The 57,671-nt window shown below is 45.7% G+C and carries 41 protein-coding genes (1 of these 41 running past the window's edge); 20 read left to right on the top strand and 21 right to left on the bottom strand.

Going from position 1 to position 57,671, the window contains the following annotated elements:
- Nucleotides 1-1,630, bottom strand: the 5' portion of a protein-coding gene (locus CSD97_RS13590; protein ID WP_022401697.1) for a S41 family peptidase. It extends 17 nt beyond the left edge of the window; only the first 1,630 of its 1,647 coding nucleotides appear in the window; the start codon lies at nucleotides 1,628-1,630; its stop codon lies beyond the left edge, outside the window.
- A 107-nt stretch (nucleotides 1,631-1,737) separates the two neighbouring features.
- On the bottom strand, nucleotides 1,738-4,038 hold the full coding sequence (locus tag CSD97_RS13585; protein ID WP_005835472.1) for a bifunctional dihydroorotate dehydrogenase B NAD binding subunit/NADPH-dependent glutamate synthase: 2,301 nt from the start codon (nucleotides 4,036-4,038) through the stop codon (nucleotides 1,738-1,740).
- Nucleotides 4,039-4,234: 196 nt separating this feature from the next.
- On the opposite strand from CSD97_RS13585, the gene CSD97_RS13580 reads away from it, so the two are divergent.
- Genes CSD97_RS13580 through CSD97_RS13570 form a run of 3 tightly spaced genes read left to right on the top strand, consistent with a single transcriptional unit; the run spans nucleotide 4,235 to nucleotide 8,092 of the window.
- Complete coding sequence (locus CSD97_RS13580; protein WP_005835473.1) at nucleotides 4,235-6,370, top strand: TonB-dependent receptor; 2,136 nt, start codon at nucleotides 4,235-4,237, stop codon at nucleotides 6,368-6,370.
- Nucleotides 6,371-6,375: 5 nt separating this feature from the next.
- Nucleotides 6,376-7,389 carry a histidine kinase gene (locus CSD97_RS13575; protein ID WP_005828900.1) on the top strand — a complete coding sequence of 338 codons (1,014 nt, stop codon included), beginning with the start codon at nucleotides 6,376-6,378 and terminating at the stop codon, nucleotides 7,387-7,389.
- A 1-nt stretch (nucleotide 7,390) separates the two neighbouring features.
- Nucleotides 7,391-8,092, top strand: a complete 702-nt coding sequence (locus tag CSD97_RS13570) for a LytTR family DNA-binding domain-containing protein (RefSeq protein WP_005828898.1) — start codon at nucleotides 7,391-7,393, stop codon at nucleotides 8,090-8,092.
- A gap of 147 nt (nucleotides 8,093-8,239) precedes the next feature.
- Here the strand turns inward: CSD97_RS13570 and serS are convergent, their stop codons facing one another.
- The 4 genes from serS to CSD97_RS13550 form a co-directional block, all read right to left on the bottom strand.
- Nucleotides 8,240-9,514 (bottom strand): serine--tRNA ligase, encoded by a 1,275-nt coding sequence (gene serS / locus CSD97_RS13565; protein ID WP_005828896.1) that lies wholly within the window; start codon nucleotides 9,512-9,514, stop codon nucleotides 8,240-8,242.
- A 141-nt stretch (nucleotides 9,515-9,655) separates the two neighbouring features.
- Nucleotides 9,656-9,925 (bottom strand): 50S ribosomal protein L27, encoded by a 270-nt coding sequence (rpmA, locus tag CSD97_RS13560; protein WP_005828893.1) that lies wholly within the window; start codon nucleotides 9,923-9,925, stop codon nucleotides 9,656-9,658.
- 22 nt (nucleotides 9,926-9,947) lie between these two features.
- A complete protein-coding gene (gene rplU / locus CSD97_RS13555) occupies nucleotides 9,948-10,265 on the bottom strand; it encodes a 50S ribosomal protein L21 (protein ID WP_005828892.1) in 318 nt (105 codons plus the stop codon).
- Between the two features lie 226 nt (nucleotides 10,266-10,491).
- Nucleotides 10,492-12,504: an HAD-IA family hydrolase gene (locus tag CSD97_RS13550; protein WP_022401695.1), complete on the bottom strand. Its 2,013-nt coding sequence runs from the start codon at nucleotides 12,502-12,504 to the stop codon at nucleotides 10,492-10,494.
- 173 nt (nucleotides 12,505-12,677) lie between these two features.
- Between CSD97_RS13550 and CSD97_RS13545 the strand changes: the two genes are divergently transcribed.
- From CSD97_RS13545 to CSD97_RS13485, 13 genes are all read left to right on the top strand, one after another.
- Nucleotides 12,678-14,909 carry a GH92 family glycosyl hydrolase gene (locus tag CSD97_RS13545; RefSeq protein WP_016272631.1) on the top strand — a complete coding sequence of 744 codons (2,232 nt, stop codon included), beginning with the start codon at nucleotides 12,678-12,680 and terminating at the stop codon, nucleotides 14,907-14,909.
- An 11-nt stretch (nucleotides 14,910-14,920) separates the two neighbouring features.
- Complete coding sequence (locus CSD97_RS13540; RefSeq protein ID WP_005828885.1) at nucleotides 14,921-15,514, top strand: RNA polymerase sigma-70 factor; 594 nt, start codon at nucleotides 14,921-14,923, stop codon at nucleotides 15,512-15,514.
- An 11-nt stretch (nucleotides 15,515-15,525) separates the two neighbouring features.
- A complete protein-coding gene (locus tag CSD97_RS13535) occupies nucleotides 15,526-16,515 on the top strand; it encodes a FecR domain-containing protein (protein ID WP_005835480.1) in 990 nt (329 codons plus the stop codon).
- 65 nt (nucleotides 16,516-16,580) lie between these two features.
- Nucleotides 16,581-18,857 (top strand): GH92 family glycosyl hydrolase, encoded by a 2,277-nt coding sequence (locus tag CSD97_RS13530; RefSeq protein WP_005828880.1) that lies wholly within the window; start codon nucleotides 16,581-16,583, stop codon nucleotides 18,855-18,857.
- A gap of 303 nt (nucleotides 18,858-19,160) precedes the next feature.
- Nucleotides 19,161-22,547 carry a TonB-dependent receptor gene (locus CSD97_RS13525; RefSeq protein ID WP_022401694.1) on the top strand — a complete coding sequence of 1,129 codons (3,387 nt, stop codon included), beginning with the start codon at nucleotides 19,161-19,163 and terminating at the stop codon, nucleotides 22,545-22,547.
- An 11-nt stretch (nucleotides 22,548-22,558) separates the two neighbouring features.
- The gene (locus CSD97_RS13520; protein WP_005828876.1) at nucleotides 22,559-24,148 is read left to right on the top strand and encodes a RagB/SusD family nutrient uptake outer membrane protein; all 1,590 of its coding nucleotides are present in this window, start codon (nucleotides 22,559-22,561) and stop codon (nucleotides 24,146-24,148) included.
- Between the two features lie 22 nt (nucleotides 24,149-24,170).
- Nucleotides 24,171-25,184 carry a glycoside hydrolase family 18 gene (locus tag CSD97_RS13515; protein ID WP_005835485.1) on the top strand — a complete coding sequence of 338 codons (1,014 nt, stop codon included), beginning with the start codon at nucleotides 24,171-24,173 and terminating at the stop codon, nucleotides 25,182-25,184.
- 9 nt (nucleotides 25,185-25,193) lie between these two features.
- A complete protein-coding gene (locus tag CSD97_RS13510) occupies nucleotides 25,194-26,348 on the top strand; it encodes a DUF1735 and LamG domain-containing protein (RefSeq protein ID WP_005828870.1) in 1,155 nt (384 codons plus the stop codon).
- 38 nt (nucleotides 26,349-26,386) lie between these two features.
- Nucleotides 26,387-28,369, top strand: a complete 1,983-nt coding sequence (locus tag CSD97_RS13505; RefSeq protein ID WP_098032573.1) for a DUF1735 domain-containing protein — start codon at nucleotides 26,387-26,389, stop codon at nucleotides 28,367-28,369.
- Nucleotides 28,370-28,535: 166 nt separating this feature from the next.
- On the top strand, nucleotides 28,536-30,806 hold the full coding sequence (locus CSD97_RS13500; RefSeq protein WP_005828868.1) for a GH92 family glycosyl hydrolase: 2,271 nt from the start codon (nucleotides 28,536-28,538) through the stop codon (nucleotides 30,804-30,806).
- Between the two features lie 21 nt (nucleotides 30,807-30,827).
- Nucleotides 30,828-32,138, top strand: coding sequence for an MFS transporter (locus tag CSD97_RS13495; protein ID WP_016272635.1), 1,311 nt, complete (start codon nucleotides 30,828-30,830; stop codon nucleotides 32,136-32,138).
- A gap of 23 nt (nucleotides 32,139-32,161) precedes the next feature.
- A complete protein-coding gene (locus CSD97_RS13490) occupies nucleotides 32,162-33,133 on the top strand; it encodes a glycoside hydrolase family 130 protein (RefSeq protein ID WP_005828866.1) in 972 nt (323 codons plus the stop codon).
- A 295-nt stretch (nucleotides 33,134-33,428) separates the two neighbouring features.
- Entirely contained in the window at nucleotides 33,429-35,672 is a 2,244-nt protein-coding gene (locus CSD97_RS13485; protein ID WP_022401689.1) for a GH92 family glycosyl hydrolase, read from the top strand.
- A 78-nt stretch (nucleotides 35,673-35,750) separates the two neighbouring features.
- On the opposite strand, the gene CSD97_RS13480 is transcribed toward CSD97_RS13485, so the two are convergent.
- The 9 genes from CSD97_RS13480 to miaA all read right to left on the bottom strand — a co-directional run bounded on the left by CSD97_RS13480 (nucleotide 35,751) and on the right by miaA (nucleotide 47,257).
- A complete protein-coding gene (locus CSD97_RS13480) occupies nucleotides 35,751-37,277 on the bottom strand; it encodes an ATP-binding protein (protein ID WP_098032572.1) in 1,527 nt (508 codons plus the stop codon).
- Nucleotides 37,278-37,719: 442 nt separating this feature from the next.
- Nucleotides 37,720-38,604 carry a TraB/GumN family protein gene (locus tag CSD97_RS13475; protein WP_005835496.1) on the bottom strand — a complete coding sequence of 295 codons (885 nt, stop codon included), beginning with the start codon at nucleotides 38,602-38,604 and terminating at the stop codon, nucleotides 37,720-37,722.
- Between the two features lie 77 nt (nucleotides 38,605-38,681).
- The gene (locus CSD97_RS13470; RefSeq protein ID WP_005828855.1) at nucleotides 38,682-39,194 is read right to left on the bottom strand and encodes a C40 family peptidase; all 513 of its coding nucleotides are present in this window, start codon (nucleotides 39,192-39,194) and stop codon (nucleotides 38,682-38,684) included.
- Nucleotides 39,191-39,994 carry an ABC transporter ATP-binding protein gene (locus tag CSD97_RS13465; protein ID WP_005828854.1) on the bottom strand — a complete coding sequence of 268 codons (804 nt, stop codon included), beginning with the start codon at nucleotides 39,992-39,994 and terminating at the stop codon, nucleotides 39,191-39,193. Before CSD97_RS13465 ends, CSD97_RS13470 begins: the two co-directional genes overlap by 4 nt.
- Before the next feature lie 25 nt (nucleotides 39,995-40,019).
- A complete protein-coding gene (locus tag CSD97_RS13460) occupies nucleotides 40,020-41,507 on the bottom strand; it encodes a DUF5687 family protein (protein ID WP_098032577.1) in 1,488 nt (495 codons plus the stop codon).
- A gap of 83 nt (nucleotides 41,508-41,590) precedes the next feature.
- Nucleotides 41,591-44,419, bottom strand: a complete 2,829-nt coding sequence (locus CSD97_RS13455; RefSeq protein WP_098032571.1) for a M16 family metallopeptidase — start codon at nucleotides 44,417-44,419, stop codon at nucleotides 41,591-41,593.
- Nucleotides 44,420-44,522: 103 nt separating this feature from the next.
- Nucleotides 44,523-45,323 carry a 3-deoxy-8-phosphooctulonate synthase gene (gene kdsA / locus CSD97_RS13450; RefSeq protein ID WP_005828848.1) on the bottom strand — a complete coding sequence of 267 codons (801 nt, stop codon included), beginning with the start codon at nucleotides 45,321-45,323 and terminating at the stop codon, nucleotides 44,523-44,525.
- A gap of 23 nt (nucleotides 45,324-45,346) precedes the next feature.
- Nucleotides 45,347-46,273 (bottom strand): YegS/Rv2252/BmrU family lipid kinase, encoded by a 927-nt coding sequence (locus tag CSD97_RS13445; protein ID WP_005828845.1) that lies wholly within the window; start codon nucleotides 46,271-46,273, stop codon nucleotides 45,347-45,349.
- Between the two features lie 66 nt (nucleotides 46,274-46,339).
- On the bottom strand, nucleotides 46,340-47,257 hold the full coding sequence (miaA, locus tag CSD97_RS13440) for a tRNA (adenosine(37)-N6)-dimethylallyltransferase MiaA (RefSeq protein ID WP_098032576.1): 918 nt from the start codon (nucleotides 47,255-47,257) through the stop codon (nucleotides 46,340-46,342).
- Between the two features lie 628 nt (nucleotides 47,258-47,885).
- Here miaA and CSD97_RS13430 point away from each other — a divergent pair.
- Together CSD97_RS13430 and CSD97_RS13425 are read left to right on the top strand one after the other, a co-directional pair.
- Nucleotides 47,886-49,178 (top strand): MATE family efflux transporter, encoded by a 1,293-nt coding sequence (locus tag CSD97_RS13430; RefSeq protein WP_098032570.1) that lies wholly within the window; start codon nucleotides 47,886-47,888, stop codon nucleotides 49,176-49,178.
- A 14-nt stretch (nucleotides 49,179-49,192) separates the two neighbouring features.
- On the top strand, nucleotides 49,193-49,813 hold the full coding sequence (locus CSD97_RS13425; protein ID WP_005828836.1) for a CatB-related O-acetyltransferase: 621 nt from the start codon (nucleotides 49,193-49,195) through the stop codon (nucleotides 49,811-49,813).
- A gap of 10 nt (nucleotides 49,814-49,823) precedes the next feature.
- On the opposite strand, the gene CSD97_RS13420 is transcribed toward CSD97_RS13425, so the two are convergent.
- Nucleotides 49,824-51,884 (bottom strand): 3'-5' exonuclease, encoded by a 2,061-nt coding sequence (locus tag CSD97_RS13420; RefSeq protein ID WP_005835504.1) that lies wholly within the window; start codon nucleotides 51,882-51,884, stop codon nucleotides 49,824-49,826.
- Nucleotides 51,885-52,011: 127 nt separating this feature from the next.
- Between CSD97_RS13420 and CSD97_RS13415 the strand changes: the two genes are divergently transcribed.
- A complete protein-coding gene (locus CSD97_RS13415; protein WP_098032569.1) occupies nucleotides 52,012-52,596 on the top strand; it encodes a nucleotidyltransferase domain-containing protein in 585 nt (194 codons plus the stop codon).
- Nucleotides 52,597-52,598: 2 nt separating this feature from the next.
- On the opposite strand, the gene CSD97_RS13410 is transcribed toward CSD97_RS13415, so the two are convergent.
- Nucleotides 52,599-53,363 carry a LuxR C-terminal-related transcriptional regulator gene (locus CSD97_RS13410; protein WP_009037034.1) on the bottom strand — a complete coding sequence of 255 codons (765 nt, stop codon included), beginning with the start codon at nucleotides 53,361-53,363 and terminating at the stop codon, nucleotides 52,599-52,601.
- Nucleotides 53,364-53,530: 167 nt separating this feature from the next.
- Between CSD97_RS13410 and CSD97_RS13405 the strand changes: the two genes are divergently transcribed.
- On the top strand, nucleotides 53,531-53,995 hold the full coding sequence (locus CSD97_RS13405; protein WP_005835508.1) for a DUF2867 domain-containing protein: 465 nt from the start codon (nucleotides 53,531-53,533) through the stop codon (nucleotides 53,993-53,995).
- Nucleotides 53,996-54,222: 227 nt separating this feature from the next.
- Here the strand turns inward: CSD97_RS13405 and CSD97_RS13400 are convergent, their stop codons facing one another.
- The 4 genes from CSD97_RS13400 to CSD97_RS13385 all read right to left on the bottom strand — a co-directional run.
- Entirely contained in the window at nucleotides 54,223-54,963 is a 741-nt protein-coding gene (locus CSD97_RS13400) for a TIGR02391 family protein (protein WP_159461932.1), read from the bottom strand.
- The gene (locus tag CSD97_RS13395; protein WP_098032567.1) at nucleotides 54,956-56,332 is read right to left on the bottom strand and encodes a helix-turn-helix domain-containing protein; all 1,377 of its coding nucleotides are present in this window, start codon (nucleotides 56,330-56,332) and stop codon (nucleotides 54,956-54,958) included. The genes CSD97_RS13400 and CSD97_RS13395 overlap by 8 nt, the downstream gene beginning before the upstream one ends.
- 56 nt (nucleotides 56,333-56,388) lie before the next feature.
- Nucleotides 56,389-57,225, bottom strand: coding sequence for an AraC family transcriptional regulator (locus CSD97_RS13390; RefSeq protein ID WP_016661727.1), 837 nt, complete (start codon nucleotides 57,223-57,225; stop codon nucleotides 56,389-56,391).
- A gap of 137 nt (nucleotides 57,226-57,362) precedes the next feature.
- Nucleotides 57,363-57,671: transposase (locus CSD97_RS13385; RefSeq protein WP_143272428.1), on the bottom strand; the 309-nt coding region annotated here is incomplete at its 5' end.

Here is a 57,671-nt window from a genome sequence, read left to right as displayed (position 1 = left end):
CCGCAGGGTTCGTATGAGAATGAGGAGCCGATTTAATCTTGTCGAGTAAATACAGAATCTCAGTTTGGACATCGAAATTATATCTTTGGTAATCCTGATAGGTGGGCATCAAGTCTGGATAAAGTGTGTGGGCACACCGGTCTTTGCCCGGAAAGCATATTTGTATGGAGTTGGAGATAGAGCCTTGCATACCGGTATAGGGTAGCCGGAATAAGGTTTGTTCCATGTAGGTATTGGGGGCTTGTCCGCTGGGTATTCCTACAAGGGTAGCACCCATTTTCCACAGATAGAAAGTGTAGTGGAAAGCTGCACTGAAGGTATGTTCGTTGGTAATGACGTAAATGTGTTCCGGAGTATAGAGCGCCTTTCCTTGTTGCTTTCTCAATTCTTCCGGCACACTGGACATACAGTTCTCAATGAAGTCGGTCCGTCGCTGTTCTATGTTTGTGGTGTCTGCTTCGTCCGTACTGAAAGTGTAGTCACCGTAGGCATAGTCTGTTCCGTATGCTTGGTTGAAATCCTGTAAGTTTGTCTGTAGTTTTTGCATGTAGAGGGGAGAGATGATACGATAGAATTCTATATCCATATCCGTTTGCAGGAAGTGGTCGCCGAACAGTTGGTAAAGTGTGGGTAGGACAATTGGAGTCCAGCCGCCGCTATTGTTGCGCAAATCTATGATGAGGGTGGAGGAGGCTTCCTTCTTCATCTCTTTCAGCATATGGGCGAAAACTTCGGAAAGGGACGGGAGTTGCCGAATGGCTTGCAGGGTATCGGCGGGCATATCTTGTTTCAGGATATCCCGATAATAGAATCCTATTTGCCGGTATAAATCTTTCAGCCCTTGTTTTTGCATATACTCAAAATTATCCCGTGCCATGATACTGTTGATATTGATGAGCATTATTTGCTTGTCGTTGTCTATGAACTGATAGGCCAGTTGTTTGTCTGTATAAGCTTTCCAACTGTTATTGTGTTGCATGGGTGTGTTTTGCACTTCCTGCCTTGACAATAAGGGAAGGGTTAATCCTCTTGATTTGCCGTCGGGAGTAAGAAGTGAGAGGTGAAGGTTGTCTTTCATTTCAGGGAAAAGCTGTCTCAAGAAATGTTCCGTAGGCATGGACCTGCATAGATTGGCATAACGGTCATATAGGTTTTCACTGGCTTGGATAGCGGCAGTGCGGGCCAGTACCTCTTCTAAAGAATCTCCGTTGATGGTTGTGATACGGCTACCTAACAAGTCTTTGTACGTTTCAGGGATTCCTTGAAGTATAATGCCGTCGGGGATGGTGCGTACTTCCAGTGCCAGGTAACGCTGATTTGCTTGTTGATTGGCTGTGGGAGGTAAAAGGTAGGTATGTCCGTCTTGCAGATTGGATAGGAAAATGCTTACCTTATCAAAAAAGGTCTGTTTCGTACCGGGAGTCCGGCGTAACTCGTTCTCCAGATGGAAAGCTTGTTCGTAGAAGAATACTTTTCCTCCGAAGCCGCTGTAAGGGTCGGGATGGGTTGCTGCCAGTTCTTTTACCAGATACCGAAAGTCTGAGGCAAGGGAATCCCCGTTTAGGGGCTCTTGGGCGCTTGCCAATAGGGAAGCCAGACAGGGAAGGAGGGATAGATAAATACGTTTCATATTCTTGAAATATTTAAATTGTATGCTAGAAGGGGAAAGTAGAGGAAGAGGTTGTAGTAGAATAAAAAAGGTGGAGTTCGTATGTCTCCACCTTTCATGACAGATTCTTATTTTTTTAGCTGTTCGTTCATCGCTGCTGCTGCCTTTCGTCCGTCTCCCATGGCAAGGATTACGGTAGCACCTCCGCGGACAATGTCTCCTCCGGCAAAGATGGTCGGGATGGACGACTGCATGTTATCGTTGACGGCAATCGTTCCTTTCCGGCCCAATTCCAGTCCCTTGATGGAGCTTGGGACAATCGGGTTGGGAGATACACCTACGCTGACGATGGCAAGGTCAATGTCGATGGTTTCCGTGGCTCCGGGGATGGGTACGGGACTGCGGCGTCCGCTGGCATCCGGCTCACCCAGTTCCATTTTCTGAAGCACCACTTGTTTCACTTTTCCTTGTTCGTCGGCAATGTATTCGATTGGGTTGTGGAGGGTCAGGAATTCTACACCTTCTTCCTTGGCATGTTTCACCTCCTCGATACGTGCCGGCATTTCTTCTTCCGAACGACGGTAGATAATTAGGGCGCGCGCTGCACCGAGGCGGCGTGCAGTACGCACGGAGTCCATGGCAGTATTACCGCCGCCTATCACGGCTACACATTTGCCGAAGGGAACCGGTGTATCGGAATCTTCACTTGCCGCATCCATCAGGTTGACACGGGTCAGGTATTCATTGGACGAGAGGATATTGATGGAGTTCTCGCCGGGGATGTTCATAAAGTTGGGCAGTCCTGCACCGGAAGCTACGAATATGCCTTTGAAGCCTTCCTCTTCCAGTTGTTCCACGCTGAGCGTCTTGCCGATGATACAGTCCTTGACGAATTCTACTCCCATTTTGGCAAGGTTGTCAATTTCCACATCCACCACTTTGTTGGGCAGGCGGAACTCAGGAATGCCATATTTCAATACACCACCAATCTCGTGCAGTGCTTCGAAAACAGTCACGTCATAGCCATACTTCGCCATATCTCCGGCAAATGACAGACCGGCGGGACCCGAACCGATGACAGCTACTTTGATACCGTTCTTTTCCTTGATTTCAGGTATGGAGATTTGTCCGCTCTCCCGTTCGTAGTCAGCGGCAAAACGTTCCAGATAGCCGATGGCTACCGGCTTTTCGTTCATTTTCAGATGGATACATTTGGATTCGCACTGTTTCTCCTGCGGGCAGACGCGACCGCAGACGGCAGGCAGTGCACTGGTTTCTTTCAGTGTCTTGGCTGCTTCGAGGAATTCACCGCGCTCAATGTTCTTGATGAAGCGGGGGATGTCGATACCTACCGGACAACCTTCCGTACATCCGGGGTTGGCGCAGTCCAAGCAACGTTTGGCCTCTGTCAGCGCTTGTTCTTTCGTTAACCCTTGGTTGACTTCCTCCTTGCGGCTGTGCGAGCGGTATTCTGCATCGAGCTCGTTCATCTCCACGCGTGGAATGGCAGTCCGTTCTTTGGCTTTCATGGATTTGCGTAACTCCTGACGCCATGCAGCATTACGGCTTTTCTCATCTTCCATGTTTTCACCGGTAGCTTGGCAGGTCTGAGGTTCTTCCAGCTTGTGCATCTCCTCGCGTTCGATGTTTTTAAAAGCGCCCATACGCTTCAGCATCTCGTCGAAGTCCACTTGATGTCCGTCGAACTCAGGGCCGTCCACACATACAAATTTGGTCTTTCCTCCGATGGTGATTCGGCAGGCGCCACACATGCCGGTACCGTCAACCATAATCGTATTCAGGGATACATCCGTGGGGATTTCGTATTTCTTTGTCAGCAAACAAACAAATTTCATCATGATGGCGGGGCCGATGGCGAAACACTTGTTCACCTTCTCGCGCTTGATGACTTCTTCTACGCCTTCCGTCACCAGACCTTTTCGTCCGTAGGAACCGTCGTCGGTCATGATAATGACTTCGTCGGAGCTTTCGCGCATCTCCTTTTCAAGGATGATCAGTTCTTTGGTACGTCCTGCCAGTACGGTGATGACGCGGTTGCCGGCAGCTTTCAGCGCTTGCACGATAGGGAGCATGGGAGCTACGCCTACACCACCTCCGGCACAGACCACAGTACCGAAGTTGTCAATGTGCGTAGCTTGTCCCAACGGGCCGACAACATCCGTAATATAATCGCCTTCGTTCAGTTCGCAAAGACGGGTAGAGGAGAGCCCGACTTCCTGAACCACCAGTGTGATGGTTCCCTTTACCGGGTCGGCTTCCGCAATGGTAAGCGGCATACGTTCGCCTTTTTCGCCCACACGTACAATGACAAAGTGCCCTGCCTTACGTGATTTGGCAATCAATGGTGCTTCAATGACTAACTTAAAGACCTTTTCAGAAAAGTGTTCTTTGCTAATGATTTTATTCATTATCTAATAATTTTGTTGGTGTAATTACGCAATTACTGTCAGATTGATAGATTTTGCAAAGATAGGGGTTATTTGGTAATATCAAAAGAAGAATAGGGTAAAACTGCATGTTGTCACTGGATAACATTCCTTTGTCACTATAATTTGTTCACTTTCTACAGCCTGCCTACTTTTGAAATAAAAAATGAGGAAGAGTATGTATCGAAATGTTTTTTTAGGGGCAATTTTATTGAGTATGCCTTTGGTGGTTTGGTCGCAGCAGGATACGATTGCCGACCAGCGTTTGGAAGAAATTATGGTAACTGCTAAACTCCCGTTGGTAGAAATATCTGCCGGTAAAACAAGTTACCGGATGGATGCGTCAGTCACTCAAAGTACGGGAAGTCTTTATGATGTTCTTGCTTCCCTGCCGGGAGTCGTGATAGATTCCAATGGTAATATCTTGCTGAACGGACAAAGCGGTGCGACGATTCTGATGGATGGCAAGCCTACTTATCTTTCGGGAGATGAATTGATGAGTCTGTTGAAATCTACTCCTGCAACTAATGCTGATAAGATAGACTTGATAACCCAGCCTTCCGCACGCCACGATGCGGCGGGAAGCTCCGGGTTGATTGATATCCGTACAAGAAAAATCAGACTGCGCGGTGTGAATCTGGCCTTGAACGGCAATGGCAGTCTTGGACGGACGGGTAGCGGTTATGGAGGTGCCTCCATGAATATCCGGGAGAATAAGTTCAATCTTTATTTGAACTATTCGTATTATCAGGGGAAGGATGTCATAGACTTGTTTATCGACCGTGCGTTCGAACGGGATGGAGGAAGGATGATGCAGGACTCTTACCGGAAGCGTAGGAATTATTCGCACTATTTTCGTACCGGATGTGATTATTATCTCAATGAGCGGACAGTTTGGGGAGTCTCATTGGGTGGAAACTTTTCCCGGCAAAGGGAAAATGCAGGCATGTTTACGGAAATCCGAGAAACCGGAGTTGCGGGAAATACTTACAGCCATGCGGAGCAAAACCGGAATAATGTTTCTGCCGGAACCAGTATGGTGCACAAGCTGAAAAGAGAAGGGGGAGAACTCAGCGCTTCTTTTGATTATTTCCATTACTACCGTGTTGGAAACCAGTTGATGGATAGTTTTAAGCCCGATACATTGAAAGGGGATATGAAGGGAAATACCGACTTATATGTCGGACAGATAGATGCGGTTTATCCATTGAGTGAGGTTTGGAAGTTACAGGCCGGAGTCAAAACCTCATTTGTTACGATAGACAATACGGCAGGTTATATGCGTCCGTCGGTTTCCGGCTGGCTGCCGGACGGGGCACTTGGTTCCCGATTCGTATATGATGAGAATATCAATGCCTCTTATCTACAAGTCGGCTATGAGAAAGACCGCTTGAAAATCTCAGCGGGTCTAAGGTTGGAACATACCCATGTACACGGGGATTTTGGAGGAAATACACAACAGAAAGACTCTTCGTTTACAACGAATTACTTCCATTTGTTTCCTACTATTGCTTTGCAATACGGTTTGACTTCGGAACATCTGTTTCAGCTTTCGTATGGCAGGCGTATTACCCGCCCCAATTATGGTGATTTGAATCCTTTTACCTATATATTTGATGACTATACCCATGAAGGGGGAAATACGAAGCTGCATCCTTCTTTCTCTGATAATATAGAGTTGGGGTATGTGTATCGTGACTGGTTTCAGACAGTGCTCTTTTTCTCGCATACAGATGATGCTATCATGAAGAGCTATCGCGAACAGGAGGGGCGGCGTATCTATGTAATGCCCCAGAATCTGTCTTCCTATGTACAGACGGGTATGCGTGTACATGCCGCCAACCTCTCACCTGTTTCTTTTTGGAAGGTGAATCTGACCGCTATCGGTATTTATAATAATTATGGTTGGACGGAGCAAGGGCAGAAAATGAAAAACCGTATGTTTACCCCGATATTCGGCTGCATGAACCAGTTTGCTTTCACTTCCGTATGGTCGGCCGAACTTTCGGCAAATTATAATGGACGAATGGCCTACGGACAAGCCACAGTACATCCGGCGCTGGAAGTGAATGTCGGCATCCAAAAGAAGATGTTCCGTAACAGATGCACCGTTACCTTGTTTGCCAAGGATGTATTCAACACCAATTATCAAAAAGTAGATATTCAATCTCCCGGTGTGCAGGCGTTTGTTGACGAACGGCACAACAAACGTGTGCTGGGTATTGCTTTCGCCTGGCGTTTTCAAAAAGGCAGCGAGACAAAAGAAAGCAGAAGGAAAAAAGAAATAGATGAAACAAAAAGAGTAAATTTGTAACTGTTATGGGCAGACTGTGGAACAAGTGGCTGGTGCCGGCATTATTTGCCGTGATTCTTTTTCTGTGTATTCGTGTGGCGAATGATATTCCGAAACATGAATACTATTGGGAAAGTAATGAGTGGAATTTCATGCTGAAGGATATGCTTGTGGTACTCTTCATGTCTTATCCTATCTTTTTTCTATTGAAGTATTGGCTTCGTTTGTGCCGGAAGCGGAAGTTGGTATGGTGGCAGGAATACGGGGTAGTTGTCCTGACGGTTCCCGTCTGGTGTCTTCTGACGATGTGGGTCATCCGCTTTTTGATGGGGGTAAGTCTTGATTTATACGATGTGCCTGTTCCGGCCATAGTCAGTATGTTGCTTGGCGGCTTCTTTTATATATTCTTGCGTAATCAGATGATACAGAAGGAAAATGAAGCTCAACGCCTGCAGTTGGAGAAGATAAAAAATGACCAGCTCCAGACAGAACTGAAATTCCTTAAAGCGCAATATCATCCACACTTTCTTTTTAATGTACTCAATACGGTTTATTTTCAGATAGATGAGAATAATGAGGCTCCGCGGCATACTCTTGAGCAATTGTCCGATTTGCTTCGTTACCAATTATACAATGATGGGGAGAAAGTGCAAGTCCGTGTGGAAGTGGAATATCTGAAACAATACATCAGCCTATGTAAACTTCGTGCTACGAAGCGGCTGCAGTTGCAGGTGCATTTCGATGAAATGGAGGCGCAGGTTGAGATTTATCCATTGTTGTTTGTACCGTTGGTGGAGAATGCTTTCAAATATGTGGGAGGGAACTATTTTATAGCTATGGATATGTGTCTGAAAGAAGGCAAGTTGTGTTTTAGTATTGAAAATTCTATACCGGAACCATTAGTGCACCAGAAAGGAAAACATGGAATCGGCATAGAAAATCTGAGGCGCAGGCTGGAGCTGCTATATCCGGAGCGTCATACGCTGGACATAAATAGAGGAGATACTTTGTTTAGAGTAAAACTTGTGATAGAATTATAGGATGAAACAGGTAAAATGTGTAATAACCGATGACGAGCCTACTGCATGTGAAGGATTGCAACGCTATGTGGAAAAGGTGGATTTCCTTTCTTTAATGGGTGTATGTGAAGATACTATGCAGTTGAACACTCTTTTGCAGACTGAGCAGCCGGACTTGTTGTTTCTGGATATTGAAATGCCTTATCTTTCGGGGCTTGAACTCTTGGCATCTCTTGCCCATCCGCCTCATGTGATTATCACTTCCGCTTATGAGCAGTATGCATTGAAAGGTTATGAACTTGATGTTACGGACTATCTGTTGAAACCGATTTCGTTTGACCGGTTCCTGAAAGCGGTGAATAAAGTACATGGTCTTTTGCAGCAGGAGAAATGGCCGGATGAAGCTAATAATTTTATATTTGTCCGTTCAGACCGTCAGATGCATAAGGTGTTGTTTAAGGATATTCTGGTGGTGGAGGGGCTGGAAAATTACGTCTGTATTTATACGGAAAGCACAAAGCTGCTTGTACGTTCTACCATGAAGCGTATGATAGAGGCTCTTCCTGGTGGAGTATTTCAGCAAGTCCATAAATCATATCTGATAAATTTGGAAAAGATTGAGATGATAGATGGCAATCGGATTATAGTTGGGAGGCATACTGTTCCGGTGGCACGTAATTTCCGCGAGGAGGTGTTTGCACGTATTTTGAAGAATACTTTGTAGTTGCGCAGGAGAAGCTTGTCATGATAAAACTCCGGGCACGAATTACATGGATTTCACGTTTTTTGCTAACCGCAACTGTGAAATTCATGTAATTCGTGCCCGAAAGAAAGTGTCAAAGGCGTATTGCTGCACGTGACTATTATGGCCTTAGTCTATTATTTCAAATCCCGTATACGGAACCAATGCCTTTGGTATGCGGATTCCTTCTGGAGTCTGGTTGTTTTCCAGCAAGGCGGCAACGATGCGTGGCAGAGCGAGTGCGGAACCGTTCAGCGTATGGCAAAGCTCTGTTTTCTTTTCTGCCGTACGGTAGCGGCATTTCAGACGGTTGGCTTGATAAGTGTCAAAATTAGAGACGGAACTTACTTCCAGCCAGCGTTTCTGTGCTTCGGAATACACCTCAAAGTCAAAACAGAGGGCAGCCGTGAAGCTCATATCGCCACCGCAAAGGCGCAGGATGCGGTAGGGGAGTTCCAGCTTTTGAAGCAAACCTTCTACGTGGTCCAACATCTCCTGGTGGGATTGTTTGCTGTGTTCCGGTTTGTCGATGCGTACCAGTTCCACTTTGGAGAATTCGTGCAGGCGGTTCAAGCCACGTACGTCTTTCCCGTATGAACCGGCTTCACGGCGGAAACATTGTGTGTATGCACAGTTCTTGATGGGCAACTGCTTTTCGTCCAGAATCACATCACGGTAGATGTTGGTTACGGGGACTTCGGCGGTAGGAATCAAGTAGAGGTCGTCCACTTCGCAATGATACATTTGCCCTTCCTTGTCAGGCAGCTGTCCCGTGCCGTAGCCGGAAGCGGCGTTCACCACTGTGGGCGGCATTATTTCCGTATAGCCGGATTTGCGTGCTTCGTCCAGGAAGAAGTTGATGAGTGCGCGTTGCAGTTGTGCGCCTTTGCCTTTGTATACGGGGAAGCCGGCACCGGTAATCTTGACACCCAGGTCAAAGTCTATCAAGTCATATTTCTTGGCCAGTTCCCAGTGGGGCAGGGCGTCTTTGGGCAGCTCGGTTTCCATACCACCTATTTTCTCTACTACATTGTCGTCGGCACCTACGCCTTCAGGCACGCTGTCGTAGGGAACGTTGGGGATGGTATAAAGCAAAGTCTGCAAATCGTTGGCAGCCTGGTCCATATTGGCTTGCAAGTCCTTGTTGACTTCTTTCAGCTCGGCCACGCGGCTTTTGGCGGCTTCTGCTTCTTCTTTCTTGCCCTCCTTCATCAGTTGTCCGATGGATTTGGAGAGTGAGTTGGCTTCTGCCAGGTTTTTATCTAGGATGGTTTGATTGGCTTTTCTTTTGTCATTGAAGTCCAGCACTTGTGCAATGGTTTCTTTTGCATTCTTGAAGTGCTTCTTTTCCAGTCCGCGGAGAACCGCGTCGGTGTTTTCTGTAATTTGTTTGATGGTAAGCATATCTTATACTTGTTTTTATGTTATTCGGTTTTGTGAGTGCAAAGATATGGAAAAAACAAATAAAGTGTTGCTTTTGACATAAAAGAAAGGGATGCAATCCGAATAGGTTGCATCCCTTTTCCTTATTTCTTGTTCGGAAACTTATGCTTCTGCATTTTCTGCAGGGATAACAGAAACTGAACGTCTGTCTTCCTTGCCCACTTTGAATTGTACAGTTCCGTCTACTAAAGCGAAAAGAGTGTGGTCTTTTCCCATACCGATGTTATTACCCGGGTGGAATTCAGTACCTCTTTGACGAACGATGATGTTACCTGCTTTGCAAGCTTCGCCACCAAATATCTTAACGCCTAATCTCTTGCTCTGTGATTCGCGGCCGTTCTTAGAACTACCGACACCTTTTTTATGTGCCATTTCTTCTTACTGTTTTAATTGATTAAGCTACTACTTCTGTAATTGTTAACTCTGTGAATTGTTGACGGTGACCGTTCAACTTACGATAACCTTTTCTTCTTTTCTTGTGGAAAACAAGAACTTTATCGCCTTTTACCATGTTTGATACGACCTGGCAAACAACCTTTGCACCCTCTACTGTGGGAGCACCTACGGTGATGTTGCCGTCTTTGTCTACCAAAAGAACCTTGTCAAACTCTACTGTTGCACCGTTTTCTGCATTCTGGATGTGGTGTACAAACAGCTTTTTGCCAGCTTCTGCTTTGAATTGCTGACCGTTGATTTCTACAATTGCGTACATTTCTTATATATAATGTATAAGTTAGCTCCGTCGGGTGGTCTCTAATCACTTAGAAAGCACTTGGTCGAACCCGGTGCGGAATAATCGGGCACAAAAGTACTCTTTTTATTCTAAATGGACAAATGTTCTTTTGCTTTTTTGTTCTTTTAATGCAGATTGTACTTTTAGATTATTGGAGAAAAACTGTTTCATCAAGGAGAAACAGTCCGTGTAGGGATGGTTTCTGTTACAAAATGAATTTCAGAACATAGATACCGGCCAGCATCAGCGCCATTACAAGACACGCGAATATGACGAGTAGCACAAGACTGTAAGTCAGCATGAGGATAGTGCGCCAAAAGCTTCTCCACCAGGTGCAGCGGTACAATTGTTTGTAATCCCAACAGAATAGGACGAAAATAAGCCATAAAGGCAGCTCATACAAATCGTCTACCTTTGCGTACCCGTTGAAAGGCAGCACGATGATGCTCAGCAGGAGTATCTGGCAAGCTATGTAGGCTTGTATGAACACATGCTCCGTGGTATTGTAGTTTAACTTATATTTCCGGCGTCGGAAGGCAAGTTGGGTGGCAAGTGCAAACAAAGGCAGTGTGGCAATGATGCGGAATGCCTTGTTTCCGTGTCCCCAGCTCTTCATCAGATTCCATACTTTCATTAGGAAAGGAGAGTTCTGTAAGACTTTTTCCAGTCTGTCTCCCACTTCCGAGGTGTCGTTTACAAATTCATCGATGAGGTCGCCATCATCGCTGTTCTGTTCGGACACCTGTGTGGCAGAAGTGGAGTCGTTCTTCTCTTCCAGTTTGTTCAAGCTTTTCTCCAGGCTTTTTATAGTGATGGCGAGGGCTCGCTTTTCCTCTTTGCTATAGGTTTTCTCCATCTTTTTGGTAAGCTTCTCTTTAGCGGCAATGATTTCTTCTTTGTCTGTCTGCTCTGTCTTTTCCGTCTTTTCTTTTTTGCTTAGGGCTTCCGGGTCTACCAGTTGCACAGCCATGATATAAAGGGCTGCAAGAATGAAGAGTGTCTGGAACGGGCGAAAATACTCTACACGCTTACCACCGATGAAGTCTCTAATCATGTACCCCGGACGGTAGAGGAGTTCCAGAAGGGTACGTCCAAAGCCATTATCTATATTGAAGAAGCCTCCGGCAATGTTTTTAAGCGCGTTACTCAACCGATAGCGTGGAGTGTTACGGCTTTGTCCGCAACGGTTACAGTAGTTGCCGGTATAGGTGGTGCCGCAATTCAGGCAGGTGCAGGTTTCGTTGCCAGCGGGAGGAGTTTTTCTCCCTTGTATCAGCTTGATGTGAAATGCGCGTAAGCGTACTGCGCAGGGGTGCCACCATGAGTCGATGAAAGTTCTTGCTTTGTTGGGTAGTATCCTTCTTTTTTGGAGGATGCCCCACAATGTCAGTATGAAGACAACCGGGAAGAAGTTGCTGTCGTCGGTCATGTCCAGCTCTTCAATAGCCAACCAGAAGAGTGTCACTAGAAGGAGGATTTGCCAGACACTTATCCTTTTCTGTTTCCGGAGAGAAGTGGCATGCATGTTTTCCGGCCGGATGGGATTTTCAATCTTGAATATGGAAGGATGCTCCTCCTGAACTGCCAGCAGTTCTTCTAAAGTGTTCATTATTTTCCGGTGTGGGTACTTCTCCAATTCTTTGGCAGTGGTTACTCCGTGGGTGACTCCGGCAAAGTCTACTCCGGCTGCTTGGGCTGTTTCCGCATCTACCGTGCTGTCGCCTATATAGAGGGTCTCGGCTTTGCTGACATGTAGCCGCTTAATGGCAAGGAGTAGCCCTTCGGGAGATGGCTTGGCGGCTTTCACGTCTTCACCACCCACGATGATGTCCATAAAATCTTCAGGAAAATGCTGGTCGAGGAGTTCCTTGATGCGGAATCGATATTTGGTCGAGATGATTCCGATGCGAGCGCCGGAGTCCTTCAGTGCAGTCAGTACGGACTTGGTTTCCAGAAAAAGCACCGTGTTGACAGTCATATGCGTATCGGCCTCTTTTCGGTATTCTGCCTTGAATCCTGCCAGTTGTCCGGCATCTGTCACGCCGGTGAGGATGGAAAAAGAGTCTTCCAGAGTCTTGCCGATAGTACGTTTGATGTCGTCATCCGTCACCTCTGTATATCCGTGACGGGTCAGTACGTTGCGGAAACAAGTGACGATTCCGCGGGAAGAATCAGCAAGCGTATAATCAAAGTCGAAAAGATAGGTCGTGTAATTCATTGTGACTTTTTGTGACAAAGATAGTGTAAAGTATATTTTTACAAAATAAAAAAGAGGATTAATCGGAATTTTGTATTACTTTTGTTTGCATGAATTCTGTAGAAAAGTGACAAGATGTGTAAGTGTTTTATCCGGTTAGGTTGTTATACTATACACGTTAACCCTATAATGTTATGAATTTGATAAAATCTTGTTGTTTGTTTGTGGTCTTTTCATCCTTTCTGGCATGCACCTCGCAGGTGTCGGATGTGAAGAGTGTGTCTTATACAGAGTTTGTGAATCCCTTTATCGGTACAGATTTTACTGGAAACACCTATCCGGGTGCCCAGGCGCCGTTTGGCATGGTGCAGCTCAGTCCTGACAACGGACTGCCGGGCTGGGACCGTATTTCCGGATATTTTTATCCGGACAGTACCATTGCAGGCTTCAGTCATACCCATCTCTCCGGAACCGGCGCTGGTGACTTGTATGACATCTCTTTTATGCCGGTGACATTGCCTTATAAGGAGGCGGAAGCTCCGCTCGGCATTCACTCTTTGTTCTCTCATTCGGAAGAGTCGGCAAGCGCTGGATATTATCAGGTGCGTCTGAAAGATTATAATATCAATGTAGAGTTGACGGCCACCGAGCGTTGTGGCATTCAGCGGTATACTTTCCCAAAAGCCGATGCTGCCGTTTTCCTGAATTTGCGGAAAGCCATGAATTGGGATTTTACCAATGATTCTCACATAGAAGCCGTCGATTCGGTAACGGTGCAAGGTTACCGTTACTCTGACGGTTGGGCACGCGACCAGCGCCTCTACTTCCGTACACGTTTCTCCAAACCGTTTGCTGCGATGCAGCTCGATACAGCTGCCATAGAGAAAGAAGGCAAGCGGATAGGGACATCTGTCATTGCACGATTCGACTTTCAGACTAAGGAAGGAGAACAGATTCTTGTCAGTACTGCCATCTCCGGTGTAAGTATGGAAGGGGCGGCACGTAATCTAGCAGCAGAAGTACCTGATGATGATTTCGACAAATACCTGGCTGCTGTGCAGGATGATTGGAACGAACAATTGTCCCGGATAGAAATAAAATGCGATGACCGCGATGAGAAAGTCAAGTTCTATACAGCTTTATATCATTCGATGATTGCTCCTACCATTTACAGTGATGTGGACGGCGCCTATTACGGTCCCGACAAGCAAGTGCACCGGGTAGAGGGCTGGACAAATTACAGTACTTTCTCCTTGTGGGACACTTACCGTGCGGCTCATCCTCTCTATACTTTTATTGAGCCGGAACGGGTGAATGATATGGTGAAGTCCTTCCTCGCCTTCTTCGAACAGAACGGCCGCCTTCCCGTATGGAATTTTCAGGGGGGCGAGACAGATATGATGATAGGTTACCACTCTGTGCCGGTTATTGTAGATGCCTATCTGAAAGGTATTGGGGACTTCGATGCGAAAAAGGCCTTGGAGGCTTGTGTAGCTACTGCCAATATCGATTCCTATCGTGGCATTGGGTTATATAAGAAATATGGCTATGTTCCTTATAATGTGACAGATCAGTATAATTCGGAAAACTGGTCACTTTCTAAAACACTGGAATATGCATATGATGACTATTGTATAGCCCGTATGGCAGAGAAGCTGGGCGATAAGGAGGTTGCGGACGAGTTTTATAAGCGTTCCCGTAATTACCGGAATGTCTACAATCCGGTAAGTTCTTTCATGCAGCCCCGTGATGACAAGGGAGAGTTTATCCGGAACTTCTCGCCGGACGACTATACTCCGCACATCTGCGAGAGCAACGGCTGGCAATACTTCTGGTCTGTGCAGCAGGATATTGACGGTTTGATAGTTTTGACCGGAGGTAAGGAACGGTTTGCCCAGAAGCTGGACAGTATGTTTACTTACAATCCTTCTGCAGATGATGAGTTGCCTATTTTCAGCACCGGGATGATTGGCCAGTATGCGCATGGAAATGAGCCTAGCCATCACGTCATCTATCTGTTCAATGCTGTGGATCAACCTTGGAAAACCCAGAAATATGCAGCCCGGGTGATGCGTGAACTCTACCTGAACACTCCTGCCGGTTTGTGCGGCAACGAGGATTGCGGACAGATGTCCGCCTGGTATGTGTTCAGTGCGATGGGCTTTTATCCGGTAGACCCGGTTGGTGGAAAATATGAAATCGGTACCCCCCTATATCCGGAAATGAAGATGCACCTGCCCGGTGGAAAGACCTTTACGGTACTGGCGCCGGCGGTGAGCAAGGAAAATTGCTACATTCAATCTGTCAAACTCAACGGTAAGAACTATGACAAAAGTTATATTACGCATGAACAGATAATGGATGGAAGTGTTTTCGAATTTGAAATGGGGGATAAGCCAGGTCAGGCATGGTACAGTCCCCGATAACCGGCTAACATATGAATGAACATTTCGACTTGACATATAAATCCCTTTTCCGCAGGTATTATACCAACCTGCTGTTCTATGCCACACGCATTGTGGGGGAAGAAGATGCGGAAGATGTGGTACAGGATGTTTTCGTGGAGCTGTGGAAGCGGAAAGATACCATGAAGGTGGGAGAGCAGATTCAGGCTTTTCTGTATAGGGCGGTGTATACCCGTGCCTTGAACGTTCTGAAGCATCGGGACATTGTGAGTGGCTATGAGGCTGTCATGCTCGAAATCCATAAAAAGAGGGTTGAGTTCTATCAACCTGACAGCAATGATGTGGTGAAACGGATAGAGGATGCCGAACTCAGGAGGAAGCTGTCCGATGCCATCAATGAATTGCCGGACAAGTGCCGGATGGTATTCAAGCTCAGCTATCTGCATGATATGAAGAATAAGGAGATAGCTGATACAATGGGAGTGTCATTGCGTACGGTGGAGGCCCACATGTACAAAGCTTTGAAGTTGCTGCGTGATAAACTGGGGTATCTGAACCTGATGTTGGCTCTGTTTTTCATCGGGAAAGTAAGTGTTTTTGCGAGCAGCGTTGTTTTATTATCATAATGAAGGAAAGAATGAATAAGTTGAATGAGGAGATATTGGCCAAGTTCCTTATGGGTGAATGTACGGAAGATGAACTTCGTGAGGTGAACGCCTGGCTGGAAGAGTCGGGTGAGAATGCACGCGAATTGTTCAGGCTGGAGGAGATTTACCACTTGGGGAGACTGGGGGATACTTCGAATACACAAGACATAGAAAAGGCCGAAAAGCGATTGTTTAAAAGGCTGGAACAAGAGAAGACGAAACAATACAAGGTACGGAGGATGGTTGGGTGGATACGGTATGCGGCCGTATTTGTGGGCTTCTTCCTTTTGGGTACTTTCGGCTATCTTTTTTATCAGACTTATAGCCAGCCGGAAACATTACTGGCTGTCACCACTCATGATAAGATTAAGGAACTGAAACTGCCGGATGGAACCAAAGTCTGGCTGAATAAAAACACTACCCTGAAATATCCACATGAGTTTGCAGGGAAGGGAAGAAAGGTTTATCTGGAAGGAGAAGGATATTTTGAGGTGATGAGGAATCCGGAAAAACCGTTTGTCGTACAGAGTGAGGTCATGCAGGTCAGAGTATTGGGAACTGTTTTCAACCTCAAGTCTGACAAGGCTAAGATGTCTGCAGTAGCTACCCTTTTGAAAGGCGAAGTAGAGGTGAAAGGTAATCATGGCGAGGGTATGATTATCCTTGCCCCCGGACAGAAAGCCGAGCTGAACGGAATGACTAGGCGTCTGGTGGTGAAGCAGGTGGATACGGGAATCGAAAACTGGCACAATAATGAGTTTGTCTTTGAGAAGGCTGACCTATACACCATTGCGCGTACATTGGAGAATTCGTATGGGGTGAGGGTAATTCTGGCACCGAACATAGATGTAAGCAAGACTTACTCGGGTACACTGAAGAAAAAAGAGAGTGTAGGGGCTGTGCTGAATCTGATAAAGAATGCCATTCCATTGGAGTATAAAATTGTGGGGAACAGTGTTTTCCTCTCCTCAATGAAGTAGGAAGGCCGCACAAATTCGAGATATGACGAGAAGAATTTATTTAATACTAACAACTTTCTAATATTATGCGAAAATTAATCCTATTGTTTTTTTTTGTGAGCAGTGCTTTATGGCTGCATGCCAAAGACTTTACCCGGTATGTCAGTCCTCTTGTCGGCACGCAGTCTACTTTCGAGCTTTCCACCGGTAATACCTATCCTGCGATCGCACGTCCCTGGGGTATGAACTTCTGGACTCCTCAGACAGGTAAGATGGGTGACGGCTGGCAATACGTCTATACCGCGAACAAGATCCGTGGTTTCAAGCAGACACACCAGCCCAGTCCCTGGATTAACGACTACGGGCAGTTCTCCATTATGCCGGTGGTTGGCAAACCCGAGTTTGATGAAGAGAAGCGTGCAAGCTGGTTCTCCCACAAGGGCGAAGTAGCACTTCCTCATTATTATAAGGTATATCTTGCCGAACACGATGTGGTTACCGAGTTCACCCCTACCGACCGTGCCGTATTGTTCCGTTTCACTTTCCCTGAAAATGATCATTCATACATTGTTGTCGATGCCTTTGACAAGGGCTCTTATGTGAAGATACTTCCGGAACAGAATCGTATTATCGGTTATACTACCCGTAACAGCGGCGGTGTTCCCGAGAACTTCAAGAACTATTTCGTGATAGAGTTCGACAAGCCTTTTACTTATAAGGCGTCTGTAGCCGATGGCGTCTTGACCGAGAATAAGGTTGAGCAGGAAGCCGGACATGCCGGTGCTGTTATCGGTTTCAAAACCCGTAAGGGTGAAGTGGTACATGCCCGTGTAGCCTCTTCTTTCATCGGTTTTGAGCAGGCTGACCGTAACTTGAAGGAGCTTGGCAATGACAATTTGGAAACACTGGTTCAGAAAGGTCAGGATGCCTGGAACAAGGTGCTGGGCCGTATTGATGTGGAAGGCGGAACCCTTGACCAGTACCGTACTTTCTACTCATGTTTGTATCGTTCCTTGTTGTTCCCGCGTGCATTCTATGAACTGGATGAGGCGGGAAATCCGATTCATTACAGTCCCTACAATGGGCAAGTGTTGCCCGGCTATATGTATACGGATACCGGTTTCTGGGACACTTTCCGCTGTCTTTTCCCATTCCTCAACCTGATGTATCCGTCGGTGAACAGGCAGATTCAGGAAGGTCTTGTCAACACCTATAAGGAAAGCGGTTTCTTCCCCGAATGGGCAAGTCCGGGTCACCGTGGCTGTATGATTGGCAACAACTCTGCTTCCGTACTGGCAGATGCCTATCTGAAAGGTGTGAAGGTGGAGGATGTGCAGACGTTGTACGAAGGTCTCATCAACGGTACAAAGAATGTCCATCCCGAGGTCTCTTCTACGGGTCGCCTCGGCTATGAGTATTACAACAAGCTTGGTTATGTTCCCTACGATGTGAAAATCAACGAGAACACTGCCCGTACTTTGGAGTATGCTTATAATGACTGGTGCATCTACCGCATGGCAAAAGAACTGAACCGTCCGAAGAAGGAGCAGAAACTCTTTGCGGAACGTGCCATGAACTATAGGAATGTATTTGATAAGGAAAGCAAGCTGATGCGTGGTCGTAATCAAGACGGCCAGTTCCAGTCTCCTTTCTCTCCTTTGAAGTGGGGTGACGCCTTTACTGAAGGTAACAGCTGGCACTATTCCTGGTCTGTATTCCACGACCCTCAAGGTCTGATAGACCTGATGGGTGGAAAAGAGTCTTTCGTAGAGATGCTTGACTCTGTATTTATTGTCCCGCCCTTGTTCGATGACAGCTACTACGGCCAGGTAATCCATGAAATCCGTGAGATGACAGTGATGAATATGGGTAACTATGCCCATGGCAACCAGCCCATCCAGCACATGATTTACCTTTATAACTACGCCGGGGAACCTTGGAAGGCCCAATATTGGCTTCGTCAGGTAATGAACCGCATGTATACTGCCGGTCCCGACGGTTATTGCGGTGACGAGGACAACGGTCAGACTTCCGCGTGGTATGTCTTCTCTGCACTTGGTTTCTATCCGGTTTGCCCTGGTACGGACGAGTATGTATTGGGCGCCCCTCTGTTCCGTAAGGCTACCCTCCATTTCGAGAACGGTAAGTCCCTGACAATTGACGCTCCGGATAACTCACCGGAGAACATGTATATCGAGTCTCTCAAGGTGAACGGCGTGGATTATTCCAGGAATTATCTGACGCATGGCGATTTGCTGAATGGCGGTACCTTGAGGTTTGATATGGGCAGCCAGCCTAATATGAAGAGAGGTACGCAGCCGGAAGATTATCCTTATTCTTTCTCGAATGAACTGAAGAAGTAAAGAATAGTAATAATATAGTAAGAAAAGGGTTGCCTCGAAAATAAGTTGATATATCATTTTGTTATTTACTATCTGTATTATAGGTGTTTTTCTTGAATCAGGTGGAAATAATTATTTACTTCGTTAGTAATATTGAGCAAAATGATATATCAACTTGTTTTCGGGGTAACTCTTTTTTTTAGGATTAATGATAAAAAAGATACTTTTTCAGTAAGTGTATTTTCATTGTCTGTTGTTTTATATAGGAATGCGAGAGAATGAATCTCTCGAAGTAATTTATTGTATAACCTATAAATTGTGTTTATGAAAGACAATTATGCTTTTCGGAGTTCGACGTTCATGCGGGCTTTATTAGTTTTGTTGTTCATGGCAGTTTCTATCCAGTGGGGCTTTGCCCAGTTAAACCTGAATGTGTCTCGTGGCACATTGGGGACAGTCATTGAACAAATCAAGTCTCAATCCAAGTATCAATTTTTTTATGACGACAAGCTGGCTGCGCTGTCAGTAGAAAACGTTAAAGTGAACAATGTATCCATTGAAGATGCTTTGAATGTTATTCTCAAGGGGAAGAACATTTCGTATAAAGTGGAGGACAACATCGTTTATCTTTCAGAAAAGACCGCTACTTCACAAGAAGGTAAGCAACAGGGGAAAGAGAGGACTATTACCGGAGTCGTATCAGATGATATGGGGCCTCTGATTGGTGTGAACGTATTGGTAAAAGGTACCAGCAATGGTTGTATTACAGACCTGGACGGTAACTTTACGTTGACCACTACAGAAGCGAATCCGGTACTTGTATTCTCTTATATCGGTTATAAGTCGCAGGAAATTTCGGCGACCGGTTCAGCTTCCATTAATGTACTGATGCAGAATGACACGCAGATGATTGAAGAAGTGGTGGTCACTGCCCTCGGTATCAAGCGATCGGAAAAGGCATTGTCCTACAATGTACAGCAGGTGAATACGGATGCCATTACTTCCAATAAAGACGCCAACTTTGTAAATTCATTGAGTGGCAAGGTAGCGGGTGTGAATATCAATGCTTCTTCATCCGGTGTGGGTGGCGTATCAAAGGTAGTGATGCGTGGTACGAAATCCATCATGCAGTCTTCCAATGCACTTTATGTTATTGACGGTGTGCCTATTTTCTCCGGACGTGGTACTGCCGGAGGTAAGGAGTTCGACTCTCAGGGTTCTTCAGAACCGATTGCCGACATCAACCCGGAAGACATCGAGTCAATGTCAGTCTTGACCGGTGCTGCCGCTGCCGCCTTGTATGGTTCGGAAGCTGCCAACGGTGCCATTGTCATTACTACAAAGAAAGGTAAAGAAGGTAAGGTGAGCCTTACTGTCAGCAGCAATACCGAATTCACCAATCCGTTTGTGGTGCCGAGCTTCCAAAACCGTTACGGTACGGGAACCGGTGGTGTGATGAGTACTTCAGGAGCCATGAGCTGGGGAGCACCTTTGTCTGCTGCCAATAATTACAATTACAGCCCGAAAGATGATTATTTCCAGACGGGTATTATAGGTACGGAAAGTATTTCTTTGTCAACCGGTACAGAGAAAAATCAGACGTATGCATCGGCTGCTGCAGTAAACTCCAAGGGGATTGTTCCCAACAACAAATACAACCGTTACAACTTCACGGTACGTAACACCACTACTTTCCTGGACGACAAGATGACTCTGGACTTCGGTGCAAGCTATATTCTGCAGAATGACCAGAACATGACGAACCAGGGTACTTACAACAACCCGTTGGTGGGTGCTTATTTGTTCCCGCGCAGCAACGACTGGTCTGATATCAGCATGTATGAGCGCTATGACGCTGCCCGTAAGATTTATACGCAATACTGGCCGGTAGGTGACGAAGGTATGGTAATGCAGAATCCTTATTGGATTAACTACCGCAATCTGCGCCAGAACAAGAAGGACCGCTATATGCTGAATGCCGGTTTGAGCTATAAGATTCTGGACTGGCTGACTGTTTCAGGACGTGTACGTTTGGATAACTCCAACAATGATTATACAGAAAAGTTCTATGCTTCTACCAATACACAGCTCACCGAGAGCTCTTCACGAGGTCTTTATGGTATTACCAAGACGCAGGACAAACAGTTGTATGCAGACTTCCTGGTGAGTATCAACAAATATTTCGGTGAAGATTGGTCACTCCAGGCCAACGTCGGTGGTTCATTCTCCGATATACGTTCGGATGCAATGAAAACACGTGGTCCGATTGCTGATGGTGGCGATGCCTTCAGCGGCGAACCGGTAGGTTTGACCAACTACTTTGCCATCCAGAACCTGAGTGCCAGCAAGACACAGCGTTTGCAGGAAGGATGGCGTGAACAGACCCAGTCTCTCTTCGCTTCGGCTGAGCTTGGTTACAAGAACACTTACTTCTTGACGCTGACCGGACGTAACGACTGGCCTTCACAGCTGGCAGGTCCCAACTCCAACAGCAAATCATTCTTCTATCCTTCAGTCGGTGGTTCTGTTGTACTGTCTGAGCTAATGCCTAACTTGAACAAAGATTATCTTTCTTTTATAAAGGTTCGTGGTTCATGGGCATCTGTTGGTAGTGCTTTCTCCAGATATTTGGCTAATCCTCACTATGAATGGAATTCAAGTTCCGGCCAGTGGAGTATCACGACCCAATATCCGTTGTACAATCTGAAACCTGAGCGTACCAATTCTTGGGAAATCGGTTTGAACATGCGTTTCCTCAAGAACTTTGAATTGGACGTGACATATTACAATGCCAAGACTATGAATCAGACATTCAATCCGCAGTTGCCCGTCAGCGGTTGGTCGGCCATGTATATCCAGACCGGCGCCGTACGTAACTCCGGTATTGAGTTGTCACTGAATTACAAGAATACTTGGAAAGATTTTACATGGGATACAGGTATAACCTTCTCCAGCAACAAGAATAAAATCCTGACTTTGGCAGATAATGCCATCAATCCCGTTACCGGTGAGCTGTTCTCTTTGAGTACGTTGAACATGGGTGGTTTAGGTGATGCCCGCTTCTTACTGAAAGAAGGTGGGAGCATGGGTGACCTTTACTCCCTGCGGGATATGAAACGTGATGCCAACGGACAGATTTTTGTGGACCAAAATGGAACGGTTGCTACGGAAGCCATAACGGACCCGGATAAATATATCAAGTTGGGAAGCGTACTTCCTAAAGGTAATTTGGCTTGGCGTAATAACTTCATTTGGAAGAATTTCACAGCAGGTTTCTTGATTTCAGCCCGTTTGGGTGGTGTGGTTTACTCACGTACACAAGCTATGTTGGACTATTACGGTGTGTCCGAGGCTTCTGCCGATGCACGTGATTTAGGTTACGTGTTGGTGAATGGTAGAGATAAGGTAAACCCCGAAACATGGTACGGTGTAGTAGGTAGCGGCACGTCTGTTCCCCAATACTACACTTATTCTGCTACCAATGTTCGTCTGCAGGAAGTATCTTTGGGTTACACCATCCCCAGAAAGTTGTTGAATGATGTGTGCGATATCAAGGTTTCGTTGGTAGGCCGCAACTTGTGGATGATTTACAGCAAGGCTCCTTTCGATCCCGAAAGTGTAGCTTCTACCGATAACTTTTATCAGGGAATAGACTATTTCATGATGCCGGCTTTGCGTAACATCGGCTTTAGCTTGAGCTTTAAATTTTAATACCAAACGATATGAAAAAGAAAAATATTATAAATAAATTGATTGTTGCTCCGTTGGTTATGGGCTTTATGTCCTGTACCGGCAATTATATGGATATCAACTCCAATCCTTATCAACCGGGTGATTTGACTCCGGATGATTATGCACTGGGTTCTGCCATGAGTAACTTGGCAAGTACGGTTATCTCATCAGATGTCAATACGGCACAGTTTACTGATTGTTTGTTGGGTGGACCGTTGGGAGGTTATTTTGCCGATTCAAATGCCGGCTGGTCCAATACAATATCCAATTTTAATGCTACAAATGACTGGACGCGTGTGTTCTTGATAAGTGACCGTATCATTTCAACACTTTACGGTAACTTGAGCACAGTGAAACAAGTATCGGAGAATACCAATAATCCGGTTCCTTATGCCATTGCTCAAATCATAAAGGTTGCTGCCATGAGTCGCGTGACTGATGCGTATGGTCCTATTCCTTATTCTAAAATCGGTCAGGATGGCAAGATTACCATTCCTTATGATACGCAGGAAGAAGTATATAACGCATTCTTCAAGGAACTGGACGAATCCATCGAGGTGCTGACTGAAAACAGAAATGCGGCGTTGGTTGCTTCTGCAGATTTCGTGTACAGTGGTAATGTACAGAAGTGGGTGAAGTTTGCCAATTCATTGAAACTGCGTTTGGCTATCCGTATTGCCAATGTAAGCCCTGCTAAGGCTAAAGAAATGGCTGAAAGTGCAGTGAATCACGAGTTGGGTCTGATTGAAACAAATGCAGACAATGCTACATGGAAGTATTTCGGTACAATTAGCAATCCGTTGTTTGTGGCAGTACGTTACAATGAAGAAGCTTCAGGTGGTGATACCCATCCTGCTGCCGACATCATCTGCTACATGAACGGTTACAACGACAATCGTCGTGCCAGCTATTTTGAGGAATCAAAATGGCCTGGAGAGACTTATGTAGGATTACGTCGCGGTATCAACCTCAGTAAGATGAAGGAGTATTTCATCAATTATTCACGTGTGAAGATTTCCTCTTCTGATCCCGTGCTTTGGATGAATGCGGCAGAAGTTGCTTTTTTGCGTGCTGAAGCCACTGCAATCTATGGTTTCAACATGAAAGGAACCGCTGCTGATTTTTATGAACAAGGTGTCCGTCTCTCTTTCGAACAGTGGGGAGCTACCGGTGTAGACAGCTATCTGGCTGATGAAAGCAGTGTACCTGCTCTTTACAAAGATCCCGCCGGTCTTAATACTTATGAAAAGAACCTTTCAGCCATTACTGTCAAGTGGAATGAAGGGGCATCCAAGGAAGAAAAACAGGAACGTATCATTACCCAGAAGTGGATTGCGAATTGGCCGTTAGGTAACGAAGCTTGGGCTGACTATCGCCGTACAGGCTATCCCAAACTGTTGCCTGCAACCAGTGAAGGTAACTTGAGTGGTGGAATTGTTGATAGCGAGAAAGGTGCACGCCGTATGCCTTATCCTTCTGAAGAATATACAAGTAATACTGAAAACGTGCAAGAGGCAGTAAACAGCTATCTGGGTGGACCGGACAACATGGCTACTGACGTATGGTGGGCACGCAAATAATAACAATAAATGCTGAATAATTATGAAATTATATAAGAAATCATTCAAAGGAATCGCGCTGGCAGCTTTTTCCGTATTGGCATTGTCTGCCTGCTCCGACTGGACGGATTCAGAGAGTATTAAACTGAAAGAACCCGGAATCGACGAACAGTCTCCCGAACTGTATGCCAAGTATCTGAAGAACTTGCAGGAATACAAGAATTCTGACCATAAGATTGTATACGGCTGGTTTGATAATAGTGAGAAAGTTCCTTTCAGCCGCGGGCAGCACATGTCGGATGTTCCCGACAGCCTGGACGTAATTATCGCAACTACTCCCGATTTGGCGGAATTCGAATTGGAAGATATTGCAAATGTACATGAGAAGGGAACGAAAGTATTCTATTCCATCAGCTATGACAATATCTTGAAGGAACATACCGACAAGGTGAAAGAAGGAACAGAAACATCTGCATTCTCGGCTTATCTGTCGGCTGAGCTGAACAGACTGATAGCTCTTGAAGCACCTTTCGACGGTATTGTAGCCGAGTATCGTGGTAGCAATCCTATCTACATGTCCGAAGCCGACAAGGCTGAAGCAAAGGCAAATCAGGATACTTTCTTCGGTGTGATATCCAACTGGAAGAGTGCCAATTCAGGTAAGCAACTGGTGTTCCAGGGGTATCCTGCCAACCTGATAGGCCAGTCTGTGCTCTCTTCTTGTGACCATATCATCTTGATTACAAATGATGTCACGGATGTTGCCCAACTGGGGATAGAAGCGCTTCAGGCCTTGATGGCAGACGGTGTTCCGGCTGACCGCTTCATTGTATCGGCATCTACCGTCTCTCTGGATACAACAGATAAGACTACCGGATATTACAATGCTTTGAGAGCTCTGTCGGAAGCTGCTTATTGGGTGACAGAACCGTCTGCAGAGTTTACAAAAGCTGGTCTGGCTATTGAGAACATGCAGAATGATTATTACAATGCTACCAATACCTATCAATACGTGAGAGAAGCTATCAATATTATGAATCCTGCTCCTAAAAAATAAAAGAATATCATGAAACTGAAAAGTATATATTTAGTATCGATGGCATTATTGGCAGGTGTATTTGCTGCTTGTAATGATAATGACGTTGAGAATTTCGATAATCAGGTGTATATCAACGGCTCGGCGATGACCAGTACTGTGTTGTTGAAAAACACTGTTTCCGATACGGAAGGTTCATTCCGGATTTCAATGGCCCGTCCTGAATCGCAGGATATAACTATTGCCTTGAAGGCGGACCCTTCACTGGTAGCTACTTATAACGCTACCTATTATGACACAGCCGAGGCTCTGCCGGAAAACTATTATACGGTAGAAACTCCGCAGGCTACCATTTTGGCCGGTGCTGTCATTTCAGACGACATCACTGTCAGCTTCAAGAACTTGACGGAGCTGGACCGTGAGAAGGTATATGTATTGCCGGTTACGGTAGACCAGGCAAGCATCGGAGTCTTGAAGAGCTCCGGTACCATGTACTACGTGCTGAAGGGTGCCGCATTGATTAATACGGTTCCTGATATTACCAAGAATCTGGTTTACGTAACTTGGACCAATCCGGATGTTGCCAATAATATGAATAAACTGACGGCAGAAGCGTTGATTCGCGTAAGCAAGTTCGACAAGATGCTGACTTCCATTATGGGTATCGAAGGTAAGTTCCTGCTCCGCATCGGTGATGCCGGAATTCCTCAAAACCAGTTGCAGGTGGCTACAAGTAGCGGCAATGTGACCGATGAGAGTCTGGTTATTCCGACAAACGAATGGACACATATCGCTGTGACCTACGATGCGGATGCAAAAACAGTTATAATCTACATCAATGGTAAGAATATGCTGGAGACTACTTTGGACTGCGGAGTCGTGAACTGGGGCCAGACCATGACCGATGAAGGTAACGGATTCTGGATTGGCCATTCATACAATCGTGACCGTTGGTTGGAAGGTAATATCTCAGAGGTGCGTATCTGGAACAAGGTGTTGACATCAGCAGAAATCAATGCAAAGGACCACTTCTACCAGGTAGAGCCGGATGCTGACGGACTGGTTTCTTACTGGAAGTTCGATGAGGGCGCCGGTACTGCCATTCACGATTATAGCGGAAATGAGAACAATGCTACTGCAGTGGAATCATTGACTTGGACTGCTGTGGAACTGCCCGCTAAATAATTTAGTTATACCTTAATTCAAATAAAAAGATATTGATTATGAAATATATGAATCATGTAAAATCAGGCTTGCTGGCAATGGCTTTTGCATGTGCAGGAATATGCTTCACCGGTTGTGAAGATGATGTTGTCATCAACACCGGCAACAGTGACAAGCTGGATACTGTGGATGGCGTGTATGGCTATGTAAAGTCTGCCGCCGGTGCACGTGAACTTACTCCGATTTCTGTTTTTGGCGACAAGGTTGCTACCGGACATCTCTATTTTGAACTGAGCAAAGCTGCAGAGCAGGATGTTACGGTGACCTTCAAAGTGGACGAAGACGTTTTGGAGGCTTACAATAAGAAGAATGGAACAAGCTATAAAATGTATCCCGCCGATAAGCTGAGCCTGGCGAACGGTGGAACTGCCACTATCAAGGCGGGCGAACAGAAGTCGGCTTCTGTGGAACTGAATATCAATGCCGGAGGCACAATCGGACAGACTTATGCTGTTGCCGTTTCTGCATCTGCCAATAACGGTGTGGAAGTTTCTACAAACAATCAGGAATATATTTACTTGGTAAAGCCTTTGGCTGCTATTCCTGAGAGTATCAGTAAGGGTGATATACTTACACATTGCTTTGTGGAAGTAAATGACGAGAACATCTTGAATATGGGTGAATATACCATGAAGAGCGACGGAAAGCCTTTCTTTGATGTAGTCAGCATTTTTGCTGCCAACATCAATGTGGATAGCAAGACCGGTCGCGTACATGTTTTCTGCAATGACCAGGTTTCCTTCTTGCTGAGAAATGCGGATAAGTTCATCCGTCCTTTGCAGGCTAAGGGCATTAAGGTGGCTATGACTATTCTTGGCAACCATGACGAGGCTGGTATGGGTAACCTTTCGGAAGCTGCCGCCAAAGACTTTGCCAAGGAACTGAAAGCTTACTTGGATATCTATGGCTTGGATGGTATTGACTTTGATGATGAGTACACCAGCTACAACAACTCCAATCCCAGCCCCGGCTTCGAAACACGCTCACGTGCCAACTTCGCGCGTTTGGTTTATGAGTGCCGCCAGGTATTTGGCAACAAGTTGATTGGTGTGTATGAATATGGTTCGCTCGACTCTCCAGACGGTGAGGTAGAGGGTATGAAGGTAGGTGACATTGTGGACTATATGACCTACGGTTACTACCAGAATCAGAATCCCGAGGGAGCCTTTGGCCGTGAAGAGTCTCATTTTGAGAACCTGCCCAAATCCAAGTATGCTCCGCTGCCTTGGAAGATTAATGATGAGTTGAACGGAGGTTGGAGTGGATTTGACAAGAGCAAATTCCAGAAAGTGAAAGATGAAGGTTATGGCATTCAGATGTTCTACAATCCCAAACCGCTGGTGTATCAGTATTATACGTTGCTTTCGGAAATAAGTAAAGTACTTTTTGATGATGAAGTGGAGTGGAGCGGCAAGTACTGGAGCCGTATCGGTGAAGCTTATCAGGGCAAAATGTTGGGTTATGAAGATTTGGTCGGCGAGTGGAAGGTAACTTCCAGCAATTCTCTCTTTACCTATGTGGATGAAGAAGGCAATCCTCGCTGGTGGGATTGGAAAGGCAGTCAGGAGTTTGAGAAGAATGTAATTATAGAGAAGGATGAAGAAGGTACCGGATATGTGGTTTACAACTGGGGTACTTTCCCCGAAATCACCGGTAAGTATCCGATGCATTGCGATTACTATAACGGTGCACTGCTCATCTATCCGCAAACCATTCATGAGGGCGATGCTGAAGACCCTGCTACCTACAAGATGCATTTCGGTACTTACAGCAAGAATTTCCAGTGGAAAGCATATCCTAACTATGATGATTACTATATGGATGGTGCTATTGCTCCTAATGGTGATATGCATATCTATGGCTTAGGCAACAGATGGGCTATCAATCCCTATAAGTATGTAGGCGGTGAGATTGAGACCGACATCTTCCCCGATGTTCCTTACTTCGTGAGTGAGAACTATACGATGAAGAAGGTACGCTGATGCCGTGTTTTCCGTAAACTGAGGTTTCGGAAAACGGATGCTTGAACCTTTTCATACATGAAACAAAGGAGGGCTTTGCTCAAAGTAATAGGGCGGCCCTCCTCAAGCATTCTCATATAACAAGATTCTATTATGAAGCTATACACCTACTTATACAATAAACAATATGAAGAAAAACATGAAATCTAGTTCCATACTGTTGGGCGGACTTTTTCTGCTGGGGGCGGTTTGCAGCTGTACCCAGACGGCACCGGACTATGCGTCTTACGTCAATCCGTTCATCGGTACGGGTGGACATGGGCATACCTATCCCGGAGCGGTAGTTCCCAACGGGATGATTCAGCCCAGCCCCGACACGCGTATCTACGAGTGGGATGCCTGCTCCGGATATTACTATGCAGATACTACTATCAACGGATTTTCACATACCCACGTCAGCGGTACGGGTTGTGCCGATTACGGGGATGTGCTGCTGATGCCCACTGTAGGTCGGCAGGATTACCACTCCATGGGCTCGAAGAGCCAGCAGATGGCGTACGCCTCTGCCTTTTCCCACGAGAATGAAACAGCCGAACCGGGATATTATTCCGTATTTTTGGACCGCTACGGGGTGAAAGCCGAACTGACCTCTACCAAACGTGCGGCGATTCATCGCTATACCTTCCCGAAAGCGGAAGATGCAGGTTTTATCCTCGACCTGGATTACAGTATCCAGCGCCAGAAGAATGAACAGATGGAGCTGGAAGTAATCAGCGATACTGAAATCCGTGGACGCAAGAAGACTGTATATTGGGCTTTCGACCAGTATATCAACTTCTATGCCAAGTTCTCCAAACCATTCACCTATACGCTGGTCACGGACTCCATGGCATTGGACGAAGGCGGTCCGCTTCTGCCTACAGCTAAAGCTTTACTGCAATTCCAGACGGAGCCCAATGAGGAGGTATTGGTAAAGGTAGGTGTGTCTGCCGTGGATATGGACGGTGCCCGCAAGAATGTGGAAGCCGAAATCTCCGGATGGGATTTTGACGGTGTGCGCCGTGCTGCCCGCCAGCAGTGGAACACTTATCTTTCCAAGATTGACATCGATACGAAGGACAACGACCAGCGTACCATGTTCTACACGGCACTTTACCACACGGGTATGCAGCCCAACTTGTTTACCGATGCTGACGGACGTTACTTTGGTATGGACTTGAAGCCCCATCAAGGCAGGGTGGACGAGCCTATCTACACCATTTTCTCTTTATGGGACACTTTCCGTGCCTATCATCCGCTGATGACGATTATTGATCCTGAACTGAACGAGGCTTTCATCCGTTCGCTCATCCAGAAGTCCCGCGAGGGCGGCGTCCTGCCTATGTGGGAACTGGCCGGAAACTATACGGGTACCATGATTGGTTATCATGCAGCCTCCCTCATAGCGGATTCTTATGTAAAGGGATACCGTAACTTCGACGTGCAGGAGGCTTACAAGGCTTGCCTCCGTACGGCAGAATACGATACGACGGGTATTATCACCCATCCTTTGGTTGTGCCGCATCTGATGCCGCAGGCCAAGTACTGGAAGAACAAGATTGGCTACGTGCCTTGCGATAAAGACAATGAATCTGTGGCTAAAGCTTTGGAATATGCTTACGATGACTGGTGTATCTCCGTACTGGCAGGTGCTTTGGACGACGAAGCCAACCGCGATAAGTATGCGGCTTTTGCCGAGGGATATAAAGTTTATTTCGATCCGAGTACCCGCTTCATGCGCGGACTGGACAGTGAGGGCAACTGGCGTACGCCTTTCAACCCCCGCGCTTCCAATCACCGTAATGATGACTATTGCGAAGGTACGGCATGGCAGTGGACTTGGTTCGTTCCCCACGATGTGGACGGACTGGTGGAACTGATGGGAGGACGCGACGCCTTCATCGGCAAGTTGGATTCTCTGTTCACGGCCGATTCCAAGCTGGAAGGTGAATCGACCTCGGTGGATATTTCCGGTCTGATAGGCCAGTATGCCCACGGCAATGAGCCAAGCCATCACATTGCCCATCTCTACAACTACGTAGGCCAGCCCTGGCGTACGCAGGAGATTGTGGATGAGGTGCTGCATACGCTTTACTTCAACAACCCCGACGGACTTTCGGGCAATGAAGACTGTGGACAGATGTCTGCATGGTACATTCTGAATGCGATGGGCTTCTATCAGGTATGCCCCGGCAAGCCGGTATATTCCATCGGACGCCCGCTGTTCAACGAGGCGACCGTTCATCTGAAAGACGGCAAGTCGTTCAAGGTGATAGCCCACAACAACAGCCGCGACAACAAGTATGTGCGGAGCATTGTGCTGAACGGCAATAAGTTGGAGACTCCATTCTTCACGCATCAGGATATAGTGGACGGCGGTACGCTGGAGCTGACTATGGGCAGTGAACCGTTGAAGTGACACAGATAATATACAGAAGGGATGAGCCGAAAAAATCATAATCCTATATCGTGGGTCCCCACCGTATATTTTGCCATGGGATTGCCGTTTGTGGTGCTGAACATGGTTTCTGTGTTGATGTTCAAGGGGCTGGGTATCGGTGACGCGCAGATTGCTCTGTGGACGTCGCTCATCATGATGCCCTGGACGCTGAAGTTCCTTTGGAGTCCGTTCCTTGAAATGTTCAAGACGAAGAAGTTTTTCGTGGTACTGACGCAGATGGTTACCGGAGCAGGTTTTGCTCTGGTGGCTTTGGCGTTGCAGTTACCGTTCTTTTTTGCGATATGCATTGCGCTGCTGGCAGTGATTGCTTTCAGCGGAGCCACGCACGATGTGGCTACGGATGGTGTCTACATGTCGGAACTGAACAAGCAGGACCAGGCCAAGTATATCGGTTGGCAGGGAGCCTTCTACAATATAGCGAAGATTGTGGCGTCCGGCGGGTTGGTCTGGCTGGCAGGTGCCTTGCTGGTAGGTTTCGGTGGGGTGGAGGGTGCCACAGAGGCAGTCCGCCACGAGGCTACCCGGCATGCATGGATGACGGTGATGCTGATATTGGCGGCGGTGATGCTGCTGCTTGGCTTCTACCACATGCGCATGCTGCCATCGGGCGGTGCTGCCGCATCCGGCGCCAAGTCGGCAAGAGAGACGTGGGAGCAGTTGGTGGCGGTAATCAAGGATTTCTTCTTGAAGAAGCACATCTGGTACTATATAGCGTTCATTATCCTTTATCGCCTTGCCGAGGGTTTTGTCATGAAGATTGTCCCTCTTTTCTTGAAGGCGGAGCGTTCGGCAGGTGGCTTGGGACTGAATGAGCAGCAGATAGGTTTGTACTACGGCACTTATGGGGCGGCAGCCTTTGTGCTGGGGTCACTGTTGGCAGGCTATTACATTTCGCACCGGGGATTGCGGCGGACGCTGTTCTCTCTGTGCTGCATCTTCAATCTGCCTTTTGTAGCGTATACCCTGCTTGCCATGTACCAGCCGGAAAGCGGGTTGCTGATAGGTAGTGCCATCGTGCTCGAGTACTTCGGTTATGGTTTTGGTTTTGTGGGACTGACTTTGTTCATGATGCAGCAGGTGGCGCCGGGAAAGCACCAGATGGCACATTATGCCTTTGCTTCGGGCATCATGAATCTGGGTGTGATGTTGCCGGGCACAATCAGCGGTTTTGTCAGCGACTGGTTGGGGTACGAGGCGTTCTTTACCTTCACGCTGTTTGCCACCATTCCGGCGTTCCTCATTACGTACTTCATACCATTTACGTATGCCGATGAGAAGAAACAACAATAACCAATTAATAATATAGAGCAATTATGAGCAACAAAATCACAATGCCTTGGGAAGAACGGCCGGCAGGCTGTAAAGATGTAATGTGGCGTTATTCGGAGAATCCCGTAATAGACCGCTACCATATTCCGTCGTCGAACAGCATTTTCAACAGTGCGGTGGTTCCGTTTAAGGATGGTTATGCCGGTGTGTTCCGTTGTGACAACCGGGCGGTGCAGATGAATATCTTTGCCGGTTTCAGCAAGGACGGCATCCACTGGGAAATAGAGCATGAGCCAATCAAGTTCAAGGCCGGGAATACGGACATGATAGAGTCCGAATATAAATACGATCCGCGCGTGACATGGATTGAGGACCGCTACTGGATTACGTGGTGTAACGGCTACTACGGCCCCACCATCGGCATCGGCTATACTTTCGATTTCAAGGAGTTCTTCCAGTGCGAGAATGCTTTCTTGCCTTTCAACCGCAACGGTGTGTTGTTGCCTCAGAAGTTCGATGGCAAATATGCGCTCTTGAGCCGTCCCAGCGATAGCGGACATACTCCTTTTGGCGACATCTACATTAGCTTCAGCCCTGACATGAAATTCTGGGGCGAACACCGCCATGTGATGGCTCCTACGCCTTTCCCCGAAAGTGCCTGGCAGTGTACCAAGATAGGGGCAGGTTCGGTACCGTTCCTCACGGACGAGGGTTGGCTGATGTTCTATCATGGCGTGATAACCACTTGTAACGGTTTCCGTTACTCCATGGGAGCAGCTATTCTGGATAAGGACAATCCTGCCAAGTTGCTCTACCGCACCCGTGAGTATCTGCTTGCGCCTGCTGCTCCTTATGAGTTGCAAGGTGATGTTCCCAACGTGGTGTTCCCTTGCGCAGCGTTGCAAGATGGAGAACGTGTAGCTGTATACTACGGTGCAGCCGATACGGTAGTGGGGCTTGCCTTTGGGTATATCCGTGAGATTCTGGAGTTCACGAAGCGCACAAGTATTTTGTAAGTACCAAGCAGTTGGCAGGCGCTCGGTATTGCTGAAAAGCGCCTGCCGTAACTGCTTTATACTTAGTTTAATATCACTGCAAAGATACTGCATGCTTTTTGCAGTGCTACTGCAAAGCCGTTGCAGCGCCACTGCAAAGCTGATGCAGCGTCACTGCAAAACTGTTGCAGCGCTACTGCAAAGTAGTTTGCAGTGTCACTGCAGACCGTTTGCAATAACTTTGCAGAGTGCATGCAATGACACCGGCATGGGTAGCGTGCTCACTAACTAATAAAGAACAAATCCTTACTATATTATGAAACGACTGATTACTTTCTGTATCATCTCCTTTGGAATGCTCACGGCATCTATGGCTGCGGAGAAGCATCCTGCGGACTATGTGAATCCTTTTGTCGGTACCACTAACTTCGGTACCACGAATCCGGGAGCCGTCTGTCCCAATGGAATGATGTCCGTAGTGCCCTTCAACGTGATGGGTTCGGAGGACAACAAATACGATAAAGATGCCCGCTGGTGGTCTACTCCCTATGAGTATCACAATTGTTTCTTCACCGGATACTCGCATGTCAATTTGAGCGGTGTGGGCTGTCCGGAATTGGGTTCTCTGCTGCTGATGCCCACTACGGGAGAGCTGTCCGTAGATTATAAGGAATATGGAAGCCGCTATAAGGACGAGCAGGCATCCCCCGGATATTACAGCAACTTCCTGACCCGCTACAATGTGAAGACGGAAGTGACGGCAACTCCTCGCACGGGTGTGGCGCGTTTCACCTTTCCTGCCGGGCAGAGCCATGTGCTGCTGAACCTGGGCGAAGGCCTGACCAATGAATCGGGAGCTTTTCTGCGCCAGACGGGTAAATGCGAGTTTGAAGGTATGAAGCTGCTGGGTACTTTCTGCTACAACCCACAAGCCGTTTTTCCCATCTACTTTGTGATGCGTGTCAACAAGCAGCCCGCCGCTTCGGGCTACTGGAAGAAGCAGCGCCCCATGACCGGTGTAGAGGCCGAATGGGACCCCGATAACGGACGCTACAAACTTTACACCCGCTACCAGAAGGAACTGGCGGGAGATGATATCGGCGCCTATCTTACATTCGATACCGAAGAAGGCGAGCAGGTGGAAGTACAGATGGGAGTCTCTTTTGTGAGCATGGAGAATGCCCGCCTCAATCTGGATACCGAGCAGCAGGGAAAGAACTTCGGTCAAGTGCTGGAAGAAGCCCGTCGCCGCTGGAACGATGACCTTTCGCGCATCCTTGTAGAAGGAGGTACGGAGGAACAGAAAATCGTTTTTTATACGGCACTCTATCATACGCTGATACATCCCAATATCCTGCAGGATGTGAACGGGGAATATCCCGCTATGGAGAGTGATAAGATTTTGACTACCCAAGGCGACCGTTATACCGTCTTTTCTTTGTGGGACACTTACCGCAATGTGCACCAGCTTCTTACGCTGGTATATCCCGAACGGCAATTGCAGATGGTGCGCTCCATGCTCGACATGTACCGCGAACACGGCTGGCTTCCCAAATGGGAACTCTACGGACGTGAGACGCTGACCATGGAAGGTGACCCTTCCATTCCCGTCATCGTCGACACCTGGCTGAAAGGTCTGCGCGACTTTGATATAGAACTGGCCTACGAAGCCATGCGCAAGGGAGCCACCCTGCCGGGAGCGGAGAATCTGCTCCGACCGGACAATGACGACTACGTGTCATTGGGATATGTGCCCCTGCGGGAGCAGTATGACAATTCCGTTTCGCATGCCCTGGAATACTATATTGCCGACAATGCTTTGTCGCGCATAGCCGCTGCGCTTGGCAAGAAGGAGGATGCCCGTCTGTTCCACGAACGTTCGCTGGGCTACAAGCATTATTACTGTAAGGAGTACGGTACTTTCCGTCCTATCTTGCCTAACGGTGAATTCTATGCTCCTTTCGACCCGAGGCAGGGAGAGAACTTTGAGCCGAACCCCGGATTTCACGAAGGTTGTGCCTGGAACTATACTTTCTATGTTCCCCACGATGTGAAAGGGCTTGCCCGGCTCATGGGTGGAAAGAAGCCGTTCGTAGACAAGCTTCAGCGTGTGTTCGACGAAGGACTGTACGACCCTGCCAACGAACCGGACATTGCATACGCCCATCTTTTTTCTTATTTCAAGGGTGAGGAGTGGCGCACGCAGAAAGAGCTGCACCGCCTTTTGCAGAAGTATTTCAAGAATGCCCCCGACGGAATTCCCGGCAATGATGATACCGGAACGATGTCCGCTTGGGCTATCTTCAATATGATGGGCTTTTATCCGGATTGTCCCGGAGAACCGGCTTATACGCTGTCTACTCCGGTATTTGATAAGGTGACCATAAAGCTCGACCCTAAGTATTGGGGACGCGACCAACTGGTGATAGAGACGGAACGCCCGTCGGCAGAGTCGCTTTATATCCGTGAAATGGAACTGGGAGGAAAAAAACTGTCCCGATATCGTATCACTCATGAAGAACTGGTGCAGAGTGGAAAACTGCGATTTAGGCTTCGATAGGTATTGTGAGTCAGGATAGCATCGGTGATGGTTTAGGTTGCCCGTCGTTGACAGAGTTCATGTCAGTGGCGGGCTTTTCTATGCAGGTTGGCTTCCGGTAGGTTGATAGGGTATTTCGAACCAGAATTCGGAACCTTTCCCCGGAATAGAGCTGACGCCCACTTTTCCGTTCATTTTCTCGGCAATCATGGTGCAGATGGAGAGTCCGAGACCCGTGCCTTGTTTAAAACTGTTTAGCTTGACAAAGCGTTCGAATACATCCTTTTGCTTTTCAGGAGGAATGCCGCAACCGGTATCACGGACAAAGAAGCGAATCCTGTCTTCTTGCGGCAGGTGATAACCAATGTCGATGAAACCTTCTTCCGTATGCTTGAGGGCGTTTGACAGATAATTGTTCAGTACTTGTCTTACCCGTTTGGGGACTGTGTGAATAATACAGTAATCCGCACCGGGCAGGAGACGTATACTGACTTCGGACGGAAGTTTCAGTTTTGCCATCGTCTGCATTTCATCAAGCGTCTTGTTTACATCCATATCTCCTTCTGTGAATTCGAGAATGCCAGCTTCGATGCGTGACAGGTCGAGAATATCGTTAATCAGTTGCAGCAGCAGCTGGGTGTTTTCTTCGATGATATGTATGTATTCCTTTGTATCTTCGTCTTGTATTGCATCGGAAAGTATGGAGGAGAAGCCGACAATGGCGTTTAGCGGAGTGCGTATCTCGTGGCTCATATTGGCAAGAAAAGCCGATTTCAGGCGGTTGGCTTCTTCTGCTTTCTCTTTGGCTGCCAGCAGTTCGGTGATGTCCAGTGCAGAACTGACAATCCACCTCTCTTTCCCTTTGTTGTAGGACACCAGCGTTTTGTGAAACGACAGAATATACTCTCTGCCTTTGGGATTGACAAAGTGTTTGATGTAGGACTGGGGAGTTTTCGACTCTTCAACTTCTTTGTCTGTCTCTTGGATGAAATTATCTTGCATTAGGGGTTTGAACTCCTCTTCATAGTGTCCCACAATATCCTCAGCGGGGACTTCCATCATCTCTGCCGCTTTTTTGTTCCATATCAGGTAGCGTCCTTCATCGTTTTTGTCTTTTACTGTCGTGGCGATGGGAAGGTTCTCCAGAATACTTTCAAGGAAGAAACGGTATTTTTCGTTTTCCCGGCGTTGGACTTCATCTTCCGTAATGTCGCGTATGAAGGCCATGACATTATTTCTGTTGAGGTAGACCATGCGCACTGCGATATATAGTTTCTCACCACTTTCTATTCTTATCTTTAGGGTCAGGCTGTCCGAAGTGCGGGTATTCAGTACGCGTAACAGCGACGTCATGTATTTCCGGCATTCATCGGCGTCTGTCACTAAATTATTGATATTTAGAACTCCCGGATTCAGGAACGGAAGTCTGTTTGCCTTTTCGGTAGGTGTATTAAGTAGTTTTACGACAATACCTTGTCTGTTCAGCAGATATACTGGAATGTCTATTGCCCGGATAATCTGTCTGTTCAGACTTTTGTATTTATGATTTATCCAGTATAGAAAGCTTGCAGATGTAACGGCAATTAACAGAAATAACTGTACTTCTCCAAATAATGTAAGATGCATACGCGGTGTCTTTCATTTCGTCTGTCCCCATTGACGAAGGTTATTATATAAAAAGCGCGAGGACTGTTATTGTCTATCTGCATTCGAGGCTCTGGAAAATGCCCACGTCATAAATAGACAACAGTCCCCACGCCTAAGTATATAATAACATAGACGTGAAGAAACTGTTGCTATCATCCCATGACGTTTATTGAATTTTCCAGATTCCGAATAGGCAGGAATAATAACTTTCGCTTCTTGCGTTCTTATCGAATCAAGTCAAAAATGGCCGTTATCACTATAACTGCCAAGACTTTGGTGCAAAAGTAGTATATTTTTTTTGGATGTACGATATGATGAGGAGAATAAAGTGTATATGCAAACAAAGCGTGATGGTATTTGACCGTCACGCTTTGTATAGTCTGCCATTAAAAGTTGTTGTTAGAGAGAATTGTTAGAGGATTTATTTCATGGCTTCTATGGTATATCCTTGTTGTTTCAGAAGGTTCAACACTCCATTGTCTCCGGGCAGGTGTCCGGCACCGACTACGAAAAGGGTGGGGGCTTCCGTCATGATGGCAGGCATCTTTTCAACCCATGCCTTGTTGCGGTTATCCAGCATGGCTTCCATCTCACCGGGCAGCGGGTCGCATGAATTGCCGTCGCGCTCTTCCATCAGTTGCAACATGGCGTCCAGGTCTTGCTTTTCATAAGCGGCAATCAGGCGCTTGCTTTGCTCGATACCTTTCTCGATGTCACTGATAGCGCAGTAGAGGAGGTTTGCCTGGCGTTGCAGCGTCTGGCTGTTGAACAGAATGTCTATTTGTGACTGGGCTGTTTCCAGACCGCCAACTTTCTTGCCTTGCTGTCCGGCCTGCTGCTGGAAGTAAGTGTCGAGCTGTTCTTGCGGGTTGAAGCCCGGAGTATGTTTCATGTAGAGCAGGACGACAAGCTGCTGGTTGATGGCAGCCGGTTTCAGTTGAGCAAGCATGGCGATGTCTACCATCATATTCTCTTTTACAACTTTACCCACTTCTTCGTATTGCTCGGGAGTAAAGAGGTTTTGCAGCGTGGTGTCTTTGGGCATCATCATCTGCTGTTGCATGCTTTGCATGAAGGCGGGAGTCGCCATTTCGCTCATCACAACTTCCCCGTAGACTTGGGTGGTTTCGTTCATGGCCTGCGGCATGGCGGCGATGCTGTCCTTGATGCTGAGTGGAGAGAGATGGTAAGTACCGAAAATATAGGATGGTTTCTCTAATCCTTTACCGGATACTTTCCATAAAAGTTGTGCATTGGCGCTCAGCGCAATGCTGATGAATAAGAGGATGCCTAAAAGTTTCTTCATTGTTTTCTTCTTTTAATAGTTTCTGGACTATCAGTCGGGACAGAGTAAAGAAAATCACAAGAAGGGAAAAATTAGTATTATTTTATTCTTCCTCCGCAGAGCCAGTGTTGGGTGTAATATTTTTCCCGGAGGTTGCTGACTATGACTCCCTGGCTGGTGCTGGCATGTATAAACTTGCCGTCCTTGAGGTAGATGCCTACGTGTGCCACTTTTTTGCGGGAAGCACGGCTGGTGAAGAACACCAAATCTCCCTCACGCAAGTTGCGGCGGGAGATTTTACTGCTCTCTTTCAGTTGCCCGTCTGTGCTTCTCGACAGACGGGTGTGGTAAACTTTTTTATACAGTTGCGATACCAGTCCGGAGCAGTCCGTTCCACGTTTGCTGTCGCCACCTGCGCGATAGGGGGTGCCTATCCATTCGGAGGCATGGATGTATAGCTTGTGGTTGTCCTGCAGTTCAATATCCACTCCCAAACGGACGGATGCCTGCGCCAGGGCTTTGTAGTCCAGGCGTGGCGCGGAAGTATGGCAGGAACTTAAGCCTATCAATATAATGGTAAGAGCTACTATATAAGAAAGATATTTTTTCATGCTTCCGAATTTTTTTCTTCTACCGTTTTATCTTCTTTTTCCGTTATTTCTTCTACGGCTGCTTCTACTACCGTTTCTTCTACCACGGCTTCTTCCTCCACACCGACGTTGAAGTAAGCTTCCAATTCCTGCTCGGCAGAGTTGTTCTCATTTCGTATATCGCGGATAATAACACCGTTTTCTAACAATGCAATACGTGGACAAACGTCCACTGTGTGATTCAGGTTATGGCTGGAAATGATGACGGTGGCTCCGTGCTCTTCATTGTATCTTTTCAGCAAGTGTTTGATTACAGACTGTGAACTGGGGTCAAGGAAGTTGAACGGTTCATCCAGAATCAACAGTTGCGGGTGATGTAGCATAGCGGAGATGATGCCGATTTTCTGCTTGTTTCCGGCAGAATAGTTGCGGATGAATTTTTTCTGCCCCATCACTTCGCCGTTCATGAAGCGTTCGAAGGGAAGCAGGCGTTCGTCTACCTCCTCTTTCTTCAGACCGTACATCTTACCGATGAAGTAGAAGTATTCTTCGGGGGTGAGGTAGTCTATCAGGAAACCGTCGTCTATAAAGGCTCCCGTGAAGTTCTTCCAGTCCTCGCTTTTGCTGACGTCAATGTCATTGATGGTTACATTGCCCCGGTCTGCCTGCAGTAAGTCAAGAATAAGCCGGAAGAGGGTGGTCTTGCCTGCACCGTTGTTGCCTACCAGTCCCAGCATATCGCCTTGCCCGATGGTGTAGTTCTCTATATCTACGGCTTTTTTTGTGCCGAAATTCTTTTGTAAATTGTTGATGCGTATCATGTTAGTGATTGATGTTTAATGATTTCTATTTCTGTCTACTGTCCCTGAAGCCTTCCATATTCTTGTAGCGGCGTTTCATGAGTCGGTGATATACATTCATCAGCCAGAATTTGGAAGTGGCGATGAATGCCACGCCGATGCCGATAAGTATCCAGGGGGTGACCTCTTTGCCAAAGATGGCATTCAGTGCAAAAAGCAGCAGTAAAGGTATGCCGAAAGCACCTCCTGAAATCAGATTCTGCAGACCGGTGCCTATATTCTGCCGGCTGGTCATCTTTGAATTCAGGTCGGTAGTCTTATTGTTGTAGACTGCCAGTTGGAACAGACAGCAGTATACGGCTCCCGGAATGAATATCAGCCATGCAATGCAACCGAGTACGGATACCTTCCCGGTAACCATACCGGGAATCATCAGAATCGTAGGAATGAGCAATGCAATGCTGTACAGTATGTATTTGGCACGCAGCAGCGAGTAGATAGATTCCTTGCGGCTCATCAGTCCGTCAATGTAATTGCCTTCGTAACCCATCAGTGTGCTGAGGAACATGATGCCGAAGATAATGTAATTATAAAGGACGAAGAAATCTCTCAGACCTCCGTCATACACATCGGAAAAGCTAATGATACTACTGAACATTATCACTACACCGGTGATGGAATAGAGCGAACGCTTACAAATCTTGTTGCGTAGCAATAACTTGAGTTCCAGTCTCATGTATTCGCCTATTTCGCCGTAGCGGTCGAGGAATTTGTATTCGGATACATGTTTTATCCGTGTATCTTCCACTTTGTTCAGTTCATTGTAGATGAGTTTCTGCATCAGGGTGCGGTTGATGAACCACATGAGGGCGATGGCAGTCAGTACACCGATGAATGACAGTATATTACCGGTGATGAACCCTTCTCCCAGATTGACAAAACAGTCGAAAAGCGGACTGTTGTCCGGAATGAATAGTGCGGCGGCAATGCCACCATATACTACTACCGGTAATGCCAGCCACCAGATGCGCTCACCCATCAGTGTGCGGCACAACAAGAACCAGTAGTTATTGAATACCATCAGCAGCCAGATGCCAATGCAATAGGTCAGCACACCACTGATTCCATAGAATTTGGTGACGGTGATGATGGAAAACGGAACAAACAGAAACAGCCAGAACAGATTGAAGCCATCCAGTCCGGAACGGATCAGCAGGAAGTCTATAAGACGATTCCGTTTGATGGGAAGCAGTAGGTAGGGCTTCACTTCCTGGGTGGGTGTTTTTTGGAAAGGCAGGCGTATCAGGAAATCCAGCACAAGGACAAATATCAATCCGGAGTTCATTACGTGATAGGCTTCTGTGGCACCACCGTCAAAGGCGAATGCAAAGGTCGTACCGAAGAATATCAGGTAACCGGCCCAGAAGACGAACATGAAGTACATCCAGAATTTTCCGAATTTACTTTTTTCGTACATCGGATTTCGTTTTTCTGCCAGTTTTCCGTGCTTGCGCAAATCTAAGAAAAGACTCATAGTATTTGTATATATAGAGTTTGTATAAAAAAAGCTGCGCTGCCTTTCATCGAACAACGCAGCCTTCTGTGTGTATGGCTCTCTTATTCTTTGTCAGGAGTTTCAGGACTGATCATTGATACCTCAATCTCGTTCTTCTGCTTGAACAAGTCGTCGGTGAACTTCTGGATGTCCTTCACGGTGATGCTGTTGACAATCTGTTCGTAATCCTTTATCGGATTCATACCGGTGAACAGGTATTCGTCAATGCTTCCCAGCCAGTAGCTGTTCTCCTTCAAGTCTTCGGCATGTTTCTTCAGCATGAACTCCTTCACTTTATTCAAGTCTCCTTCCGACGGACCTGCTTTGGCGATGTTGTCGAGTTCTGCAAAGATAATCTGCATCAGCTTTTCTCTTTTTGCCGGAGCGGTTTCGAATACAATCTGCAAGAGAGCCTTTTCTTTCGGATATTTGCTTAATTGGCCGCCTACATATACACCGTAAGTGCCCCCTTCGTCTTCACGTACCTTGGCTGTATAAACCAAGTCGAGAATCTGGCTGGTCATACTCAGCAGGATGTCATTTTTCAGGTCGTACTTGCAGTCACCGTTCAGCAGGACAAAGTTCGACGCTTTGGCAGTTTCCTGCTTCCGTACGAATTCGTTCTTATAAACTCCCTGGCGCATGTCCACTTTATTGTCCTTGAATGTTTCCTTGCGGTTGATGGCAGGCAGTGAACCCAGGTACTCGGCGATGAGTGGTTTCATTTCCTCCACATTCACATTTCCTACAAAGATAAAGGTAAAATCGCTGGCATCTTTGTAGCGGTCTTGATACATGGACAGAATCTTGTCATAATCCATCTTGTCAATCATGTCCGCCTTTATTCTGGCTCTTCTGGGATGGTGCATGTAAATACCGGCCGAGACAGAGTCACTGAACGCCACCTGGGGATTCATTTCCATATTCTGCAAAGCAGCTTTGTTGCGGTTCTTGTAGGATGCGAAGGCATCGTCGTCACGGCGTGGAGCGGTGAACGTCAAGTAAGTGAGCTGCATCATTGTTTCGAAGTCTTTCGGTGAACAGCTGCCATTGACGGTTTCTGTCTTGTCACCGATACCATAGCTGACGGAAGCTTTCTTGCCGGCCAGAACTTTTTCCAGGTCTACGGCACTGAAATTACCCAGACCACCGACACTCACTGCATCCAGTCCGTTGATGTTGATGATTTCCGAGTCGGGGAACAAGGAACTACCGCCTAGGCTGACTCCCTTCATGCGGATTTCGTCTGCCTTGAAATCTGTCTTCTTGATAATGACCTTGACTCCGTTGGAGAGTGTCAGCGTTGTAGTGCCGAATGTATCATCTGTCTGCTCGGATACAATCTTTCCGCCTTTCGGGGCTTCGGCCATCAAAGGTTCATCCGACACCTTGTCTACGTAGGCAGTCAGTTTTTCAGCTTTAATATCTTTCAGAATCTTCTTGATTGCATCTTCTGTCGGCATTTTCAATCCTTCCTTATCCGGACCGAGAATTGCGACTACCTGGTTACTGTCTGTCACGAGGGCTTGCATCATCTGGTTCAGTGCGGCAACCGGAATGGCGGGAGCTATCTGATTGATGATGGCGTATTCGTTTTCGATGCCCGGAATCGGTTCGTTATCGAGGAAATGACGGACATATTCATCCACGTACTCTTCATTCTTGCGTTTGTCACGCTCGTTATAAGCAGATTCCAGTTGGCGCAGATATTCGGCACGGGCACGGTTGTATTCCGTTTCCGTAAAGCCGAATTGGCGGGCGCGTTCTGTTTCGCGCAGGAGAGTGGCTATTCCATTTTCTATGGCATCTTCCTTGCAGACAACGACACCGGTGAAGGCATCTTTGGTTTTGGCAACAAAGAAATCATCGTCATAAGTGGCGGCATATATATAAGGAGGATTGGCGGTCTGTACCAATTCGTTCAGACGCGCATTCAGCATATTGTTGATGAGCGTGGTTGCATAATTCTGTACCAGATAGCCCATGTCGCCTTTCTGCTCGTCAGGAGTGGCTTCGTGCTTGTTGAAGATGAGGGCTTGTACATTGGACTGTTCCTTGTCCTGATAAACCAATACAATAGGCTCCTTGTTGTCGTTTACCGGATAGTACTCGCGTTTGGCAGCATTGGGCTGGGCGGGAATATCAGAAAACATTTTCTTGATTTGGGCTTCGATGGTGTCCACATCTATATCGCCAACTACCACAATACCCTGAAGGTCCGGACGGTACCACTTTTCATAGTAGTCTCTCAAAGTTTGCGGTTTGAAGTTCATAACGACCTCCATCGTTCCGATAGGGAAACAAGTGGCATACTTCGTTCCTTCGAACATGACTGGAAGCATCTTCTCCTGGAAGCGTTGTATGGCGCTCATACGGGTGCGCCATTCTTCGTTGATGACTCCGCGTTCTTTGTCTATTTCCTTCGGGTCCAGGGTCAAATCGTTACTCCAGTCGTGCAGAATCAGCAGGCAGGAGTCGATGGCTCCCGGAGTAGTGACCGGCACATTGGAAATGTTGTATACGGTTTCGTCTACGGAAGTATAGGCGTTCAAGTTCTCACCGAATTTCACCCCGATACGCTCCAGGTATTGCTTCAGTGCATCACCGGGGAAGTGGGTCGTTCCATTGAAACACATGTGTTCCAGGAAGTGGGCAAGGCCGCGCTGGTGGGCTTCTTCCTGAATGGAGCCTACCTTTTGGGCAATGTAAAAGTCGGCCCGGTTTGCAGGCTGGCTGTTCTTGCGGATATAATAGGTCAATCCGTTGTCCAACTTTCCGATACGGACATTTTTGTCGACCGGGATAGGCGGCATTTGCTGTGCAAATACCTGCTGAAAATTGCAGCAAAGAATTAACGCTACAATCCATAAACCACGTAATAGATGTTTCATATTATTATGAATTTAAATTGTTCTTGAACTATCTGTCGGACAGCCCTTGGATAAATCACAACTTCTGTTGTTTTTTTCGGATTCCATTCCGGATAAATGGAATTTATCTGACTGCTTCTCGGATGCGGACCAATTTGGTCAGCAGGTCTTCCAGCAGGTCGAGTTTCAGCATGTTGGCGCCGTCACTCTTGGCTACGGCGGGATTTTCGTGGGTTTCGATGAACAGTCCGTCTACACCTACGGCAACACCGGCTTTGGCTACGGTCTCGATAAGTTGCGGCATACCTCCCGTGACGCCACTGGTCTGGTTGGGCTGTTGCAAGGAGTGGGTTACATCCAGGATGACGGGGAAACCGAAGGTCTGCATTTCGGGGATGCCGCGATAGTCGATGACTAAATCCTGATAACCGAAAGTAGTTCCGCGTTCCGTCAGCATGACGTTCCTATTGCCTGCTTCCACTACTTTATCAGCCGCAAAGCGCATGGCAAGCGGAGAGAGGAACTGCCCTTTCTTGATGTTGATGGTTTTTCCGGTTTTGGCGGCGGCTACAAGCAGGTCTGTCTGCCGGCAGAGGAAGGCGGGAATTTGCAGAATATCCACATATTCGGCAGCCATGGTGGCTTCTTCGGCTGCATGAATGTCGGTCACGGTAGGTACTCCGAAGGTGGTGTGCACTTTTTGCAGTATCTTCAGCGCCTTTTCGTCGCCGATGCCCATAAAGGAATCCAGGCGGGAGCGGTTGGCTTTGCGGTACGACCCTTTGAATACATAGGGGATTTGCAGTTTTTCGGTGATAGTCACGATACGTTCGGCAATGCGCATTGCCATTTCTTCTCCTTCGATGACACATGGACCTGCCAGTAGGAAGAAGTTTCCGGCAGGATTATTCTTTAATTCAATCATAGGTTGTTACTGATTAAGTATTTTCAATTGGGTATAATCAATGTTATTGCTTCATGCAGTACGCTGATGTCCAGTGGAAAATGACGGTCGAGAATACGTCCGTCCAAATCGACAGAGGCATTTTGCGCACGCAGCACTTTTACTTTTTGCGTACGGTAGGGCATCACTACCTTATGGTTCAGAATCCGCCCTTGGATAAGCATCCACAATCCCGACCATAGTTGCAGCAATTCGGGACGGTAAATGACGGAAACATCCAGCCAGCCATTATAGGGCACTGCACTAGGCGCTTGTCCGTATCCCCACGCACTGCCTATGCAGACAGTCATGATGCGTCCGCGTATATGCTCGCCGTTTATCTTGAGATGCATGCGGTACAGCTTCCGTTCGAAGATAATGGATAGCAGTGCCATGAAGTAAGAGAGGAACTTCACTCCCCAGAAACGCTTGCACTGGTCGGTGATTTTCACGATACGGGCTCCCAGGCCTATGTTGATGGCATTGAGAAAGTAGCGTGTCAGATGCTTTTCACCGTCGTAATAATAGCAGGTACCCACGTCTATTTTCCGGCGGCGGTTGTTGATAATGCAATCCACCGCTTTCTTGTAATCCGAACTCATTTCCCAATAGTCGGCAAAGTCATTTCCTATACCATTGGGGATGATGCCGATGGCTATATTCTCCTTGTCCGGTGCATTGGAAAGCATGATGCCGTTAATGACGTCATTCAGTGCGCCGTCACCGCCTACTACAACAATGGTGCGGTAGCCGTTGTTGGCGAGGATGCCTGCCAGACGCTCTACCGAACCGAACCCTTCGGACTGCACATAGTCGTAAGGCACACCTTTGCTGTCCATGTATTCTTTGATTTCTTTCCACCGTTTCTGCACTTTCCGTGTTCCGGCTTTGGGGTTGTATATCACTCCCAACTTTTCGGGTTCTGCACTCATGATTCTATTTACAATTTGACTATTTACTATTTACGATTTAAATCACCCGGTCACTTTATCATTTCATCATCCTTCCAACTTCTTCTTTACAAAAGCTATCTTTTCTTCCATCGGCCACTGGGCATTCATCCAATGGATGGTAAATCCACGCCGTTCCATACGGCGGAACCAGGTCATCTGGCGTTTGGCAAACTGGTGGATGGCTGTTTCCAGTTGCGTGAACATCTCTTCATAGGTCAACTTGCCGATGACATAAAGTGTCAGATACTTGTATTCCAGTCCGTAATAGATGAGGTCATCCGGTTGGATGCCTTGCTCTATCAGACGTCGCACTTCGTCTATCATTCCTTCTTCCAGGCGCTGGTGCAGGCGGCGGGTGATTTTCTCCCGACGCAATTCCCGGTCGATGTCCACACCTATGATGAGACTGTTCATCTGGGGGAAGGAACGTTCGTCTACTGGGGTATGGGCATAATACTCTTCGATTTCGATGGCTCGTATGGCACGTTTGGCTGTGTCCACATCCGTAGTATTGTGCAGGCTTTTGTAACCTTTCAGTATGTCGGTCAGTTCTTCCAGCGATTTGTCCGCCAGACGGGTGCGCAACTCAGGATTCTCGGGTACGGGCAGCAGACGGTAGCCTTTCAGCACTGATTCGAGATACATTCCGGTTCCTCCACATACAACGGGCAGGCAACCTTTTTGTTTAATAGTCTCGTAAGCATTCAAGAAATCACGCTGATACTCGAAAACATTGTACTTATAGCCCGGGTCGGCTATGTCGATGAGGTGATAGGGAATCTGTTTCCCGTCGACGGTATAGTCGGCAAGGTCTTTGCCGGTGCCCAGGTCCATCCCCCGGTAGATTTGCCGTGAATCGGCACTGATGATTTCCGTATGGAGTTCGGCGGCCAAGGCGGCTGCAAATGGAGTCTTTCCTGAGGCGGTAGGCCCTAATATGGCGATTAAATCATAGTCTGGCATATATAAGTTCTTGTTAATCTCATTACAAAGATAGTGCAAACCGAATGCAGAATAAAATGAACTCGTTCATTTTTTATGCTGAGGTGCAGCTTATCTTCGTGTTAGTGCAAAGATAATGCAAACTGGGAGTATAATGGAAAGAACTTGCTTATTTTTTTACGTGATGCTATACCTCCTTTTCTATTTTGAAGCAGAAAAAGTGAAAAAGGACGTGAAAACGAGCATTTATCTTATTAAAATGTGTTATGAAACATGCTTTTTTTCTTGGAAAGTTTGTCAATGTCCCAAAAGTCCGTACCTTTGCAATGTGTTTTTCATAGTATTAGATTTAAGGTTAACAAAGGTTGGAGTACAGCGGTACTCCTTTTTTTATGCCCTAAACTGAACTTTGGCACATTTTTTTCTGTACTTTTGCACTATATCTTGAATGAACAAACATATTCACCTTTTATGAAGCTCTGTATATAGCTACGCTCAACGAATAGCCCTGCTTGATAAAGCTATTCAGCTATCTGGCAAGCGATGCCCCGTTTGCCATAGAGATTGTATATCCTTTTATTCATGAATTTGCAGGATAGCATGCTGTACTTGTACAGTGTGTTGTTTTGTGCTATTTTATTGTTGAGCAATGCATTATACATATAAACAGATATGGCTTATCAACTTTCCGGTAATGATGAGCATTTTGATGGAGCAGCTGATAAATATAACCGATGCTGTTTTCTTAGGTCACGTTGGCGAGGTGGAATTGGGAGCATCTGCCATTGCAGGGATTTATTATTTGGCGATCTACATGCTTGGGTTTGGATTTAGTATCGGATTGCAGGTGATGATTGCCCGAAGGAATGGAGAATGTGATTATGGTAAGGCTGGGAAGATATTCTTTCAAGGTTTCTTCTTTTTATCGGGATTGGCCATTTTGCTTTGTCTGCTGATGCAGGCAAGTTCTCCTTTCATATTGGGAAGGTTGATTTCCTCACCGGAGATTTATCGGGCTGTAATTCAGTATCTGGACTGGCGCAGTTTCGGTTTGCTGTTTTCGTTTCCGTTTTTGGCTATCCGTTCTTTTCTTGTGGGAATAACATGCACTCGGGCATTATCGTGGGCTGCAGCCGTTGCAGTAGTGATTAATATTCCTTTGAATTATATTCTGATATTCGTTGGAGGACTGGGAATATCGGGAGCTGCCATTGCTTCTTCTCTGGCAGAGATGGGTTCTTTGGCGATGCTTCTTTTCTACGTATGGCTGAAAATAGATAAAGGGAAATATGGATTGAAACCGGTATATGACGGAAAGCTGTTGGTGGATGTGCTGAGCTTGTCGGTATGGAGCATGCTTCATGCCTTTATCAGCGTGGCTCCGTGGTTCTTGTTTTTTGTGGCGGTGGAACATTTGGGTAAAACGGAATTAGCCATTTCCAATATTACGCGAAGTGTATCTGCTGTCTTTTTTGTAATAGTCAATTCTTTTGCGGTCACTACGGGTTCGCTGGTCAGTAATGCGATTGGGGCTGGAGAAAGGAGGGCTGTTTTCATTATCTGCCGTAAGATACTGAGGTTGGGCTATTCTGTTGGATTTCCACTGATAGGGGTAGCTGTATGCTGTAATCGCTTGATAATAGGAATCTATACAGATAACGAACTGTTGACGGAGCAGGCTTTCATCCCTTTTGTTGTGACGTTGCTGAATTATACCTTTGCCTTGCCAGGCTATGTATATCTCAACGCAGTTGGAGGGACCGGTAAAACCCGGATTACTTTTCTTTTCCAAGTGACTACCACTGTCGTGTATTTGGGGTATCTTTATTGGTTAAGCGCTTGCACTCATGCATCCTTGGCTATTTACTTAACGGCAGAATACCTTTTTGTGATTTTGCTGGCACTGCAATCGGTTTTCTATTTAAGAAGTAAACAATATTAGAAACATATCGAATTATGATGACTAAAATATATCCGCGTACGGGAGATAAGCAAACCGTATATCTTAATGCTGTTGTAAAGGATCCTCGAATAGAGGTTGGTGACTATACTATTTATAATGATTTTGTAGCTGACCCTTTGTTGTTCGAGAAAAACAATGTGCTGTATCATTACCCCATCCATCAGGAGAGGCTGGTTATTGGTAAATTCTGTTCCATTGCTTGCGGTACGAAATTTCTGTTCAACTGTGCCAATCATACGTTGAAATCTCTGTCTACTTATACATTTCCTTTATTTTACGAAGAGTGGGGATTGAAGAAATCGGACATAACGGATGCATGGGATGACAAAGGAGATATTATAATAGGTAATGATGTTTGGATTGGTTATGAAGCGGTGATAATGGCTGGTGTTCATATAGGAGATGGGGCGATTATTGGTGCACGTGCTGTTGTGACTAAAGATGTTCCCCCTTATACAATTGTAGGGGGAACTCCTGCCAAAGAAATCAGGAAACGTTTTGATGAGGATGTGGTGAAGAAATTATTGCGGCTGCAATGGTGGGATTGGTCGATTGATGAGATACGCTGTTACTTGCCGCATCTTGTACAAGGCTGTTGGGATAGATTTCCTTAATAATCCATCATCAGTGAGTTGCCGGTCTTGCCTCGTGAAATGTCAAGGTTAGGCGGTGCATAGCTCTGGTTACAGCTACATAAAGCATACTCTTGTCAATCTCCGAACGGTAATTTCTCTCATCCGTCTGTGGAATAATGACTTCGTCAAACTCAAGCCCTTTTGCCATGTGAGCAGAGGTGATGACGATGCCTTGCACAAATGCGGAGCTTTGACTTGATAGGAAGCTGATATCATTGGCATATGATTTCAGCATGTCTGCCATCTTCCTGGCTTGCTGCTCCGTCTTGCATATGATGCCAAGAGACTTATATCCGGATTTCCGGTAAGTGGAGATTAGCCCCATAATGCCGGACAGTTCTTCTACGGCACTGCCGAACTGCAGGATTTGTGGCTTTTCTCCATGCCGGGCAACCGGTTCCAGCTCTGCGTTAGGATGAATCTTTTGCGCAAAATCCGTAATCTCGAAGGTGGAACGATAACTCTTACACAATTTCATGATTTCACTTGCAGTAAGTGACTTTTGGATAGTTTCTGCTGTGGATGAGCCATAAGGATTCACGGACTGTCCTGCATCGCCCAACACGGTTTTCCGGCATGGAAAGAGTTTCTGTATTACCTTGTACTGTATGGGCGAATAGTCCTGCATCTCATCTATCAACAGATGTTTGACTCTGAATGGCTGGTTCCCGTTTCCCTCCAATGCCAAGTGTAGGTATGCCAGCGGTGCCAAGTCTGAGTATTCGAGTGTATGTCCCTTTCGCATTTTGAACATTCCGGGATTATTTGTCCATTTAAAGAAATCTTTGTAGACTTGAATGTCGTTATTGCCTGCAAACATTAGTCTGATTTCTTTTTTCAAAAGGTTTCTGCCGGCGGTGGTTACCGTAAAGGCGTATTGTATTTTCAACATATCCAGCATATAATCAGCCATAGCATCAAATCGTCGGCGTATGGGATAACGGTTGAAACGTAGGTACTGTTCTTCAATAAACGGGGCAGGTATGGTGATGTATTTGGTCAGCTTCACGTCTGCTGCCTTGAAGTAGGTGTTCTCTATGTGGAGGATAAACTTGTCAAGCTCTGAAATGAAGCCGAAAGAGGCTTTATAGGCTATTCTGTCGATGAGGCTTGAGGATGGCTTTTCTAACAGTTCATTCACTAGCCCGAAGTATGTTTGGTACTTATATTTGTGTTCCAACACTCCGGAGAGTATTTGTTCCATACTGGTTTCGGGCACGGTTTCTTCCCCAAGTTCGGGGAGGACGTTGGAGATATAATCGGAAAACACTTTGTTGGGGGAGATAATCAGAATATCTTTTGATGAGATGCTGTCTCTGAAGGTATAGAGCAGGTAGGCTATGCGGTGCAGGGCTATGGATGTTTTTCCAGAGCCGGCCACTCCTTGAATAATAAGCGTGCGGATATCTTCGTTGCGGATAATCCGGTTCTGTTCCCGTTGGATGGTGGCAACGATATTTTTCATCTTGTCATCTGCATTGGAACTTAACTCTTTTTGCAGAATGTCGTCATGGACGGTCAGGGCACTTTCAATCATAAATTCCATTTTGCCGCCCCGAATTCTGTATTGGCGTTTTAGGGAAATTACTCCTTTAATCTCTCCCGATGGAGACCGATAGCCTGCTTCTCCTAATTCATGGTCATAGAACATGCTCGAAACGGGTGCTCGCCAGTCATGGATAAGGGTAGCTCGACTTTCCGGGTCATAGAAGGTATGGATACCTATATAGATAGGCATCACTTTGCTGTTTTCTTTCTTTTCCAAAAAATCAATTCGTCCGAAGTAAGGAATGGCAAGTATCTTGGTGAGCCGCTTATGCTTGTTGATTACACTTTCCCCCAAGGCAAAATGGTTCAGGATGCTTTCGCGCATGGAGCGTATCTCGTGTGGGTCGATGTCTTTGTTGGACCAGATATAGTCTTTGTATTCTGCCAAGGTGTCGACGTGGTCTTTCACGGATGCGTCGGTATTACCGATAACCTTTTTCAGAAAACTGATTATTTGCTTTAAATATTCTTTCTCTTGTTTCTCTGTTTGATTGAATGCCATAATTAGTTGTTGCTAAAAGATAAGACAGTGTGCAAAATTAGTGTATTGTATCGGGAAGGGAAATGGCTATTTATAGCTATATACTGGGAAGTTTTATATCTTTGCACATTCAAAAAAGTGGAGGTAAATGGACATTCATGAGCTTGCAAGGCAGAATCAGCAATCTGCATGGAAAGTATTGGAAGATACCTGTATTATTGAAGCATGGGAGCGCATTGGAGCAACCGTTCGTTTGGTGGGCTCACTCCGTACTGGGCTGTTGGTGAAAAGTAGGGATATAGATATCCATATTTATACCGATAGGTTGGATGTAGGAGAGAGTTTTTCGGTCATCCGGGAACTTGCGGAACGGTTGCCTTTGCAGGAAATACAATATAGGAACCTTATCCATACGGAGGAAGAGTGCATGGAGTGGCATGCTTTATATAAGGATAGAGAACAGAATATTTGGAAGTTTGATATGATTCACATCCGGAAAGGTTCCAGGTATGATGGTGTTGTAGAAAAGGTGACTGCCGCTATTGCGGAGCGCCTTACTCCTGAAATTAGGAAAACGATATTGCAAATCAAATTCGATGTGCCGGATGGTGTAACGATTCCAGGTATAGAGATTTATCATGCTGTCTTTACGGGAGGTGTCCGCACTTATAAGGAGCTTGAAGAGTGGCGCAAAACAAATCAGTTGGCGGACAGTCTCGGTTGGCTTCCGTAATCTTAGAGGTAGATACCAAGATTTTCTACTATATGGATGGCTTCCATTATATTGTTGGCATCTAACTTGCTTAGGATGTTTTTCCGGTGATTGTTCACAGTATAGATGCTCACTCCCAGCTGGTGAGCGATTTCCTTGCTTAGAAAACCTTGTCGGATGAGTCGTAATATTTCTTTCTCCCGGTTGGATAATTGTTTGTCAGGAGAAACAGTGCATGTTGGAAGCATCTCTCCCGTTTTTCTGTTCACCACCGTCCGTTTGATTCTTTCGATAGGGGTCTGGTCGGGAAGTATGTCCATTACTCCCATGATTATCCAGGCTTTACCATTCCGGTCTGTTTCTATGACTTGTTGCCGGCTACTTACATTGATATACTGTTGCCGTGCATTCAACATACGGAATTGAAATATTTGCCGGTAGTCATTTCTTTCTTCCGGTGGGAGTGAGTAGATGAACTGTCCATGCTCGATTTGGCATTCCGTGAGTTGCATTCTGTCATCAGGGTGTATTCTCTCTTCCAGTAAATCGCCTTGTTGCCTGATTGTCTTTATCCAAGTGGGATTGTATCCGAAAAGATGGGCAAAACTGTCGGATGCAAAATCGTATCTCTCTTTAAATACGTCAACTGTAAAAATACAGCTCTGACTCATTTGTGAGAACGCTTGCACGGATATTCTTTTCTTGTTCCATAAATCATAGTCCACATCGGGACCGCTAATCTGCTGTCTTGCCCATAATTCTTTGGGAGTTGTCTTGTTGGTAGTCATGGAACAAAGATAACTGATAATTTTCTTTTGAGTTTTATCTTTTACGGGATAATATTATTTCTAAGAATATGTTGTAGGGTTGGATTAAGTGGCTACCTTTGTAGGCCGTGTCATTGGGGACGCCGTGAATGAAAAGCAAACGAGTAATAAATTCAATATGTGATAAGATGAAAGATATACCGGCAGACAGCTTAATAAAGAATTATTTTCCTGTAGATTATATAGATTCTTTTTCTAAAGTGATGGTCACTGGGCAGGCTTTGACACCGGAAGATTTTCGCAATCTTGCCTTCAGCCGATTTCCTAAGTGGATTGGTTGGCTCATGAATTTTAGGAATGCGATTGTAAAGCCATTAGGACTGGATACAGCAACTAGATTTACAGATATGGTCTTGGATAAAAATCTGCATGAAGAAATTCTCGGAATGCCGGATAAGCATCTTGATTTCCATGTGTCCATGTGGTGCGGGGAATATCACGAAGGAAAACAAGAACTTCGGATTACTACTGTTGTGAAGTACAATAATTGGCTGGGAAGGGCATATTTCTTTATTATCAGACCTTTTCATGGGATAATAGTAAAGTCTATCTTAAAGCATGTTGCTGGGGATAGGGGGAGTGGGTGTAAATAAATACTCCCATTGAAATATTATCATTTCAATGGGAGTATTTATTTGAGTGGTGCCACCAGCAACCGAAACCGGGTTGATATAGCACTATCTTTCAGTAAGTTATATCTTTGCTACGATGTAAGTCCCTTGAATAAGGTTTTCACAGCTTTGCACCGTTCAACACAAGTTTGTATCTTGGGTACGATTTCTGAATGCAAAGATAGAGATTTTTTGTTTTATCTATATAATTATAGGGTATTAATTTTCGCCTTATCTATCTCATACATCAACAAACTTGCAAAATGTAATTTTTGTATAGCTTCAATTTTTGTAATTGATATTTTTTCATGTGCTTTGGGATTTCTAATACATCTAAAAGCTCCAACGAATAATTCCATATATCCTTGTTGTATGTCTTTTCCTGTTTTTGAAATAATGTCAGTATGCAACTTGAAAATTGGATTATTTACAGAAAATGCTTTTTGCATAGCTGGCACTCCGTCAATATCTTCTCCTGTTTTTAATTTTATAATTTCTTTTATCCTAACATTTATTTCTAAAAACGCTGCTTCAACAGATTCCGCATAATGAGCATCGTTGAAAAGTTTTTGAGACGATTGGATTATACAAGGATGAATATTTACCCAAATGTTATCATACTCATGTTTATTTTCATCTATATATATTAGTGTTGCTATTACTTCTCCTAATGTATAGGGATTTATACCTGTACATGGGAAAATAATTTGTTGCCCCCACTGATTATAAGATACCATATCACGCACCTTTAAATTGGGCAAAATAAAGTCGTGCAATCTTTTTTGATATATTGCAAGGTGAGTCGGAAGTAACTCTGAAAGTTTGTACAATTCATTATATAGATTTTGATAGTTTATATTGTTACTTGGAACACCATTGTTATTAATTTTTTGAGATATTCCTTTTAAACACTCTTTGCATATTATGATTTGTTCTTCAAATTTATTCATGTAACTCATTTTTAAAATATCCTCCTGTTTTTTGTGCTCCTCTAAACTCTATTATTCCTAATCTGACTAAAGAATTTAAATAGCGCTTAGCAGTAGATGTACTTTTCCCTATTAATTCAGCTATCTTAGACGAATTAAGTCCCGGATATTGATTGACGATATCTAAGACTTTCTGCTCTTTGGAATTTACAGTATCATTTACGGTATCATTTACAGTATCATTTTTGATACTGATACCTCTTTTGAACACAACTGTAAACATCCCCTCTGTATGGAATTCCGGTTCGGGCAAATTCGCTTCTCTCATGGCTTCCTGCATACGAGGAATACCGGATGCAACCCTTTCTACCAAGTGCATACGGGTAAATAAACCGAATATTAGCGGATTACGTGTCATGCTTTTATGCCCGAAATCTTTAGCCACAACAGGCAGAAGTCCTCCGGGATTGGAAATCTCTACCCGGTCATCAAACATTTCTATCATAATGCTTGCGCCTTGTTCGTAGTAATCACGGTGCGACAGGGCGTTTATAATGGCTTCTTTAAATACGGTCAGAGGTATTTCCCAAATTTCCTCTCTTGGTCCTGCTCCCTCTATTTTATAAGCTACTTGCAGTTTGCTTTCCAGCCAAGACATTGCCTGTAAATACTGTTGGTACAATGAACCTCCGAAAGTTTTATCATCTATAATATAGACTTTATTTGTTCCCTTGAAAAGAACACATCTTGTAACAGCATGTGGAAACTTTCGTTCAGGTTGTTTGCCGAAGAACATCGCTGCACCATTTTTTGCCGTTCCATTCTCGGTAAACAGTTCCAAGTTTTCAAATATTTGTTTGTCGGGTGTGGACGGACTTAGTTTTGCTTCTGTTCGGAAATCTTTAATCATCTGTTCATCTGCATCTGTGTAGATATTGAACCAATGGCAGGGTATATGGTCGAAGAAGATTTTGTTACACTCCTGAAAGAAGTTGCGCATTTCTTCGGCTGTGCGAAGTTTCTGTGAGTTTGCCCCCTCACGGACATAGATAGAACCGGAAAATATATAAGGTTTATCCTTGCCGGACGGAACATCAATCACCCAAACAGTTTTATTCACAATATTTACGGAATACAATTCACAGTGGAGTGCAGGAGATATTTCGCTGATAGAACCTTGAATAGCAGAACGCTTATCGTTTTCTAAGTTAGTATCTACCACTTGTCCGTTATCATCTACTCCAATAAGCAAATATCCTCCGTCTGCATTGGCGAAAGCACATATTTCCTCTGTCAGTTCACGCACCTTTGAAGGAACACGAACCTTAAATTCTACATTGTAGCCTTCTCCGCTATCAATAAGTGATTGTATGTTTTCTGTATTTAGCATGAATTTTATCTTAACAATGCAAATTTACGGATAAATCAGTGAAAACAAAATAGTTGTCATAAATTCCTTTTCCTAAATTCAGAGGGTATGACGCCTTTATATTTTTTGAATAGCTTGTTTAAGTGGCTTTCATCTGTAAAGCCTAATTCAGCAGCAATCTCATTGATTCTCATTTCGCTATGCAATAATCTATTTTCTACTAACTTCAACTTATATTTGATAATGTATTGTTGCATTGTTTCATTTGTATGCTTTTTAAAATAGCGCCCCAAATAATTTTGCGAGATGCCAAAATGCTGGCTAATAGTGTCTGCCTTTATTTTATCGGGATTATATATATTGTTTTGGATATATTGCAAAATATCTAATGTCTTTTCCTCTGAACGTTCATCAATCTTTTCAGGCAGATACTTGGCTATGTTACGAGTAACGATGACTATCAATGTATTTATTAATTGTTGTATCAGTTCTTTGTTATACAAATCTTGATTTACATATTCTCTTATAAGAGCTTCTATTATAGACTTTATAAGCGGTTTATCCGTGATGTTTTTTAAGATACAACCCGGTTGATGATTGGCATGTTGAAGAATAAATTCTAAGTTCTTAATATTTTTAGTTCCAAAGAAACCAGAATGAATATATATATCATTAAAACGAATGAAAAAGAATTTTGTAGTAGTATGAATATCAAAAGAATGGCAATCTTGAGGGGTTATTAGAAACATATGTCCCTCATGATAATCAAATTTATTATTATTGATGCATTGTAAACCTGTTCCGGAAAGGATATAAACTAATTCAAAAAATGTATGTTCATGCTCTTTAAGAGGAGATTCTTCGAGCTCTTTTACGCTGATTTCAAACGGCTGATGTAGATTTTCCTTTTTCATGTTGCAAATATACTGTATTTAGGAAAATATATACTAAAAATAAAGAATGAAATCGGTATAATTTTGCTCTCTGAAATAATCTTTTAAATTATATATGAATTCATTAGTGTCCCGTTAAAATGGGACGAGTTAAACAATTAATCAAATAGCCCCGGAATAAGGGGATTATTTAGATCTTTGACATCATTGAAATTAGTCTTATCGAACAGGTCACGCAAGTGGGTTTTGTCAGTCAATGATATGCTGATAATTTGCAAAACTTCATAGGTTGAGCGTTTCAACTTCATATCATGTTGGACAATAGCCACAAGGCAGTATGTGATAATAGCCACACTGATTTGTATGCGAACAGCGTTCTCTGTTGTGCCCCAAAATTTCTTTATCTTGAGATGCTGCTTGAGCCATTTGAAGAACAGCTCGATTAACCATCTTTTCTTATAAAGATT

Source organism: Bacteroides sp. AR29, from assembly GCF_900217715.1.
GTDB lineage: Bacteria > Bacteroidota > Bacteroidia > Bacteroidales > Bacteroidaceae > Bacteroides > Bacteroides uniformis.
This window is presented reverse-complemented; position numbering and strand designations above follow the sequence as displayed.

Excerpts from the sequence above, each read along its gene's own strand:
- CSD97_RS13585 (WP_005835472.1), bottom strand. The coding sequence starts at position 4,038 with ATGAATAAAATCATTAGCAAAGAACACTTTTCTGAAAAGGTCTTTAAG.
- CSD97_RS13580 (WP_005835473.1), top strand. The coding sequence starts at position 4,235 with ATGTATCGAAATGTTTTTTTAGGGGCAATTTTATTGAGTATGCCTTTG.
- CSD97_RS13575 (WP_005828900.1), top strand. The coding sequence starts at position 6,376 with ATGGGCAGACTGTGGAACAAGTGGCTGGTGCCGGCATTATTTGCCGTG.
- CSD97_RS13570 (WP_005828898.1), top strand. The coding sequence starts at position 7,391 with ATGAAACAGGTAAAATGTGTAATAACCGATGACGAGCCTACTGCATGT.
- serS (WP_005828896.1), bottom strand. The coding sequence starts at position 9,514 with ATGCTTACCATCAAACAAATTACAGAAAACACCGACGCGGTTCTCCGC.
- rpmA (WP_005828893.1), bottom strand. The coding sequence starts at position 9,925 with ATGGCACATAAAAAAGGTGTCGGTAGTTCTAAGAACGGCCGCGAATCA.
- rplU (WP_005828892.1), bottom strand. The coding sequence starts at position 10,265 with ATGTACGCAATTGTAGAAATCAACGGTCAGCAATTCAAAGCAGAAGCT.
- CSD97_RS13550 (WP_022401695.1), bottom strand. The coding sequence starts at position 12,504 with ATGAATTACACGACCTATCTTTTCGACTTTGATTATACGCTTGCTGAT.
- CSD97_RS13545 (WP_016272631.1), top strand. The coding sequence starts at position 12,678 with ATGAATTTGATAAAATCTTGTTGTTTGTTTGTGGTCTTTTCATCCTTT.
- CSD97_RS13540 (WP_005828885.1), top strand. The coding sequence starts at position 14,921 with ATGAATGAACATTTCGACTTGACATATAAATCCCTTTTCCGCAGGTAT.
- CSD97_RS13535 (WP_005835480.1), top strand. The coding sequence starts at position 15,526 with ATGAATAAGTTGAATGAGGAGATATTGGCCAAGTTCCTTATGGGTGAA.
- CSD97_RS13530 (WP_005828880.1), top strand. The coding sequence starts at position 16,581 with ATGCGAAAATTAATCCTATTGTTTTTTTTTGTGAGCAGTGCTTTATGG.
- CSD97_RS13525 (WP_022401694.1), top strand. The coding sequence starts at position 19,161 with ATGAAAGACAATTATGCTTTTCGGAGTTCGACGTTCATGCGGGCTTTA.
- CSD97_RS13520 (WP_005828876.1), top strand. The coding sequence starts at position 22,559 with ATGAAAAAGAAAAATATTATAAATAAATTGATTGTTGCTCCGTTGGTT.
- CSD97_RS13515 (WP_005835485.1), top strand. The coding sequence starts at position 24,171 with ATGAAATTATATAAGAAATCATTCAAAGGAATCGCGCTGGCAGCTTTT.
- CSD97_RS13510 (WP_005828870.1), top strand. The coding sequence starts at position 25,194 with ATGAAACTGAAAAGTATATATTTAGTATCGATGGCATTATTGGCAGGT.
- CSD97_RS13505 (WP_098032573.1), top strand. The coding sequence starts at position 26,387 with ATGAAATATATGAATCATGTAAAATCAGGCTTGCTGGCAATGGCTTTT.
- CSD97_RS13500 (WP_005828868.1), top strand. The coding sequence starts at position 28,536 with ATGAAGAAAAACATGAAATCTAGTTCCATACTGTTGGGCGGACTTTTT.
- CSD97_RS13495 (WP_016272635.1), top strand. The coding sequence starts at position 30,828 with ATGAGCCGAAAAAATCATAATCCTATATCGTGGGTCCCCACCGTATAT.
- CSD97_RS13490 (WP_005828866.1), top strand. The coding sequence starts at position 32,162 with ATGAGCAACAAAATCACAATGCCTTGGGAAGAACGGCCGGCAGGCTGT.
- CSD97_RS13485 (WP_022401689.1), top strand. The coding sequence starts at position 33,429 with ATGAAACGACTGATTACTTTCTGTATCATCTCCTTTGGAATGCTCACG.
- CSD97_RS13480 (WP_098032572.1), bottom strand. The coding sequence starts at position 37,277 with ATGCATCTTACATTATTTGGAGAAGTACAGTTATTTCTGTTAATTGCC.
- CSD97_RS13475 (WP_005835496.1), bottom strand. The coding sequence starts at position 38,604 with ATGAAGAAACTTTTAGGCATCCTCTTATTCATCAGCATTGCGCTGAGC.
- CSD97_RS13470 (WP_005828855.1), bottom strand. The coding sequence starts at position 39,194 with ATGAAAAAATATCTTTCTTATATAGTAGCTCTTACCATTATATTGATA.
- CSD97_RS13465 (WP_005828854.1), bottom strand. The coding sequence starts at position 39,994 with ATGATACGCATCAACAATTTACAAAAGAATTTCGGCACAAAAAAAGCC.
- CSD97_RS13460 (WP_098032577.1), bottom strand. The coding sequence starts at position 41,507 with ATGAGTCTTTTCTTAGATTTGCGCAAGCACGGAAAACTGGCAGAAAAA.
- CSD97_RS13455 (WP_098032571.1), bottom strand. The coding sequence starts at position 44,419 with ATGAAACATCTATTACGTGGTTTATGGATTGTAGCGTTAATTCTTTGC.
- kdsA (WP_005828848.1), bottom strand. The coding sequence starts at position 45,323 with ATGATTGAATTAAAGAATAATCCTGCCGGAAACTTCTTCCTACTGGCA.
- CSD97_RS13445 (WP_005828845.1), bottom strand. The coding sequence starts at position 46,273 with ATGAGTGCAGAACCCGAAAAGTTGGGAGTGATATACAACCCCAAAGCC.
- miaA (WP_098032576.1), bottom strand. The coding sequence starts at position 47,257 with ATGCCAGACTATGATTTAATCGCCATATTAGGGCCTACCGCCTCAGGA.
- CSD97_RS13430 (WP_098032570.1), top strand. The coding sequence starts at position 47,886 with ATGCATTATACATATAAACAGATATGGCTTATCAACTTTCCGGTAATG.
- CSD97_RS13425 (WP_005828836.1), top strand. The coding sequence starts at position 49,193 with ATGATGACTAAAATATATCCGCGTACGGGAGATAAGCAAACCGTATAT.
- CSD97_RS13420 (WP_005835504.1), bottom strand. The coding sequence starts at position 51,884 with ATGGCATTCAATCAAACAGAGAAACAAGAGAAAGAATATTTAAAGCAA.
- CSD97_RS13415 (WP_098032569.1), top strand. The coding sequence starts at position 52,012 with ATGGACATTCATGAGCTTGCAAGGCAGAATCAGCAATCTGCATGGAAA.
- CSD97_RS13410 (WP_009037034.1), bottom strand. The coding sequence starts at position 53,363 with ATGACTACCAACAAGACAACTCCCAAAGAATTATGGGCAAGACAGCAG.
- CSD97_RS13405 (WP_005835508.1), top strand. The coding sequence starts at position 53,531 with ATGAAAGATATACCGGCAGACAGCTTAATAAAGAATTATTTTCCTGTA.
- CSD97_RS13400 (WP_159461932.1), bottom strand. The coding sequence starts at position 54,963 with ATGAATAAATTTGAAGAACAAATCATAATATGCAAAGAGTGTTTAAAA.
- CSD97_RS13395 (WP_098032567.1), bottom strand. The coding sequence starts at position 56,332 with ATGCTAAATACAGAAAACATACAATCACTTATTGATAGCGGAGAAGGC.
- CSD97_RS13390 (WP_016661727.1), bottom strand. The coding sequence starts at position 57,225 with ATGAAAAAGGAAAATCTACATCAGCCGTTTGAAATCAGCGTAAAAGAG.